This is a genomic window from Maridesulfovibrio zosterae DSM 11974 (assembly GCF_000425265.1).
Lineage (GTDB): Bacteria > Desulfobacterota > Desulfovibrionia > Desulfovibrionales > Desulfovibrionaceae > Maridesulfovibrio > Maridesulfovibrio zosterae.
This window is the reverse complement of record NZ_KE384343.1, coordinates 50,774-108,444: the sequence shown is the minus strand read 5'-3', so window position 1 is coordinate 108,444 and position 57,671 is coordinate 50,774. Positions and strand designations below refer to the sequence as shown.

At 42.3% G+C, this 57,671-nt stretch carries 52 protein-coding genes and 1 pseudogene (1 of these 53 cut by a window edge); 40 read left to right on the top strand and 13 right to left on the bottom strand.

Going from position 1 to position 57,671, the window contains the following annotated elements:
* From H589_RS0116760 to H589_RS0116745, 3 genes are all read right to left on the bottom strand, one after another.
* A protein-coding gene (locus tag H589_RS0116760; RefSeq protein ID WP_051249800.1) for a cupin domain-containing protein crosses the window boundary here: on the bottom strand, positions 1–251 show its 5' portion. Its footprint begins 112 nt before the window's first position; only the first 251 of its 363 coding nucleotides appear in the window; its start codon is at positions 249–251; the stop codon falls past the left edge of the window.
* Positions 252–360: 109 nt separating this feature from the next.
* Complete coding sequence (locus H589_RS0116750; protein WP_035076612.1) at positions 361–3,594, bottom strand: efflux RND transporter permease subunit; 3,234 nt, start codon at positions 3,592–3,594, stop codon at positions 361–363.
* Positions 3,595–3,596: 2 nt separating this feature from the next.
* Positions 3,597–4,757 carry an efflux RND transporter periplasmic adaptor subunit gene (locus tag H589_RS0116745; protein ID WP_027723087.1) on the bottom strand — a complete coding sequence of 387 codons (1,161 nt, stop codon included), beginning with the start codon at positions 4,755–4,757 and terminating at the stop codon, positions 3,597–3,599.
* Positions 4,758–4,966: 209 nt separating this feature from the next.
* On the opposite strand from H589_RS0116745, the gene H589_RS0116740 reads away from it, so the two are divergent.
* The 4 genes from H589_RS0116740 (at position 4,967) to H589_RS20035 (ending at position 10,449) form a co-directional block, all read left to right on the top strand.
* Positions 4,967–6,370 carry a sigma-54-dependent transcriptional regulator gene (locus H589_RS0116740; protein WP_027723086.1) on the top strand — a complete coding sequence of 468 codons (1,404 nt, stop codon included), beginning with the start codon at positions 4,967–4,969 and terminating at the stop codon, positions 6,368–6,370.
* 311 nt (positions 6,371–6,681) lie between these two features.
* On the top strand, positions 6,682–7,236 hold the full coding sequence (locus H589_RS0116735; RefSeq protein WP_027723085.1) for a GNAT family N-acetyltransferase: 555 nt from the start codon (positions 6,682–6,684) through the stop codon (positions 7,234–7,236).
* A gap of 34 nt (positions 7,237–7,270) precedes the next feature.
* The gene (locus tag H589_RS0116730; protein WP_027723084.1) at positions 7,271–7,543 is read left to right on the top strand and encodes a hypothetical protein; all 273 of its coding nucleotides are present in this window, start codon (positions 7,271–7,273) and stop codon (positions 7,541–7,543) included.
* A 215-nt stretch (positions 7,544–7,758) separates the two neighbouring features.
* Positions 7,759–10,449 carry a PAS domain-containing hybrid sensor histidine kinase/response regulator gene (locus tag H589_RS20035; RefSeq protein ID WP_051249799.1) on the top strand — a complete coding sequence of 897 codons (2,691 nt, stop codon included), beginning with the start codon at positions 7,759–7,761 and terminating at the stop codon, positions 10,447–10,449.
* 26 nt (positions 10,450–10,475) lie between these two features.
* Here the strand turns inward: H589_RS20035 and H589_RS0116720 are convergent, their stop codons facing one another.
* The gene (locus H589_RS0116720) at positions 10,476–10,817 is read right to left on the bottom strand and encodes a DsrE family protein (protein WP_027723083.1); all 342 of its coding nucleotides are present in this window, start codon (positions 10,815–10,817) and stop codon (positions 10,476–10,478) included.
* A 301-nt stretch (positions 10,818–11,118) separates the two neighbouring features.
* Between H589_RS0116720 and H589_RS20970 the strand changes: the two genes are divergently transcribed.
* From H589_RS20970 to H589_RS20020, 22 genes are all read left to right on the top strand, one after another.
* Positions 11,119–11,292: a hypothetical protein gene (locus H589_RS20970; RefSeq protein WP_169433131.1), complete on the top strand. Its 174-nt coding sequence runs from the start codon at positions 11,119–11,121 to the stop codon at positions 11,290–11,292.
* 175 nt (positions 11,293–11,467) lie between these two features.
* Positions 11,468–12,190 carry a 3-oxoacyl-ACP reductase FabG gene (gene fabG, locus H589_RS0116710; protein ID WP_027723082.1) on the top strand — a complete coding sequence of 241 codons (723 nt, stop codon included), beginning with the start codon at positions 11,468–11,470 and terminating at the stop codon, positions 12,188–12,190.
* A 228-nt stretch (positions 12,191–12,418) separates the two neighbouring features.
* Positions 12,419–13,633 (top strand): beta-ketoacyl-[acyl-carrier-protein] synthase family protein, encoded by a 1,215-nt coding sequence (locus tag H589_RS0116705; protein ID WP_027723081.1) that lies wholly within the window; start codon positions 12,419–12,421, stop codon positions 13,631–13,633.
* Entirely contained in the window at positions 13,612–15,129 is a 1,518-nt protein-coding gene (locus H589_RS0116700) for a phytoene desaturase family protein (protein ID WP_245577190.1), read from the top strand. Before H589_RS0116705 ends, H589_RS0116700 begins: the two co-directional genes overlap by 22 nt.
* Positions 15,111–16,343, top strand: coding sequence for a beta-ketoacyl-[acyl-carrier-protein] synthase family protein (locus H589_RS0116695; RefSeq protein ID WP_027723079.1), 1,233 nt, complete (start codon positions 15,111–15,113; stop codon positions 16,341–16,343). The genes H589_RS0116700 and H589_RS0116695 overlap by 19 nt, the downstream gene beginning before the upstream one ends.
* Positions 16,336–16,590 (top strand): phosphopantetheine-binding protein, encoded by a 255-nt coding sequence (locus tag H589_RS0116690; protein ID WP_027723078.1) that lies wholly within the window; start codon positions 16,336–16,338, stop codon positions 16,588–16,590. The genes H589_RS0116695 and H589_RS0116690 overlap by 8 nt, the downstream gene beginning before the upstream one ends.
* 216 nt (positions 16,591–16,806) lie before the next feature.
* Positions 16,807–17,385 (top strand): lysophospholipid acyltransferase family protein, encoded by a 579-nt coding sequence (locus H589_RS0116685; protein ID WP_245577188.1) that lies wholly within the window; start codon positions 16,807–16,809, stop codon positions 17,383–17,385.
* Between the two features lie 29 nt (positions 17,386–17,414).
* Complete coding sequence (locus H589_RS0116680) at positions 17,415–17,831, top strand: hypothetical protein (RefSeq protein ID WP_027723076.1); 417 nt, start codon at positions 17,415–17,417, stop codon at positions 17,829–17,831.
* A 267-nt stretch (positions 17,832–18,098) separates the two neighbouring features.
* On the top strand, positions 18,099–18,581 hold the full coding sequence (locus H589_RS20030) for a hotdog family protein (protein WP_051249798.1): 483 nt from the start codon (positions 18,099–18,101) through the stop codon (positions 18,579–18,581).
* Entirely contained in the window at positions 18,578–19,213 is a 636-nt protein-coding gene (locus H589_RS0116670; protein ID WP_027723075.1) for a LolA family protein, read from the top strand. Before H589_RS20030 ends, H589_RS0116670 begins: the two co-directional genes overlap by 4 nt.
* A 1-nt stretch (position 19,214) precedes the next feature.
* Positions 19,215–21,617 (top strand): MMPL family transporter, encoded by a 2,403-nt coding sequence (locus H589_RS20025; protein ID WP_051249797.1) that lies wholly within the window; start codon positions 19,215–19,217, stop codon positions 21,615–21,617.
* Positions 21,610–22,137 carry a hypothetical protein gene (locus tag H589_RS0116660; RefSeq protein WP_027723074.1) on the top strand — a complete coding sequence of 176 codons (528 nt, stop codon included), beginning with the start codon at positions 21,610–21,612 and terminating at the stop codon, positions 22,135–22,137. The genes H589_RS20025 and H589_RS0116660 overlap by 8 nt, the downstream gene beginning before the upstream one ends.
* Before the next feature lies 1 nt (position 22,138).
* On the top strand, positions 22,139–22,528 hold the full coding sequence (locus tag H589_RS0116655; protein WP_027723073.1) for a 3-hydroxyacyl-ACP dehydratase FabZ family protein: 390 nt from the start codon (positions 22,139–22,141) through the stop codon (positions 22,526–22,528).
* Complete coding sequence (locus tag H589_RS0116650; protein ID WP_027723072.1) at positions 22,525–22,983, top strand: acyl-CoA thioesterase; 459 nt, start codon at positions 22,525–22,527, stop codon at positions 22,981–22,983. The genes H589_RS0116655 and H589_RS0116650 overlap by 4 nt, the downstream gene beginning before the upstream one ends.
* A 79-nt stretch (positions 22,984–23,062) precedes the next feature.
* The gene (locus H589_RS0116645) at positions 23,063–24,412 is read left to right on the top strand and encodes a lipid biosynthesis B12-binding/radical SAM protein (RefSeq protein ID WP_027723071.1); all 1,350 of its coding nucleotides are present in this window, start codon (positions 23,063–23,065) and stop codon (positions 24,410–24,412) included.
* Position 24,413: 1 nt separating this feature from the next.
* On the top strand, positions 24,414–25,595 hold the full coding sequence (locus H589_RS0116640; RefSeq protein WP_245577186.1) for a DUF2062 domain-containing protein: 1,182 nt from the start codon (positions 24,414–24,416) through the stop codon (positions 25,593–25,595).
* 18 nt (positions 25,596–25,613) lie between these two features.
* The gene (locus H589_RS0116635; RefSeq protein ID WP_027723069.1) at positions 25,614–26,564 is read left to right on the top strand and encodes an LpxL/LpxP family acyltransferase; all 951 of its coding nucleotides are present in this window, start codon (positions 25,614–25,616) and stop codon (positions 26,562–26,564) included.
* A gap of 42 nt (positions 26,565–26,606) precedes the next feature.
* Entirely contained in the window at positions 26,607–26,852 is a 246-nt protein-coding gene (locus H589_RS0116630) for a phosphopantetheine-binding protein (RefSeq protein WP_027723068.1), read from the top strand.
* A 3-nt stretch (positions 26,853–26,855) separates the two neighbouring features.
* A complete protein-coding gene (locus H589_RS0116625; protein ID WP_027723067.1) occupies positions 26,856–28,046 on the top strand; it encodes a beta-ketoacyl-[acyl-carrier-protein] synthase family protein in 1,191 nt (396 codons plus the stop codon).
* Positions 28,046–28,990, top strand: coding sequence for a beta-ketoacyl synthase chain length factor (locus tag H589_RS0116620; protein ID WP_051249796.1), 945 nt, complete (start codon positions 28,046–28,048; stop codon positions 28,988–28,990). The genes H589_RS0116625 and H589_RS0116620 overlap by 1 nt, the downstream gene beginning before the upstream one ends.
* 1 nt (position 28,991) lies before the next feature.
* A complete protein-coding gene (locus tag H589_RS0116615) occupies positions 28,992–30,158 on the top strand; it encodes an AMP-binding protein (protein ID WP_027723065.1) in 1,167 nt (388 codons plus the stop codon).
* Positions 30,159–30,545: 387 nt separating this feature from the next.
* On the top strand, positions 30,546–32,693 hold the full coding sequence (locus H589_RS20020) for a methyl-accepting chemotaxis protein (RefSeq protein ID WP_051249795.1): 2,148 nt from the start codon (positions 30,546–30,548) through the stop codon (positions 32,691–32,693).
* An 82-nt stretch (positions 32,694–32,775) separates the two neighbouring features.
* Here the strand turns inward: H589_RS20020 and ccsA are convergent, their stop codons facing one another.
* From ccsA to H589_RS0116575, 7 genes are all read right to left on the bottom strand, one after another.
* Positions 32,776–33,213 carry a cytochrome c biogenesis protein CcsA gene (gene ccsA, locus H589_RS0116605; protein WP_027723064.1) on the bottom strand — a complete coding sequence of 146 codons (438 nt, stop codon included), beginning with the start codon at positions 33,211–33,213 and terminating at the stop codon, positions 32,776–32,778.
* Positions 33,214–33,587: 374 nt separating this feature from the next.
* On the bottom strand, positions 33,588–34,808 hold the full coding sequence (locus tag H589_RS0116600) for a patatin-like phospholipase family protein (protein ID WP_051249794.1): 1,221 nt from the start codon (positions 34,806–34,808) through the stop codon (positions 33,588–33,590).
* A gap of 186 nt (positions 34,809–34,994) precedes the next feature.
* Positions 34,995–36,584 (bottom strand): SulP family inorganic anion transporter, encoded by a 1,590-nt coding sequence (locus H589_RS0116595; RefSeq protein ID WP_051249793.1) that lies wholly within the window; start codon positions 36,582–36,584, stop codon positions 34,995–34,997.
* 564 nt (positions 36,585–37,148) lie between these two features.
* Positions 37,149–38,099: a hypothetical protein gene (locus H589_RS0116590; protein ID WP_027723061.1), complete on the bottom strand. Its 951-nt coding sequence runs from the start codon at positions 38,097–38,099 to the stop codon at positions 37,149–37,151.
* The gene (modB, locus tag H589_RS20015) at positions 38,080–38,868 is read right to left on the bottom strand and encodes a molybdate ABC transporter permease subunit (protein WP_084147039.1); all 789 of its coding nucleotides are present in this window, start codon (positions 38,866–38,868) and stop codon (positions 38,080–38,082) included. Before modB ends, H589_RS0116590 begins: the two co-directional genes overlap by 20 nt.
* A 5-nt stretch (positions 38,869–38,873) precedes the next feature.
* Positions 38,874–39,077, bottom strand: a complete 204-nt coding sequence (locus tag H589_RS0116580; RefSeq protein ID WP_027723060.1) for a hypothetical protein — start codon at positions 39,075–39,077, stop codon at positions 38,874–38,876.
* Positions 39,074–40,180, bottom strand: coding sequence for a LeuA family protein (locus H589_RS0116575; protein ID WP_027723059.1), 1,107 nt, complete (start codon positions 40,178–40,180; stop codon positions 39,074–39,076). Before H589_RS0116575 ends, H589_RS0116580 begins: the two co-directional genes overlap by 4 nt.
* Positions 40,181–40,507: 327 nt before the next feature.
* On the opposite strand from H589_RS0116575, the gene nifH reads away from it, so the two are divergent.
* The 11 genes from nifH (at position 40,508) to H589_RS0116520 (ending at position 51,548) form a co-directional block, all read left to right on the top strand.
* Positions 40,508–41,335, top strand: a complete 828-nt coding sequence (nifH, locus tag H589_RS0116570; protein WP_027723058.1) for a nitrogenase iron protein — start codon at positions 40,508–40,510, stop codon at positions 41,333–41,335.
* Between the two features lie 44 nt (positions 41,336–41,379).
* On the top strand, positions 41,380–41,727 hold the full coding sequence (locus H589_RS0116565) for a P-II family nitrogen regulator (protein ID WP_027723057.1): 348 nt from the start codon (positions 41,380–41,382) through the stop codon (positions 41,725–41,727).
* A 1-nt stretch (position 41,728) separates the two neighbouring features.
* Positions 41,729–42,103: a P-II family nitrogen regulator gene (locus H589_RS0116560; protein WP_027723056.1), complete on the top strand. Its 375-nt coding sequence runs from the start codon at positions 41,729–41,731 to the stop codon at positions 42,101–42,103.
* Positions 42,104–42,127: 24 nt separating this feature from the next.
* A complete protein-coding gene (nifD, locus tag H589_RS0116555; protein ID WP_027723055.1) occupies positions 42,128–43,765 on the top strand; it encodes a nitrogenase molybdenum-iron protein alpha chain in 1,638 nt (545 codons plus the stop codon).
* A 12-nt stretch (positions 43,766–43,777) separates the two neighbouring features.
* Positions 43,778–45,151 carry a nitrogenase molybdenum-iron protein subunit beta gene (gene nifK, locus H589_RS0116550; RefSeq protein WP_027723054.1) on the top strand — a complete coding sequence of 458 codons (1,374 nt, stop codon included), beginning with the start codon at positions 43,778–43,780 and terminating at the stop codon, positions 45,149–45,151.
* Positions 45,152–45,271: 120 nt separating this feature from the next.
* Positions 45,272–46,408 carry a NifB/NifX family molybdenum-iron cluster-binding protein gene (locus tag H589_RS0116545; RefSeq protein WP_027723053.1) on the top strand — a complete coding sequence of 379 codons (1,137 nt, stop codon included), beginning with the start codon at positions 45,272–45,274 and terminating at the stop codon, positions 46,406–46,408.
* Between the two features lie 116 nt (positions 46,409–46,524).
* Complete coding sequence (locus tag H589_RS0116540; protein WP_027723052.1) at positions 46,525–46,827, top strand: (2Fe-2S) ferredoxin domain-containing protein; 303 nt, start codon at positions 46,525–46,527, stop codon at positions 46,825–46,827.
* Between the two features lie 11 nt (positions 46,828–46,838).
* Positions 46,839–47,297: a GNAT family N-acetyltransferase gene (locus H589_RS0116535; RefSeq protein WP_027723051.1), complete on the top strand. Its 459-nt coding sequence runs from the start codon at positions 46,839–46,841 to the stop codon at positions 47,295–47,297.
* A gap of 14 nt (positions 47,298–47,311) precedes the next feature.
* The gene (gene nifE / locus H589_RS0116530) at positions 47,312–48,679 is read left to right on the top strand and encodes a nitrogenase iron-molybdenum cofactor biosynthesis protein NifE (protein ID WP_027723050.1); all 1,368 of its coding nucleotides are present in this window, start codon (positions 47,312–47,314) and stop codon (positions 48,677–48,679) included.
* A gap of 146 nt (positions 48,680–48,825) precedes the next feature.
* The gene (locus H589_RS0116525; protein WP_027723049.1) at positions 48,826–50,178 is read left to right on the top strand and encodes a nitrogenase component 1; all 1,353 of its coding nucleotides are present in this window, start codon (positions 48,826–48,828) and stop codon (positions 50,176–50,178) included.
* Between the two features lie 101 nt (positions 50,179–50,279).
* On the top strand, positions 50,280–51,548 hold the full coding sequence (locus tag H589_RS0116520; protein WP_035076522.1) for a radical SAM protein: 1,269 nt from the start codon (positions 50,280–50,282) through the stop codon (positions 51,546–51,548).
* 246 nt (positions 51,549–51,794) lie between these two features.
* Here the strand turns inward: H589_RS0116520 and nifA are convergent, their stop codons facing one another.
* On the bottom strand, positions 51,795–53,387 hold the full coding sequence (gene nifA / locus H589_RS0116515; RefSeq protein WP_027723047.1) for a nif-specific transcriptional activator NifA: 1,593 nt from the start codon (positions 53,385–53,387) through the stop codon (positions 51,795–51,797).
* A 467-nt stretch (positions 53,388–53,854) separates the two neighbouring features.
* Here nifA and larC point away from each other — a divergent pair, with 467 nt between their 5' ends.
* Genes larC through larB form a run of 3 tightly spaced genes read left to right on the top strand, consistent with a single transcriptional unit; the run spans position 53,855 to position 56,647 of the window.
* Entirely contained in the window at positions 53,855–55,054 is a 1,200-nt protein-coding gene (gene larC / locus H589_RS0116510; RefSeq protein WP_027723046.1) for a nickel pincer cofactor biosynthesis protein LarC, read from the top strand.
* Positions 55,055–55,064: 10 nt separating this feature from the next.
* Entirely contained in the window at positions 55,065–55,877 is an 813-nt protein-coding gene (larE, locus tag H589_RS0116505) for an ATP-dependent sacrificial sulfur transferase LarE (protein ID WP_027723045.1), read from the top strand.
* Between the two features lie 23 nt (positions 55,878–55,900).
* Positions 55,901–56,647, top strand: a complete 747-nt coding sequence (larB, locus tag H589_RS0116500; protein WP_027723044.1) for a nickel pincer cofactor biosynthesis protein LarB — start codon at positions 55,901–55,903, stop codon at positions 56,645–56,647.
* A 152-nt stretch (positions 56,648–56,799) separates the two neighbouring features.
* Here the strand turns inward: larB and H589_RS0116495 are convergent.
* A pseudogene (locus tag H589_RS0116495) lies at positions 56,800–57,671 on the bottom strand (hypothetical protein); the annotation flags it as partial.

Genomic DNA, 57,671 nt, shown 5'->3' with positions numbered 1-57,671 from the left:
TCTGCAATGGTTACTTCAGCAATGCCGTCAAGCACCTGCACCATCGCATCACCGGGAGCGCTGTGAGTGCTGATACCTTCCCCCGCATCAAAAGCAAAAAGAGTCAGCGTAATATTTTTAACCTGCGACAAAGTACGGCTTACAACCTGCCCATCCTGATAAGTAACCATATCAATCAAGTTGATAACTTTATTGTGATCGATATTTTTAATTGTCACATCTTTCAAATTTTTGAGATTTAAGTCAGCCATTTTCACCTCCATAAAACATGGGTAGGTATTTAAAGTCCAAACTGATAATTTCAACCGCTACAGCTTTCTTTTCCCACAAAACCAACATGACAAACATGACATAGGTCAACTAATCTTCTCTTTCAAAAATATAGTAACCAACAGGAATAACCACTAAAGTAAACAGAGTTGAAGCAAACAGCCCGAAGATCAATGCCCAAGCCAATCCAGAGAAAATAGGATCAAGTGTAATCGGCCATGCCCCGAGAGCTGTGGTTGCAGCAGTAAGTACTATCGGCCTTAAGCGCACAGAGCCGGATTTAACAATTGCTTCCTTAAGCTCCATTCCACCAGCCATTGACTTCCGGATAAAATCAATAAGCACCAGAGAATTGCGGATAACAATACCGCCAAGTGCAATCATACCGATCATTCCTGTGGCGGTAAAAAAGACAGGATCTGCCAACGCAGCCCCGACCAGTCCCTGCACTTTTCCTGCACTTATAACATTTAACAACCAGAAGCCGGGCATAATCCCCAGAAGTGTTAACGGAATTGCAGACATGATCAAAAGAGGCATGCCAAATGATCCTGTTTCAACTACAAGCAGAATATAAATTCCCAGCAAAGCTGCAGCAAAAGCAATTCCCAGATCACGGAATACATCAAGCGTAATCTGCCACTCCCCTTCTCCGGCCCAGTCTACCCAGAGAAATGGCGGCAGCGGGTCTTTCTTAAGCTTAGACTGCATATCCAGAATTGCCTCTCCCGGTGCACGCCCTGCCATTTCCGCAAATAAGTAAACTACTCTCTTCAGATTTTTATGATAGATTGGCTGCTCTTGATTAACTTCTACAATCCGGCCCAGCTCTGCCAGCGAAACACTTTTACCCGCAGCAGTACGTACTTTAAGATGAGATAGGGAGGAGACATCCGCTCTGCGGACAAGGGGCAGAATAAGCTTTACAGGCAAAGGGCTACGCTCCCCATGAACATGAACTGTAGCCGGAACCATACCGGATAAAGCCATCTGCAAAGTCTCAACAACCTCACGGGCACTGACCCCATGCAGAGCAGCCTTTTCTTTATCCAATACAAAATCAATCATGATACGGTCAGCTTCAGTTGAATCATCAATATCCACAACACCCGGCTCTGAGTTCATAACCTCGCGGATCTGTTTTGCTCCTTCTACTATCGCTGAATAAGGGCGGTCCTCAGCTCCGTATACTTCAGTTGTAATAGTGGAAATGACAGGAGGTCCGGGCGGAGATTCTACAATTTTTATATTAGCATTATTTCTTTCAGCTACAGCTTCAAGCTCGTGACGCAAACGCAGAACAATGGCATGACTCTGCTCTTTGCGCATAGACTTATCAGCAAGATTAACCCTGATATCTGCCATGTTCCCGCCATTTCGCCAGTAGTAATGACGTACCAGTCCGTTAAAATCCATCGGTGAAGGTTCACCTGTGTAAGTTACGAAATTGGTTACTTCCGGTACCCCGCGCAAAATCTGTTCAAATTCCCGAACCGCCCGATCAGTCTGTTCAAGCGGAGTCCCTTCATCCATATCAATAACAATCTGAAATTCATTTTTATTGTCAAAGGGAAGCATTTTGAGCGGAACAAAACGAAACACAGCAAGGGACATTGAAAAGATCAGTGCAGCCACAATTCCACCTACAAGCAGCCACCGCTTTGGACGTGACTCCAAAAACGGAGTTATCAATGCAGTATAAAACCTTTCAATACGGCTTGGACCTGAGGCAGATTTATCTTTAACTTTGGGTTTAATATTTTTGAGCAGCCGCAAAGCCATCCACGGCACAATCGTCAGAGCACAAAACGTAGAAAACGTTACAGTCAGTGGGACATTTGCAGCCATTGGAGCCATGTACGGCCCCATCATTCCGGTAATAAAAAAAAGCGGAACAAAAGAAACAATAATCGCCAGAGTGGACATAATAACTGGTGGCAAAACTTCGGCCACAGCATCAAGAGTTGCCTCTGCGGCCTTTTTCTTTTTCATAAGAATGTGCCGCTGAATATTATCCACATTGGTAATTGGATCATCCACCACCAGTCCGAGTGAAAGAATCAGAGCGAAAAGAGTCACCCTGTTTATGGTATAACCAAACAGATAGTTAACAAAAAGAGCCAGTGAAAAACTTACAGGGACAGCCAGAGCAACAACTGAAGCCTCACGCCAGCCAAGAGTCAATGCCAGCAGTATTACTACTGTCAGAACAGCAAAGCCCAGAGAACTGAGCAGTTCCCCCACTTTGGCATCAGCTGTTTTACCATAGTTTCTGGTTACTTCCACCTCGATTCCTGCGGGCAGAACAGTTTCCTTAAGATCATCCATCCGCTTAAGAACTGCTTCGGCAACTTTTACTGCATTTGTTCCTTTTTTCTTGGATAAGGAAATTGTCACGGCAGGCCGCGATCCCAATTCAGCATCCTGTCCTGTTTTAGAAAGATACAAACGGGAAAACCCAATGCGCGAATATGAGGAGGGCTCTTCAGGACCGTCAATAACCGTTGCCACGTCACGCAGATAGACAGGACGGGAATTAAACACTCCGACTATTAAATCACGAACATCTGCTGCATTCTCAAGAAACGAATTCGCCGAAACAGTAATTTCACGATTTCCAGCCAAAACTGCGCCGGCAACAGCAGACTGGTCAGCTCCCTTTAGAACGCTAGCAATCTCAACTGGAGAAATATTAAACCCGGCCATGCGCTCAGGCATAAGCTCCACACGAACTTCCCGAGACCGCCCGGAAACTAGTGAAACCCGCGAAAGATCCTCAACTTCCGCAAGACGTGAGGAAAGTTCTTCGGCCACACGACGCAATTCAAAATCAGAAATATCATCTCTGCCATCGGCCGGAAAAAGAGTAAGAGCGACAATAGGAACATCATCAATTTCAATAGGCTTAACAGACCACCCAGAGGCAATACCAGGTGCCAGGTCAGTATTTTTGGTAATTGCATTATGCAGTTTTACAAGAGATTCTTCACGATCCTGTCCCACATAAAAACGAACTGTGACCATGGATGAATCACGCCGAGAAATTGAATACACATATTCAACACCATCAATCTGCCAGAGAATACGTTCCAACGGGGTGGTGATAAGCTTTTCAACCTCTTCCACTCCTGCTCCGGGGGCCTGTACAACTATATCTGCCATAGGAACCACGATTTGCGGTTCCTCTTCACGCGGCGTTAGCTCAATAGCTGCTATCCCCAAAACAATCGAAGCCATGATCAGAATAATCGTCAATTTTGAATGCAGAAAAAAACGTACTGCTGACACGATCATACCGTCAGACGGACTACTGTTTTCAGGCATGCTCATTTTTTGCCCCCACCGATATAACTGGCATTGATACCAACGGTTTCATTTCCAGCAAGACCGGACAGAATCTCGATTTTATCTCCATAAGTTTTCCCGGTTCGCACATAAACCGGTTCCCATATCTTTCCGGTTTTCACCAATACTGTTTCAAGTTGCCCGACTCTGGAGACAGACTTTTGCGGAACCAGTACAGTAGATTTCTCACTCAAAGGAATAAGCAGACGTCCGAACATGCCTGGGTAAAGTCCAGGAATAGCTTTAAGACCTACTTTCACCAGGAATGTGCGGGTCATCGGATCTGCAGACGGAACAACTTCTTCCACAACCCCACGGACGAGTTCACCAAGAGCCTGAATATCAATATCAAGTTCCTGCCCTATCTTGACCCGACCGATCACACCCTCACGCACCAACGCTTCAAGCCGCAAGGACCCACCAGTTTGAATCAGCATCAATGTCTTTCCGGGAAAAGCCAAATCACCTTTTTCAACTGTACGACTGGCAACTTCACCATCTGCAGGAGCTGTTATTATAGAATAGCCGAGACTGATCTCAGCCTCTTCCACACTTTTAAGTGCCTGCTTAACTTTGGCAGATGCTGCATCATACCCATCCTGGGCCTGCGCTAGTCCTGCGCCGGACTTCAAATATTCAGCCTCGGCACGTTCCAACTCATCTTTTGTTGCAACTTTATTATTGAACAGCGTCTTCATACGTTTCCATGTGGATGTGGCAGAATCAGATACTGCCTGAGCTGCGTTAATAGCCTCAGCCGCCTGTCGCTTGGCTGCTTCTGCAGACTTCAGGCCCTGGCGGGCACTTTCAAGGCGGGCACGTAATCCACGACTGTCCAAAACAATGAGTTTATCACCTTTGTGTACCTTAAGACCTGAATGAACCAGAACCTGCATAACTTTAGCTGTAACCTGTGACTCAATTGCAGCTTCGGTTTCAGGACGTACAGTTCCTATAGCCTCATACATAACCGGAGTGGAGACAACTTCTGCTGATATCTTTACATCAGGTTCAACAGAAGTACGGGTTGGTACAACACGACCCTGCTCAATAATCTCTGGGCTGAAAAAACCGGATATCCATAGGACCAACAAGGCTACCGCAGCTCCTAAAATTGCTACCAGAATACATTTTTTATTCATAACACAGCTCCAGAATCTAATTAGCACACAAAATTATGAGCAACATTTATTTAAAAAACATTCAACTACACATTATTATTTCCCCTTATATACAATGGTTACCACCGTGTTTCAAACATAATTAATAGACACAATCCAAAAAATCAGCGGTTTATTTTTTGTTGTCCTGAATTAAGTAAAAAAGTATGAATTTCATCAAGGAGAGATTCGTGCGCAAAATACTAGTCATAACTCGCGGTAAGCAGCAGATGGCAGAGGTTTCTAAGGAGTTCGAGTCCAAGCATACAGTGGTTCACAACTCTGATTTAGAACCATCCTCCTCACCTACTTTCCAAGATGGAATTGATACAGTTGTAATTGATATCAATACATTGATATATCCTTCACTTTCGATAGATCAGGCTCTAAAAGAACTCTGGGAAAAACATCCATCTGCCTCGGTTATAGTCGTTGCGCAAAATGAACAGTCACATCAGGCTGTTGAAGCTGTAAAGGCAGGAGCATTTGATTACCTCACACATCCGGTAGGTAAAGAAGAGCTCGAGCTGGTTATAGATAAAGTACACGAAGCCGACATAAGGCACTCAGAACTGGATTATCTTCGCGACCAGTTCTGGGGTGATGACTATAAAGATGTAGTTAAAACTAAAAGTAAATCAATGCGAGAAGTACTGCGCAAGGTCAAGAAAGTCGCAGCAACAGGCACAACCGTCTTAATTTCCGGTGAAACAGGGACAGGTAAAAATCTTATTGCACGATTAATACACGCCCACAGTGACCGTAAAGACACTCCATTTATAAATATCCATTGTGGGGCTATCCCTGAATCCCTAGTTGAAAGTGAACTCTTCGGTCACGAAAAAGGGGCATTTACAGGGGCCATAAAACGGAAGATGGGAAAATTCGAACTGGCCAACTCCGGAACCATTCTTCTTGACGAGATAGGAACAATATCTTCTACCGTACAAGTTAAACTTCTTGATATTCTTCAGGAGCGCTATGTTCAACGAGTCGGCGGAGAAACATCAATCCCGCTAAATGTCAGAGTCATTGCAGCTACAAATGAAGACCTCTATGAATTAAGCTGTAAAGGGGAATTCAGACGCGACCTTTTCTATCGGCTCAATGTTTTTCCGATAATACTGCCACCACTTCGTGAACGCAAAGAAGATATAATCCATCTGTCTGAAATTTTCATAGCGCAATTCAATACTCAGCTTAATAAAAATATAAAATCAATTACCCCGGAAGCCATTGAAGCCTTTCTGACTTATGACTGGCCGGGCAACGTACGTGAACTTGAAAATATTATTGAAAGAGCCTGCATTCTGGAGACAGGTGACACCCTCACAAGTTCAAGCCTGCCAATTGAATTTTTACATGGTAAAATGACTCCTCTTCCGGATATGATCGACACCACAATCCAGTTGGGACAAGCACGCCAATCAGCAATTGATATCTTTGAATATTCATACCTCACCAAACTTCTTACTGTATCCAGAGGAGTTATCAAAGAGGCATCACGCATGGCAGGCATAACCACCCGACAACTTAATAAGTTAATGAATAAGCATAAACTCGAACGCAATCAGTTCGTAGACGGTAAGAAATAGCAGTTCCTGTCATATCCAGAAAAAGAACTCTCAGTTCTCCCGAATCACTATTCATCAAATATCTCTACATCATGGCTACACTTAATAAAATCGGTATTTTTTTCTCAAGGAAAACCTATTCTGCAGTCTTTGCCGGCTACGAGCTTATTAAACATAAGAACTACTAGTTCCTACAACAGTTTATTCATCTATCATTAAGCCTTTAATATAAGCAAGTTAGCAACGGCATACTCCATGCAATATGGAAAAAATAGTTTGCGCAAATCAAAAATAAAGCGTGAATATTTTTCATAATTAAGTGAGGAGCTTATATGAATTCGTACAGTATTCAAGAAGGATTTGGCGGAAGCAAAGCTGAACCTGAAGTAGAAGTACAGTTAAGACTCAGTATAGGAATAGCCCCGGATGAGATTGATGAAATCCTAGAAATGTCTTCAACCTGCCAAAATCTATCACAAGAGAAGCTCTCTATGCTGGAACAGACGGTGTGGGAGGAAGCATACAATTCAGGTCCTCCTTTATGTACATTTATTAAAGCCCATGCCGTAGACGGAGCAAATCAAAAACTAGTCGGTTTTGCCGTATATAATGAAATCGCAGCAGAAGAATCCTGCTATGAACTTTTCCTGATCGCAGTCCATGAAGATTATAGATCCATTGGAATAGGCGCAGCTCTTATAGATGAAGTTGAGAGACATATTTCAGTAGAAGAAGGAAGCACAGTTTTCTGTGAACTTCCGGAAGATCAAGATTATGAATCGGCAGCTATTTTTCTCAACTTTCTTGGCTACACCCGTCAGACCAGACATTATAAGTTCTTTATTCCCGAACCGGGGAACACTGTATATGCCAAGAGAATAATCTAAACTTTAATTTATAATTTCTGCATGGAGAGAAAAAGTGTCTAACGAAGAATACTCTGACACAATATATGGTCAGGTCATTCCCTTTAACTGTGAACTGGACGAAAGCTATCAATTGGCAATACTGGTTGACAGTGAAGAAGAATATATAGTTGAGCCTGACTCAAAAGGACGCGGTTTGGACGAATATATGGATCGCTGGGTTAAAGCAGATGTTCTTATTGCCGAAAATGATGATGGAATTTTTGTAAAGATACAAGATGTTGAGCCTGAAGATATGGGCTGGCAATATAGTGAAGACAGCTGGTAAAAATTGACATATTCAGGTGCATCAGGACTCGCCATCCCTCCTGCTGCACCTGAATAAATTAAAACTTTTACGACCTCAATATCACAGCATATTTCAACAACAACTCCCCCAATACACATTGGATGAATTAGAATCACAATTGTATTATTCTCAATTTTGAGTAAGAGTGAAACAAATTTCTTTCGCCTAAGCATAATCTGAAGTGGAGATAAATAATGCCGGAAAAGGAGAAACGTTTCAGGCTTCTTTTTGAGAATGCCCCCATGCCTTATCAATCTCTAGATGAATACGGTTATTTTCTAGATGTGAATAACAGATGGCTTGAGATTCTTGGTTATGAGGATAAAAATGAAGTCATCGGCAAATGGTGCGGGGATATCCTGACACCAGAATTTCAAAAACTTTTCGAAAAACGTTTCCCCATATTCAAACATATCTGCATGATTGACGGAGCAGAATTTGATATGATCCGAAAAGACGGATCAATCATAAAAGTTTCTGTTACAGGTAGAATTCAGCATGACGATGATGGCAATTTCATCTGCACCCACTGTATTTTTCAAGATATCACTGAAGAACAAAAAACAACTAAGGCGTTGAAAGAAAGTGAGAAACGCTATCGGCGTCTATCCGATGCGACGTTTGAATCCATTTTCATATCAGAAAAGGGAGTGTGTATTGAGCAGAACTCAGCTGCAGAGCAAATGTTCGGCTACACTCAAGAAGAAGCCATCGGCCGCAATTCTACAGATTGGATTGTCCCTGAAGATCGCCCCACCGTTTTAAAACATATTCTTTCCGGCGATGAATTGGCTTACGAGGTAAATGCTCTTCGTAAGAACGGAACTACTTTTCCATGTGAAATTCAAGGTAGACAAATAAAAATTGAAGATAAAACAATTAGATTCACTGCGCTACGTGATATAACCAACCGCAAAAAAGCTGAAGAAGAATTGCGGGACAGTGAAGAGCGTCACCGTCTGATATTTGAACATTCTCCTTTGGGCATAATCCGTTTTGATAATAAGGGAATAATTATTGACTGTAACAACAAATTTACAGAACTAATGGGTGCCAGCAAAGAAGTAATCTTAGGGTTCAACTCACTTGAAGATGGCCCTAAAAAAATACGTAAGACTCTGAAAAAAGCTTTAAATGGGTGTACCAGCCATTATGTAGATGCCTACACATCAGTAACAGGCGGAAAAACAAGCTATATAAAGGCTCTGTTCAATCCTGTTGATCCTGAGAATATTCCAACCGAAGTAATTGCAACAATTGAGGATATTACTGACCGGAAAATTGTTGAAGACAGACTTGCTGCCAGTGAAGAAAGATTTCGCCTAATGGCAGAAAATGCTCAGGACGTGATTTACCGCTTTTCCTTAGCCGCAGAAAAGTATGAATACATCAGCTCAGCATGTCAAAAAGTCATGGGATACGAACCGGAAGATTTTTATGCAGACTACACCCTCATGATAAAGATTGTTAATGAACCATGGCAATCACTGATACAGAAAAACTGGCCCAACTTGATGAAAGGAGTTATTTCACCGGTCGTTGAGTACAAAATTACGCACAAGTCAGGCGAAATCAAATGGATGCAGCAGACAAATATTCTCCTCACTGATTCAGGCGGAAAAGCCATCGCTATAGAAGGAATTGTCCGAGATATTACTGACCTGAAAAGTGCTTTGGAAAAAGTTGAGCTTGAAAAAGCCCGAGCCGAATCTGCAAGCAATACAAAGTCAGAATTTCTTGCCAACATGAGCCACGAAATTCGAACTCCACTAAACGGCATCATGGGTATGCTGCAACTGTTGCAGGCTGATAATCTATCACAGAAACAAATAGAATATATAACCGCAGCCATGCAGGCATCCAAACGGTTGAACAATGTCCTTTCTGACATTTTAGATTTAGCAAGGGTCGAAGCAGGAAAACTCTCTATTCAGAATACTGGATTCAATCCGCTTAAGACCATGCAGCATATATATGATATGTTCAGAGTAACCGCACAGCACTCCGGTTTGAAATTGAACCTTGAGATTGCCCCGGACGTTCCTGAAAAGATCATTGGTGATGACCTGAGGTTACAGCAGATATTAAGTAATATAGTTGGAAATGCTTTAAAATTTACAGAAAAAGGCAGCGTTACTATCAGCGCTCAAAAAATACACATCAACCAGCCGGACAAAACGTCTATTCTGTTCATCGTATCCGATACAGGAGCAGGAATCCCCGATGAGCAGCTAAACAAACTTTTTGAATCATTTACACAGGCAAGTGAAGGATATACGCGTGAGCATCAGGGAGTAGGGCTAGGCCTTGCAATATGCAAGCAGCTCGTAACCCTTATGAACGGGAGTATATCTATTGAAAGCCGTATGGGAGAAGGAAGTTCTTTTTATATTTCAATCCCTTTTACAAATTCACCCACAGCTTCAATAAGCAGTAAGAAGAAAGAAATACCAAAAAAAGCACTCCCTCTATCCGGCTACAAAATACTTGTTGCCGAAGACGAAAGAATAAACAGACTTTATACAAAACGATATCTTGAATCCATGGGCTGCGATGTTGAAACAGCTGAAAACGGTCAGCAGGCATTGGGCTTACTAAGCTACAAGGACTTTGATTTAGTCCTTATGGATGTACAAATGCCTGTTATGAACGGAGTGGAAGCAACTAAGGCGATCCGTAAAGGAGAAGCCGGGGCACACAACAAACGCATACCTATTATTGCTATTACTGCATACGCTATGGAAAATGATAAAAACAATTTTATGCAATCTGGAATGGATGATTACATTGCCAAACCTGTAGAGCAGGAAAAACTGCACGAGGTGATCAGTTCAAATGTTCTCAATAAACGAAAAGAAAACCACTCCACTCTGCCACCGAAATGATAGAGAGAGTGGCGTTCTATAACGAACTAGAAGGTAATTATTTTATATCCTTTCTCAATGTAATCTGACATTGCCGGGTGTCCAGACATTTCACCAATAAGAGGGATTCCGGATTTTTCCACATCTTCTTTCACTTGAAGTTTAACGGAACAGGCTTTACACGCTCCGTCAAAAAGTCCCTGTGACTTGGCCTTCATATACAATTTATGAAAAGGACAGTCCTTCTTCTCCAGTTCAGGGATAAGAGCAACTGAAGCTCCTTCAAATACGATGGATACTTTCATACCTTTTTCAGCCATATCAAGTCCGTTCAGAAGAACGTGAACGAAGCACATAAGTTCACCATTAAAGGCATAGAGGCAATACATGAGTTAAACTCCATTTTTTTAAAACATTAACTGATTCCTGAATATAGAAAGGTTATCAATATAATAGACTGAATACAGTATTAATTACACCAGAGTAAATATCTATGCAAGAAAGTGAAAGCTGGTAAGGTAAAAGAAAACAGTCACGATCAAATCCAATCATTGCTGCAGCCTAATATTTTGAAATAATACAGAGCAGCAGATGCGTCAGGCTTGGTAAACTACATTTTATAATATCTTCCAGTTGACTTTTCAAATTTTCCAATATTATTTATCATCATCAAAACATATTGGAGGAAATATGCTTACCAAAATCGCTTCCGCAATCATAATTGCGACAATCATGGTTTCTTCTCTAGGCTGTGCCAAAATGGGCAAAGCAACAGGTCAGGCTATTAAAGAAGTAAAAGAGATGCCTGGAGAATTTCATAAAGGATATCAAGAAGGAAGAAATACTGACGAAGATGCCATATAACTATATCGGACCAAAGATATCTATTAATGATTTATAGAAAAAAACAACTATAAATATTAATTCCTATCTAAAGATATGGGCAGGATTATTTTGAAGTATTAGATTATTCAGAATCTATCACTTTTTAGTCTTCATGCAGACTAAAAAACTACACAACAGGGACTATCAATTTAAAATGTCAAAAATTGCATTAATTACTGGCGCAAGCAAAGGTATAGGTGCAGCTATTGCCGTGCAACTTGCTGAAGACGGCTATGATATCTGGCTTAACTACCGAAGTGATGATGCAGGAGCACATAAAACAGCAGAACAAATAAAGCAGCACGGACAGCAATGCACTCTGCTTAAATTTGACGTTACAGATGAAAAAGCTGTTGAAGAGAATCTAAGTTCTCTTCTTGAAAAAAAAGTTCCTTATATCGTTGTAAATAATGCCGGATTTACTCGCGACTCCATTATGATGATGATGGATAGTTCTGACTGGAACAAAGTTCTGCAGGTTCATCTGACCGGTTTTTTTAATGTAACTAAACCGGTTGTATCCAGAATGCTGCGCAAAAGAACCGGGCGGATTATAAACATTGCTTCAACCTCTGGCGAAACCGGAGTTGCCGGTCAAACAAACTACTGTGCTGCCAAGGCAGGACTCATAGGAGCTACAAAATCTCTGGCAATGGAAGTTGCAAAACGCAATATTCTAGTCAACGCAGTCACTCCCGGCTTCATAGATACCGACATGTTAAGTGAGCTTCCAGTTGATGAAATCAAAAATACTATCCCGCTCAAAAGGCTTGGCACCCCTAAGGAAGTGGCTGGAGTTGTATCCTTTTTATGCTCAGACAAAGCCAGCTACATAACAGGTCAGACTATAGCTGTTAACGGCGGCATTTATACATAATACTCACAAGCAAATCTATCAACATGCGCCCATACCATCATCCAGCTTTTTTTAATAATCGGCTGCATATCCAAAATCTAATTAACTGATTACAAGGTTATTATTTCATGCAGTAAACAGATTCTTGGTATGCCTTCTTAATATACAAAAAAAGAATATATTTTATATAGTCTTCGACCTCTTAAAAAGGCTGAGTGGTGAGACTTAACTGAGATTTCAGGAGTTCTTTTGTTTAAAGTTGCAATTACTGGCATTGGTGCCATTTCGGTTTTAGGATCATCCCGCGCGGATATCAGCAACTCTCTAAAAAAAGGAAGTTCGGGCATCATTGTCGATGCGCATCGGATTACAATGGGCTTTGAAAGTCCACTGACTGGTGTAATTACAGGCTTTAATCCCAAAGAATGGCTAAGCAGAAAACAGCTTAAAACTATGCCTGATCACGCCGTTCAAGCCTATGCCGCTGCTTTTCAGGCACTTGATCAGTCAGGTCTGAGTATTGAAGATTTGCAAAACGATGAATCAGGTCTGATTTTCGGTTGCGACTCCAGTTGCATCGCAGCTCTTGATCAGGTGGAGTTACTGAAAGAACGAGGACAGACTTCTCTTATTGGCAGCGGCGCTGTTTTTCGCTCTATGACCTCCTGTATTACAATGAACCTGAATACACTTTTCAAAACCCGTGGGGCTGCATGGACCATCAGTTCTGCCTGCTCCAGCGGAGGTCACGCTGTAGGACAGGGATTCAGCCTTATTTCATCTGGTCAGCAGGAAAGAGTTATCTGTGGTGGAGCACAGGAAATCAACTGGCAATCCATGTGCAGCTTTGACGGTCTTGGTGCTTTTTCATGTAAAACGGATCTTCCGCAGCAGGCCAGCCGCCCTTTTGATAAAGATCGTGACGGCCTTGTCCCCAGCGGGGGAGCGGCTGCAATTGTACTCGAGAGATATGATCTCGCCAAAGAACGTGGTGCTGAAATTCTGGGAACGGTTTCAGGTTATGGTTTTTCGTCTGATGGTGAACATATTTCTGTCCCCGGCAAGACAGGGCTGGCCCGTGCAGGAGCCAAAGCAATTAAGCAGGCAGGACTTGCAGCCAGTGATATAGACTACATATGTGCACACGCCACAGCGACGCCAGCTGGAGATGCCGCTGAAGCTGAAAATATCCGAAGATTATTTAGTGATAGTAATCCCAGAATTTCTTCAACCAAATCCATGACAGGACACGAACTATGGATGTCCGGAGCAAGTCAGGTTGTATATACAGTGCTCATGAATCAGGGGGGATTCATTGCTCCCAACATCAACTATAAAGATGGCGGCAGCGATGCGGCTGGACTGAACATCGTGTCAGAAACGATCTTTGAACCACCACGTAATGCACTGCTGAACTCAGCCGGGTTCGGCGGAACCAATTCATGCCTGGTACTAAAATTTTGATGAATAAATATGAGCATATAGTTGTTGGCGGTGGAATTTCAGGCATGACTGCGGCAATCCTTCTAGCTCGCAGCGGAGGAAAAGTTGCACTTGTAGAAGCATTCCCCACACTGGCTCCGACAATCAGAGGTTTTAATCGTCATGGAATGCACTTTGATACGGGAGTACATCTACTTGGCGGACTTGGAGACAACCACCCTCTTGACGTATATTTCAAACATCTCGGCCTTTCTGAAAACCTTACTAAAATTCCATTTAATCAAAATGGCTATGACTGCTTCAGATTTGAGCACAACGAAAAACAAATCAACATTCCATTCGGATATGATAACCTGAAGAAAACTTTACACTCAGCTTTTCCTGCAGAAAAAGAAGCCATAGACTGTTATCTTGCTAAAATTAAAGAAACTTTTAATCTTTCACCTTTTCTAAATTTTAATCGCAATTTCTCTATTAAATCTATCACGCATGCAGAAACAGAAACGTTACAAAGTTTTCTGGATTCAATTATAGACAATGAAGATTTGAAAAGGCTGCTATGTTACCACACGCTGCTCTACGGCACTCCTCCGGATGAAGCCATGCTTTCAACCCATGCTCTGGTTGCCGGATCATATTTTATGTCGGCCCATTCCATTGAAGGTGGAGGTAGAGCAATTGCTAGAGCTTTCCAGAAGGTACTTGCAGACTCAGGAGTAGATATTCTAACGGGAAGTTCCGTCAGTAAAATCAATCATAATTCCAATAGGGAGTTTGAAGGTCTTCAGTTTTCAGATGGAACAACCATAAAGGCTGAGTCCTGCATATGGACCGCTCACCCAAGGACAATGGTCAGCTGTGCTGCAGAAGGAGCCTTCCGCCCGATTTTTAAACGCAGAATTAATGATCTGTCAGAGACAACATCTGCTCTCATTCTTTTTGGAATTGCTCAGCCTCCCACCGAGAGCCTTAACAGGAAAAATATTTTTCTCTGGCCTGATGGAAATTACTCCGAGATACTGAGAGGCAAAGCAACTATAAAACAAAGCGCTATTTTTATTTCAGCAGGACAAACAACGCAACCAAACAGCAAGCAGGCTGTTACAGCAGTTATGCCTATAAGCTTTGATAAATTTGCAAAATGGGCTGACTCATCGTTAAAAAACAGACCGCCGGATTATAAAAAACTAAAAGATCAGCTCATAAAAGAATTTAAAACTGAATGTTTCCGGCGTTGCCCTGAACTATATGGAAAAGTGGAGTTTGTTGATTGCGCAACTCCGCTTACCTTAAAAGATTACTGTTTAAGTCCTACCGGAAGTTTATACGGGGTCGCTCACACAGCTTCTCAATATAACCCGCTCCCGGTTACCAAGATTAAAGGTCTTTTTATGGCAGGGCAGAGCATCATTGCACCGGGAGTACTCGGGGCTATTGTTTCAGCCTACCTGACATGTGGTATTATTAGCGGACACGATAAAATCCATGAGGAACTGAGATGCATATACAACGGGTAGTAGTTACAGGCATGGGAGCGGTCAGCCCTTATGGATGCGGGATTGAAAATCTATGGAACGGACTTCTTGAAGGACGCAGTGCAATCACCCGTTTAACAGAATTGGAAGGAATAGCAGGACTGCGGCCACGTATCGGAGGCAGAGTTCCAGACTGTGATGCAAGCGCTATTCCCCGCAAATTCAGGCGCACCATGTCAGATCTTTCGATCTTTGCAAGTCTGGCTGCTCTTGAGGCAGTCAAACAAGCCGGGATTACACAGGAGCAACTCACTGACAGGGGCACAGGATTGTCAGTTGGTTCCACTACCGGAAGCGCCAAGATGATGGAACATTTTTTTTCTCACTACATTAATGAGCACTCAATCGAAGGAATCCGGTCAACAGAATTCTTTAAAATCATGAATCACAGTTGTGCGGCTAATTTAGCACAATTTCTGGATATCACAGGAAGGGTGGTTTCAGTCTCAGCAGCATGCTCTACAGGATGCCAGAATATAGGCCTTGCAGCCGAAGCAATTGCCTATGGCAAACAGGATATAATGCTCTGCGGAGGAACAGATGAGCTTCATCCTCTAACTATAGGGACCTTTGATATCCTTGAAGCAGCCTCGATTTCTGGGGAAAAGCATCCTGAAACAGCATCACGGCCCTTTGACTCCAAGCGGGACGGTATTGTCTGCTCTGAAGGAGCCGGTATCATCGTTCTTGAAAACTATGACTCAGCCCGAAAACGCGGAGCTGAAATTCTGGCAGAGATAAGCGGCTTTGCTTCCCTTTGTGACAGCAGTAATATGGCCTCCCCAAGCCAGAAGGCAATTGGCAGATGCATGCAGGAAGCAATAAGTGAGAGCTGTATTTCAGTAGATAAAATCGACTATATAAATGCCCATGCGACAGGAACGCTGCAAGGAGATGCCTCAGAAGCACAAGCAATTTCTACAGAATTGGATTCGAAGGCACCTGTAAGCAGTCTCAAAGGCCATCTCGGGCATACCATGGCAGCCAGTGGCGCAATTGAAACAATCGCGACAATACAAATGATGCAGGAAGAAACAATAATTCCAACAGCTAATCTACGTAATCCCGATCCACTTTGCGCATCAATAAACAACACCTTGCAATTAGAAAGAAGAAAAATTACATATGCGCTGAAGAACAACTTTGCCCTTGGGGGCATTAATACATCACTTGTTCTTAGGAGAATAAATGACTGATCAGGAAATAATTGAGCGTATTAATAAATCTCTTGCCGAAGAATTTGAACTGGACATGCCTGAAATGGTACCAGAGGCTATTTTCAAAGACGACCTTGATCTGGACAGCCTCGACGCCGTAGACATGGTTATTGTTCTCGAGCAGGAATTCGAAATCAAAATAAAAAAAGACGAAGCATTTAAATCAATCCGTACACTTGGTGACCTACATACTTTTATTCTTAACAAAAAAAATCAGGGCAGCTAAACATAGAAGCCCAAGTTCTCTAAACATTTGATGTCTTCATACTTAAAACTGTTCTGGATAAATGCCGGAATATATATCAGCCTTGTTTGCGGAACAATTATCAGTTTAGTACTCTCGCCGGTATATTATATTTTTTTCACCAAAATTTTAAACCACGCAAAATCAGAAACTCTTCGTAAAATGATCTGGCATTACGGCTGGAGCTGCTCAAAATTGATGAGTTTCTTTGTTGATATTAAATGGCCTGAGCATGTAACATTACCCAGTCCTTGCATAATTGTAGCCAACCACGAATCTTTCTTTGATCCTTATCTGGTTTCATTACAGCCTGAAAAAAACATCTGTTTTGCTGTACGCAGCTGGCCTTTTAAAATTCCTTTCTATGGATTTTACATGCGCCTTGCCGGATATATTGATGTTGAAAATGAAGAAGTGGGCAGTATTAAAAAACAAGCTTTTAATGCTCTTAACGACGGGGCAAGCCTCATGTTTTTTCCTGAAGGCACGAGAAGCAGTGATGGAAAATTAAATCGCTTTCACTCTGGTCCGTTTCTTATCGCCCTTGAATCAGGAATGCCTATTGTCCCTTTATGTCTTTCCGGTACTTACAAACTTCTTTCAAAGGGCAACATGCTTATTCGACCCTCCAAAGTAAGAGGCAAAATATTTGACCCTATTTATCCGGATAAATATAAAAAGATGAAAAACGGACATATTGAATTGCGCCGAGCAGTTAAAAAAATTATAGTTACTGGGATTGATGAGTTAAAGGAAAAAGAATCGAAATTTAATTAATTGCTGTTTGCCAAGGGAGGAATTCACAAATGAAAAACCTACGTATTCTAGCTTTCGTATTAATTTTATGTGCCGCCCTGCTTGGAGGCTGCAGAACAGCTCCTATTCATAATATTGAGCTGGCTCCTATAATCAATAATTCTCAAAGCACAAGAACTCTGGAAGAAGTCAAAAACTCTATCATCAAAGCAGGATACAGCCTCAACTGGCAGATGACTGATGTTTCTCCGGGCCATTTGATAGCAACTCTTAATATTCGGTCGCATGAAGCAGTTGTCGACATCACTTATACTACTGAAAGCTACAGTATCAACTATAAAGACAGCACAAATCTGAAGCACAAAGGTGATACTATTCATAGCAATTATAACGGATGGATTAACAACCTTGCCCGTGCAATTAACATAGAGTTAGGGCAATATAATAACATACCCCAGTCTAGCTGATCTTTATATTTCAGCACAACAAACAAAGCTACTGCAATAACATTCAAAGTAATTGCAGTAGCTTGTATTTTGATGTCTATAATTGGCCTTAAAATCAATCTGTAAATACAAATAAATTGACTATAAAGCATATCAAGATTTAAAGACTGAAAGAATGCTTTGTTAGGACAAGAGACTAGAACGACTGGGACATACCACATCATAATACATATAGTGCAATAATCTCAAAACCAGTTTTGACGGCACAATTATTCCCCGAGAAATGCTATGAACCTTCCACTTATTGCTGAAAAAGTACTACCTCATAGAGGTAAAATGCTGCTCATTGATCATATTATTTCTGCAAACGGCAGAACGGGGACTGTTACCGCAAAACTTCCACCGGAATCTATTGCAGTAAGTTCTAAAGGACGAATACTTAGCCCTTTTTATATTGAATTGGTGGCACAAGCTTATGCTGCTGTATGCGGCTACAGCTATTTACTGCAAAGAAATCCTATCCCTGAAGGCTACCTTGTCGGAGTCCAGCGGTTTGAAATTTATCAGAAAAATATTCCATGCACAGATCATGATCTTACTATTTCAGTGGAAACCATCGGGGACTTTGATGGCTTTGCGGTCGTAGAAGGAATTATTTCGATTAACAGCAAAATTCTCGCTGAAGGTAAAATTAAACTTTTTGTTCCGCAGGAAGAAACGGTTGAACAGTTAACAGCACAGCAAAATAATATTGAGGATACAATTAAATGATTTATCTGAAACGAATCTTATTCCTCTTCATTATGACAATGCTCATGGCATCAGCTGCTCTTGCCGACGTTAGTAAACAGCAACAATTTCTTTTAAGCCTAGAATCAGGTTCAAAAAATATTCATTCTATCAGCAGCAATTTCACACAGAAAAGCTATATTTCTCTTTTTGCAGATACTATGGAATCAAAAGGAAAATTTACCTTCTCCAAACCAGACAACTTGCGATGGGAATACTCATCGCCTTTTGTTTCCGGCTTTCTACTTAAGGGAAGTACAGGGCTTAAATGGGATGAAGCTGCGGCAGAACCGACTCCTTTCAGCACTCAGACATCTCCTGAAATGGCTGTAATTTCTCAACAGATTTTAGCATGGACAACCATGAATATGACATGGTTAAGCTCAACATATTCCATTAAAATGATTAACTACAGCCCACCTGTTATGGAGCTGAGTCCTAAATCAAAAACTGCAAAAAGTTTTTTGAGCTTGATTAAAATATTTTTTTCGCCAGATTCAAGATATCTTCAAGGAATTGAACTGCATGAACCAGATGGAGATTATACTAAAATAAAATTTTCAGATGTAATAATTAATGGGAATATAGCTACAGAAATATTCGAAAAAAGATAGCATGCTACCCACTAAGCCCCCTAAATCACCTATCCTTTCAGCGAAACAGATTAAGGCAGCTATAATTTTGCTGTTGTTCTTTCTTTTATGCACACTGCCGATACTGAAAGGATCACTGACCGAAGATATTTCAACCATGATCCCGCAGGGAGATAATGACAACATACGCAACGACTTTAAACTTCTGCAAAAGTCTCCGTTATCTGGAAAGGTATTAATATCCATATCAAGCTCTTCAGCCAAGCCGGAACTACTTATTCAAATTGCAGACTCTATAGCTTCTAAAATGACGCCTCCGTATCTGGTAATTCAAGATTACTCTGACATTACTCCACAAAGTATCACCAATTACCTGTTGCGATATGCACCAAGACTTACCGATAATGCGGACCTGAAACGGCTGAAGAAACTTACCTCTAACAACGAAATCGATTCCAGTTTAGTTGCAAGCAAGAAACAGCTTCTGTCTCCTGCAGGCCTAGGAATGAAAGATATTATTGCTGCTGATCCTCTGAATTTAAGGTCAATTTATCTACGCAAAATTTCTCTACTGCAAAATCTACCCAGATTTAATATGCAAGGTAAACATCTATTTAACAAAGACAAAACCGCCCTGCTGCTGATTGCCAAGTCTGAAATACCAATGACTGACTCGAAAGCAGGAGCAAAACTTCTTTCTCATTTCAAACAAATTAAAAATGAATCATTAAAGAAATACCAGACTGCAAACACCAAAATTGAAATCAACCTGATCAGCGGTCATATCTATACTGATGCGAACGCTTCAATCATTAAGAAAGACATTCTAACTGTCTCCGCAGTTTCACTCGGAGCTCTTTTGCTTCTCTTTCTGGTATGTTTTCGGCACGGCGGAGCACTAACCGTTTTTCTTGCTCCCGCAGTTGCCATAATTGCCGGATTTGGAGTGACCTCATTAGTATTCAAGCCGATGTCATCTATTGTCATAGGTTTTGGTGCGGTATTGATGGGTATATCAATAGACTTTGCGGTACATACATATTTTGCCTTGGCTGACAATAAAGGAAATAAAGACTCAGCCCTGCAGACAGTCATATCTCCAATTCTTTTCGGGGCCGCAACTTCCTGCGCAGCATTTGCAGCACTTTATGTCTCTGGAATTCCAGGCATCAGGCAACTGGCTGTTTTTTCTGTGACCGGTATTGTCGCTGCCTGCGGCTATTCCCTCCTATTTATCCCTAATTTCTGTAACTATTTCCCTGTAATCAGAACTGAAAAGAAATGCTTAAAAATTAACAATAAGCACAAACCGGCAATAATTATTTCAGCCATTCTGATTCTAACAATTGGATTATCTGCAGCATTCTCCAGCTCTTTTGATACGGAGCTTAAAAAACTTGGTTATATTTCAAGTGAAATTAAAAATTCTGAGCAGTTATTTCATAAAAAATGGGGAAATCTGCACGGGCAGTCAATGCTCTTTTCAAAGGGAGCAACCCTGGATGAAGCACTGCAAAACAGTGGAAAGGCCCTGGTTGATATTTGGAAAAATATGCCCGAAACCAAAGTTGTAAATCTTACTCCTATGTTTCCTGCTGCTTCAATTCAGAATCAAAACCTGCTGAACTGGAATACATTCTGGACTGCCGAAAAGATAATTAAGACGGCTAAAAGAGTAGATACCAAAGCCCAGAAACTAGGATTTGCGTCAAAAATATTTGACAAAACCATCCATAAACTAACCACTGATCCACCAGAAATCACGCTAGAGAGGATGAACTCTGGCCCGTTAGAGTTCCTTAGTGAACTGCTAATACCGAAAAAAGGCTATGCTAATCAAAAACTGGTCATGACCCTGTTGCCGGAAACCAGACAAATATTAGACTACTACACTCCGGTAAAGGAACATGAGCTTAACGCAAGACTAGTCTCGCAATCCAAATTCAAAGCTGAGCTTGAAAATGAAATGAAGAAAGATATCATTAAATTTATCTGTTTTTCAGGCCTGCTTGTAGCATTATTAATCTTCTTACTTTTCAGAGATATGCGCAGATCTGCGCTGGCTATTGCTCCGGTAGTATTCGGAGTAATCACTACTTTCGGAGCACTTGGACTACTGGATATACCACTCAACATTTTCCATATTGTGGCATTACCGCTTGTCATCGGCCTTGGGGCAGACTACGGAATATTTATGGTCTTTCAGGAAATAAAAACACCTTCAGCTTCCACCGTGAAAGCGGTTAAAATATCAGGGCTGACTACACTTGCAGGGTTCGGTGTACTTATTTTTGCAAAACACCCTTCACTTCATTCTCTTGGAGCAACTGTATCAATAGGGGTCAGTGCAGCTCTTATCTGTGCGGTTTTTATCCTGCCCTGTCTACTTCGTTTTAAAACCGGAACAGAGTATATCAATGACTAAAAACATACGATTGACCATACTCGCTTTGACTGTTTTGACTGTATTTTTTTGCAGTTCCTGTTCTTCACGCATACAAAAATATCCTCTACTAAAACCTAGTCCGACCTACACGCTGAAGCACTCCGCAGTACTCTCAATTGAAAAAAAAAGAATTCCTCTTCGCGGAATGCTCCATTATGAACCGCAGTATAAGCAGGCCAAAGTAGTCATACTAAGTGACATGGGAATGAAACTGCTAATTGCTGAAATTAAGGCTGATGGAACAGGATATCATTCCAAGCCGCTTTTTATTTCACCTTTTTTACGTGCAATTCCAAATTTTTATGCTGAATGTATGCGCTGCATATATAAAATTTATCTTGCTCCTGAAAAAGATAAATCTGACCAACTGACATTAACTGAAAGCGGAATCGTACATATAGGCAACTTAAATTTTGCTAAACACATTATAATAAAAAATAACCAAAAGAATTATACGCTGGAGCTTTTTTTAAACTCCGGTGAACAAATGGAACCATAAAATGGATCTTTGTACATATATCGAAAGAAGAGGTTCAGAAATAGTAGAGGAAACAGATGGATTTTCACGTACATTTTGTTTCACACCTGACTTTCCAGGGTTTGACGGACATTTTCCAGGTAACCCCATTCTACCGGGAGTTATTCAAACACTGCTTGGTGAAACAAGCTCGTTAAGTATATTGAACATGCAGTTTCCGCATGAAAGTTTTGTGCTGACAAGCGTAACCCGTTGTAAATTTTTACGACCAATCAAACCTGACGAAAATATCTCCTTAGGCTTCAATATAAAAAACAAACAAGAAAAGCACATAAGCATTTGCAAAATAACTGTGAAAAATGAAATTGCAGCATCCTATCAGCTCATTTTCAGTCCAGAGGTAAAATCGTGAGTCGCAAAAGTTATTTCCAGATTCCTGAAAACTCTCCGGCTCCCCTTCGTCTCACTGTTGAACGTAAAGTTAGATTCGAAGAAGTAGATCCCATGAATATTGTCTGGCATGGGCGTTATCCCGGATATTTTGAAGATGGCAGGGTCGCACTTGGTGATAAGTACGGCATAGGATATATGGACCTATATAAATACAAGATTGCTGCACCCATAAAAAAAATGCAGGTAGATTACATTAAACCACTTCACTTCGGTGAAGTCTTTACCATCGAGACAAGACTGCACTGGACCGAAGCTGCACGTATGAACTATGAATTTATCATACGCAACGCAGAGGGAGAAAAATCCACTACAGGATGCACTGTTCAACTTTTTATCAAAGACAATGAGCTTATGATGTATCAACCTGATTTATTTTCAGAATTATGTACCAAATGGGCAAAAGGCCTTTTATAAAAACTCGTATAGTTTTTTTTGGAATAGACGCACAAAGTAATAAATATTCAGCTATAACCAGCAGTGGAAAAGATACTGTATGCCCTCGATTTTTTTGATCTCATCTAACACGAATGTTGAACCATATCCTATTTACCCCATTGGTATGTCGGTTATTGCTAAAGCATTACAGGATGCTGGTCATAAGGTCATTCAATACGACATGCTTGCCAGTGGCAACAACCTTGATCATCTAAAAAAATCAATCATAGCAGCGAACCCTGATTATGCAGGTATTTCTATTCGCAATATTGATAATGTTGACTCTTTCACCTCTCACACAAACCAATATATCCATAAAGTCCGTCAAATAGTAAAAGTAGTAAAAGGACTGCGTATCAAGGTCATTGCAGGAGGAGCAGGATTTTCTTTGCTTCCAGAAGAAATACTTGAATATATAGGTGCGGATTACGGCATTGTAGGTGAAGGCGAATTAAAAATGGTCCGGCTCATTAGCCAATTAGAAAATGGTGATGAAGTTCCTGCCATTTTCAAACCTGAGGAAGGGATTCAGGGAGAAAATATCCCCCTCCCCCTTTGGTCTGAGGAACTTTTGAAATTTTACATTGCTGAAAGCGGCGTTGTTAATGTTCAGACCAAAAGAGGCTGTGAAAACCATTGCTCATATTGCACATATCCTTTTCTGGAAGGACACCAAATGCGAGTGAGGCCCCCTGAAAATATAGCTGATGAAATCGAAATTCTTTATGCACAGGGAGCTGATAATTTATTCTTTACGGATTCAGTTTTCAATGACCGTAATGGCCATTACCTGCTGGTTGCCGAAGAAATTATTCGCCGTAAACTAAACATTAAATGGTGTGCTTTTTTTCAGCCTCATAAAATTGAAAACAGCGAATTAAAACTCTTGAAGCAATCCGGGCTTAAAGCCATGGAAGTCGGAACAGATGCAACCACAGATACCACAATGAAAGCACTGCATAAAGGATTTACCTTTGACGATGTTGTGGATTTCAATGAAAAATGCATTGCTCAAAAAATACCATGTGCTCATTTCGTAATTTTCGGTGGACCTGATGAAACAATCAAAACTGTAAACGAAGGCATTTCCAATATGAACAGCCTACGCAATTGCGTGGTATTTCCATTTTCCGGAATCAGGCTGCATAAGGGAACCCCGCTCTTTACACGGGCAGTAAAAGAGGGTCTAATTTCTCCAGATCATCCATTAATTGATCCAGTTTACTATTTTTCACCATTACTTGATAAAGATGAAATGAATACAGCATTACTCACCGGATTTAAAAAACGCAGAGATCGCCTTTTCCCCCCCGATGAAGGTCAACAACGCATTAATATTATTAAAAGGTTCGGCTTCAGAGGAATTCTCTGGGATCAGTTAATCAAATTCGACCAGCCTGAAAAATAAAATGAATATGGAGCATAATCTGAGTAATCAAGTCATAAAACCACTGATAGTCATTCCCCTGTTTAATCATGCTAAAACTCTGCGAGATGTAACTGAAAGATGTCTTAAATATGGAGATGTGCTGATTGTTGATGACGGGAGTACTGACAATGGACTTGCAAAAATATCAGATCTTGCAGTTGCCACCATCAGCCATACAAAAAATGCGGGCAAGGGACAGGCTATCCTGACTGCGGCAGATTACGCAATCAGGATGGGCAAGACTCATATTATCACCATTGATGCAGACGGCCAGCATTTTCCAGAAGATATCCCGCTTTTTCTTAATGCCATTGAAAAAAATACCGAAGCTATTTTGGTAGGCAGTCGTGATTTTGATGGACCGAATGTTCCCGGTGCATCCAAATTCGGGCGCAGTTTTTCTAATTTCTGGCTGCGTGTTCAAACTGGAAGCAAGCTTAGTGATGTGCAAAGTGGATTTAGAGCATACCCACTTGAGATATTTACTGTAGTCAAAACATATGAACGCCGATACGCCTTTGAAATCGAAATTCTGGTTAAATCTGCATGGGCCGGATATAAGCTTTGTGACATACCTATTAAAGTATATTACCCCTCCCCCGAAGAAAGAATCTCGCATTTTGATAAATTTAAAGACAACATAAGAATCTCCTTTTTAAATACAAGGCTTACAGCACGATCTTTTATCCCTATTCCACACAGACAATTTGACAAGGATGAAGAAGGTAAAGTTACACCTATTCATCCGTTGCGTTCACTGCGTATTCTTCTCTCAAAAGATGAAACACCTTTTAAACTGGCTATCGCCGGAGCAGTAGGGATGCTCCTTGGAACACTGCCTCTTATTGCTATGCACTCTATTGCAATAATTGTTGTCTGCGGGTTCTTCAGACTGAGTAAGATTACAGGCCTGGCTGTAAGCCAGCTATGTATTCCTCCACTCGTTCCAGCTCTATGTATCGAAACCGGATATTTCATCCGTAACAATGAATTTCTAACTGAAATTTCTTTGCATACGATTGGATATGAAGCATTAGAACGCTTCTATGAGTGGATACTTGGTTCCCTTGTGTTAGGTCCTCTTTTTGCCTTGCTTATAGGAATGATTATTTATGTCATGGCCTTTATTGTTAGACGGTTTTTAGATATGAAACCGCTATAATTAATTGAGAGCGCAACAGTGAGCAGACAAAAAGATCCGCAAAAGGCTGAAAGATGGACCAGTAAAAGTCTGGCTTCTGCTTTTTTTCATAATATATTTTACTTAATTATTCGTACATTAGGTCATCAAGCTGCATATTTGTTGCTCTTCTTTGTTGTCATATTCTACTGTCTTTTACCCAAGATTCGTAAAAGATCCTCATACTATCTGCAACGACGATTCGGTCAAGCCGGCAAAGTAAGATCATTTGTCCGGACATTTCGGCTTTACTGGAATTTTGGAAAAATGTTGGTAGACCGCTCAGTTTTCAGAATTCTAGGCCGCTTCCAGACCACCAATGACAGCGAACATGAGAAAGAACTGAAGCAATTGTATGACATAAACAACAGGCTTATTTTAATTACAGGACATGTCGGTTGCTGGCAGATGGGCATTTCATTTCTGGATTTTATCAATGCTCCCAAGGCAATTGTAATGCTTATGGAAACTGGAAATGTTGATCAGCATAGTTTTAAGTGGAAGAAATCAGGGGCACGAAACGCTGAAAAGAGTGTTGAAGAAATAGCTATAATTAATCCGGCAGCTCCACTTGGCGGTTCCCTTGAGATGCTGAGCGCACTGAAAAATAAAAGTGTACTGTGTATCAATGCAGACCGCACTTTCGGCAGCATGAAAAATACGGTTGAGGTTGTCTTTTTAGGAGACAGAATTAGTCTTCCTGTAAGTCCGTATAAAATAGCCGCAGCAACTGGCACCCCAATAGCCATTGTTTTTTCAGAAAGGACAGGAGCGGGGAAAGGTAATTTCCGGTTAATCAAAACAATTACCGTGCCCCATGACGCTGATAAAGGCGAAATTCGCGGAGCTGAAGCCTTTAAACCATATGCGCAGGAATATGCTCGTGAACTTGAAAAATATTGTCAGGATTATCCGTACCAGTTCTATAATTTTTTCAATATGTGGCAGTAACAGACTACTTTTTTTATTAAGCAATCAGAATAAGAGGTAAAATTGCATACCAGACTAAAAGAGCTTCTCATAGAAGAGCTGAACCTAATTGATGTAACAGTTGACGAGATTGAAAACGATGCCCCTCTCTTTGGAGATGGCCTCGATCTTGATTCTCTTGATGCGGTTGAAATTGTTGTGCTGGTCCAGAAAAATTTCGGAGTTGAGATTAAAAACATGGACGAAGGAAAAGTCGCATTTCAGTCCATCAACAGCCTTGTAGAATTTATTAAAGAAAGACAGGGATAATTCATGGATTCCCCTGTCTCCATCTGTGCCACAGGATGCGTTTGCGCTGCTGGCAGCGATACTGAGTCCTGTTTTGAAACAATGCTGAATGGACATATTTTACCAAGTTTCCACGGGACTGTTTTATACAATCAAAAAATGCACTCGCCTGTATTCTCTGTGAACGAAAACTGGATAAGCTCAGTAGAATGTTCTCCTAGTTACACAAAAACAGCACGACTGCTTTTCAAAGCAACACAGGAAGCCCTTACGCAGCTAGGACTTTCATCTGATATTTTAAACACCCTCAATATCGGCACATGCATTGGTTCTTCAACCGGAGCATCGCTTAATTTCAAGTCTTTCTATCAAGAATGGCGTGAAGGAAAAGATACGGACCTCAAAGAAATTGACAGCTATCTCTGTAGCAATCCGGCTGCAGCGCTGGCTGACTATTTTTCACTGAGCGGTCCCGTCCAAACTGTTACCAATGCCTGTTCTTCCGGGACAGATGCGCTTGGGATAGGCGCATCATGGATACGGCAGGGATTATGTGATCTGGTTATTGCAGGAGGAGCAGACGAGTTAAGTGAAATTTCATACACTGGTTTTTCCAGACTCATGATAACCAGCCATGAGCCATGCCAACCTTTTGATAAAAACAGAAAAGGCCTGAATCTGGGAGAAGGTGCAGCCGTTCTAATCCTTATCGGAGAAAAAGCACTGCAAAAGCTGAATGTTACACCATTTGGTAAAATTCTAGGCTACGGCACTTACAGTGATGCTCATCATCTCACTGCCCCGCACCCGGATGGCCAGGGACTGAAAAAAGCCATTCATCATGCTCTGCTTCGCAGCGATATTACAGCCGATAACATTGGTTTCATAAATGCACATGGAACTGGTACCGAAAATAACGATCGGATTGAAGGAGCAGTCATAAATGACATCTTCACAGACACTCCCTTCACTGGAATAAAAGGTTTCACAGGGCACACACTAGGTGCTGCAGGAGCTATTGAAGCTGTCATGACAGTTATGTCGCTATGTAAAAGCCAACTCATGCCCACTGAAGGTTTTACAGAGGCAGACCCTGATATAATAATTTGCCCAGTGCAGAATAAAACAAAAATTGATGCACGATATGCTCTTTCTGAATCTCTTGCTTTCGGAGGAAATAATTCTGCAATAGTTTTCGAACGGGGAGTAGCATAATGCGACTGGCTATAACAGGAGTAGGCCTTGCCGCCGCGGGAATTGATCTAGAACAGCTCAAAAAAAACGTTGTAAACAGAACAATAATCCAGTCTTTACCTGAAAAAACAGAGACAGCGGAACTTAATAATTATTTCTCCCCCCGCAAATTACGCCGCGTGGATCATTTTACCCGTATGACCATGCTGGCAGCTTGTAGGGCCATGCAGGACCATGCTGACATAAGTCAAGATGATTTTAAAACACAACTTCCCATCCCTGATGACATGGGCATAATAATCGGCTCAGGATACGGCCCGTCTGAAACAGTTTTTGATTTTCTAGACTCCATCATTGAGCACGGGGCTGAATGTGCTTCGCCACTATCTTTTTCACATTCAGTACACAATATCCCTGCAGCTACAATCAGTCTTTTTCTAAATTATCAATGTCCGTGCACGACCATTTGTCAAACCTATGCCCCGCTCACAACTGCACTGAACAACGCTGCATGCTGGATAACCGAAGGACGATCCAAAAACATTCTGCTTGGTCTTGTTGATGAAAAAACTCCTCTTCTTGAACATAACACTAAACGTATGCTTGATAAAAAAGCATCAAACACTGATATCCCGCTTGGGGAGGGAGCCTGCTTTTTTATGCTTTCTGATGCATCTGAATCAGAATCGGCCAAATACGGCTCACTGGAGTTTAAAACTATTCGGCAAAATGATCTTGCTGATATGTGTAAAGACTCTGCGATATTTGCCCCAAAACGGACCATAGCTAGATTAAAAAAAATAAATGTATCAGCTGAAGCATCACTAAGTGCGGACATGCCCACGGCAGCTGCTATTGAACTAGCTGCAGCTGTTCTTTACAATCATGAGAACAGACCGTCTGTCTGCATAGAACAGGCTGGAAAGAAATTCACTCATATATGTTTTCATAACAACAGGCGTTAACATGTCCCCGAAGCAAAGTTTAACTGTTCTTGATATTCAGGAAATGATTTCATCCACTCTGCTAACGGAGATGGCTTACCAAAAACGACTGGACAATATACATAATAACACCCTAAGCAACTCTTTTATTCCTGATAATGATTCCCTTCCAGAATTAGATGACGTGCTCGATCACATTGCCCGGCAATTCAGTATTAAAAATTCTGTCCAGCTGAGAGGTCTGACGCTAAAGGAAATGTCAGAGCTTATTTTCAGTGAAACTTCCGGAACTCCGGAAAAAATGATCTTTTTTACATCCGGCAGTACCGGTAAACCGACTCCGGCTGATTCATATTTTTCAAATGCGTGGCAGGAAATAAATGCTTTGGCCACACTCTTTCCTGAGCGGAAACGAATCGTCAGCTTTGTTCCACGACATCACATATATGGATTCCTCTTTTCTATTCTGCTGCCTAAAGCTCTTAGTATTCCCGCTGTTTTTAAGCCACCGTTGCCAACTCCAGAACTTATCCTCAGCCTGAGCCCCGGCGATCTGGTTATAGCTTTCCCCTTGCTTTGGTCTAAGCTGCAAAAAACTACGGCAAATTTTAATAATAATATTTTCGGTGTGACCTCTACAGGGCCATGCCCGAAGGAAACTATTGATGGCCTTTTAAATAAAAGCCTTTCCCGCATGACAGAGGTGTTCGGTTCATCAGAAACAGGCGGTATAGGCTATCGGCATAATCCGTCAGATTTCTATACGTTGCTGCCCCATTGGACAAAAATTGACGAAAATTTATTAGAGCGGATTTCACCAGTAAACAACCAAAACACAAGTTTCTCTTTGCCAGATGCTTTTGAGTGGAAAGATAAAAATAAATTCATCCCTATATGCCGCAAAGACAAAGCTGTGCAAGTCGCTGGGATTAACGTCTACCCGACTAATGTTGAATCTTTCTTCAACTCACTCCCCCAAGTGAAAGAATGCTCAGTAAGGCTGATGCGTCCGGAAGAAGGTGAAAGGCTAAAAATTTTCATTGTTCCTACTGCCAGTATCAATTCATCTGGACTGGAAAAAATTCTTCGCAAAGCAGCCTCAACATTAAGCCCGCATGAAAAACCAGGATCATATGCTTTTGGCTCAAAGCTTCCTACCTCAGATATTGGAAAACGCTCAGATTGGTAACCAGCTTTTATCTAGATAAAAGCTGGTTTTTGTTTAGACAAAGTCAAACTGATGTATTGAGTAATTTCACCATATATTTTCTAGTGTACGCAATGTACACATCACCAATCCACATCATAATACATAAAATAATTACGAAACAAGTAAGTTAATTTTAACAATACACCATATTTATGGAACATTTTGTATTTACTCTTGTTTTCAATATTTTTTTACAATCTTCACCCTGTAAACTACAACATAATCTTTACAATACTCACAAAATAGTGAAAACATCGACGAGTTGTATTTGAATATTATACAAACGTTCAGTTTAAACGTGTAGTTGGTGCCTACGCTCAAAGCTGTGATATTTTACTTAAGCAATAAAAACAAAAGGCGGAAAATATGAGTTTTAAAGATTGGAGCCTGAAAAATAAAATCATTATCCCCACTTTTTTAGTGGTGCTTATAATCCTTGCAATCAGTACCTCGATTATGACGGTTCAATCAAGAAAGCTTGCTGTTGATCAGGCACAAAAAATAGCAAATCAACAAGCTAGAAGTTATAGCAATCAAATTGCCGAGACTCTTGGCAAAGCATTGACTGTAACACGGACGTTAGCAGCAATGTTTGAGGAAGGAGCCAATTATAAAACAGTTCCTGACAGAGAATTTCTCGACTCAGTGCTAATTAAGACACTTAAACTTCACTCAGGACTATCAGGCACATGGTGCACTTTCCCGCCCAATGCATACGACAACAAAGAAGATGAATACCATGACAAGTATAAAGGAACTTATCGGAACTGGTATTATCGTGACGGAGGAAAAATAGCCGAGTCATTTGTTGGCGAGGAAGACCTAACCGGACAGGCGTGGTTTGAAGTCCCCATGAATGGTGATGTTGAAATACTTGGAGAACCTTATCCATTTGATGTGGATGGAAAAACATTCTGGCTTGCATCCACAGGTTATCCAATCAAAAAGAATGGACAAAATATCGGAGTGGTCGGGGTTGATTTCTATCTAAACGACCTGCAGGAAGAAGTACTCAAGATCAAGCCTTTTGAAACAGGGTTTGCATATCTTGTTACAGACAAAGGGACTATTGTAGCCCATCCCGATACAGATCTTCAGGCTAAAAACCTCTCCGGAAGTTTGAAAAATGCTTATACGGACAAGATTCTTAAAGCGATAAGAAATGGTGAGCCATATTCATATGTAGCCCCATCTGCGACAACCGGGAATATGGAATACGTTACTTTTGCCCCTATCAAAGTAGGCAAAACAAAATTTCCATGGAGTATTGCCATTGTTATTCCGATGGAAAAAGTGGAAGCTCAGGCCAACGGCATTGCCAAGATCAGTATAGGTGTAAGCGTTGTAGCGATACTTATCCTACTGATGATCCTACTTTTATTAGCTAATATAATAAGTAAACCTATTCTCAAAGCTGCAGATTATACTGGAACTGTTGCCAAGGGTCATCTTGATGCTACTCTTGATATCGAGCAGAGAGATGAAATAGGAAAAATGGCTGATTCTCTGCGGGCAATGGTAAAAGAGCTGAAAGAAACTATCCATAAAGCCGAAGGGGAAACTCAAAAGGCAGAACAGGAATCTGAAAAAGCAAGACATGCAACAGCAGAAGCAGAAAAAGCTAAAGAAAAAGCGGACCGGGCCAGAACCGAAGGACTGCTGCACGCTGCGAGCCGCGTAGAACAAGTTCTTGAGCAGGTTGTTTCTGCATCAGAGGAAATGTCTCTACAATCAAATGAGCTGCTACGCGGGGCAGAAATTCAAAGTGATCGCATTGCAAGCACTGCAACGGCGATGGAAGAAATGAATGCCACTGTTTTGGAAATTGCACGAAATGCTAGTGACGCAGCTACTTCTGGCACAGAAGCTCAGGGAAAAGCCAAGGATGGGGCTGAAGTTGTGAACAAGTCCAGATCATCACTTGATCAGACTGTCACTGAGGTAAATAATCTAAAAGGCAACATGGTAGAACTGGATCAGCAGGCAAAAGGGACTGAAACAATTATCGGTGTAATTACTGATATCGCCGACCAGACGAACCTGCTGGCCCTTAATGCCGCTATTGAAGCAGCACGAGCAGGTGAAGCCGGCCGTGGTTTCGCAGTTGTTGCTGACGAAGTAAGAAAACTTGCAGAAAAAACAGTTGCTGCCACAAGTGAAGTTTCAAACTCAATTGTAGCAATTCAAAGAGTTGCAGGAGAAAACATCACCTCAATGGAAAATGTTTTTAAGCGCATTCAAGAAGCTACGGATTTCTCAAGCAGCTCTGGAGAAATGCTGCATGACATCGTCGTGAGAGCAGAAGAGAGTGCAACTCAAATTCATAGCATTGCCACAGCAGCCGAGCAGCAGTCTGCAACATCGGAAGAAATCAACAACGCTATCGATGAGATCAACCAGATAACGATTGAAACGGCAAGTGGTACACGTGAATTTGCAACAACCCTGGACTCACTTGCTGAGCAGATATCCGAAATGCAACGAATCGTTCAAGATCTAAAAGACAACAGCTAAACCGATTTCAGGACGGGACAGACAAAATAAAAAAGGCATTCAAATTTGAATGCCTTTTTTATTAAATTCATAAAAACAATATCTACAAATTAACTCTGTACAATTCATAAAACAGAGAAAGCATGGTGCAGCATCCTCCAAAAATAACCAGATAAGAGGTAATCCGGCCCCGATAACCGGATCTATAACGGGCATAAATAATAATCAGGTAAAACAACCATAACACTGATGGAATTGCTAACCGTGGTGAGAACATATTTATGCTCCCGAACATCTTTCTCTGAAGCAGAGCTCCTGTCGGGATTCCTATCGACAGCAGAATAAAACCAACTGTAAGAGCAGTAAACATGTACTTATCCAGTATATCGAGACTGAAAGAAAATCTCTCTTTAAGATTCACATTTTTGCTTTTGATTGTTTTTTCCCGATAAATAAAAAGACAGGCAATCACGAATGCAATAGCAAAGACAAGGTAGCCTGCTGTGGACGTAGCAATATGAACTATTAGAAAATTCGACATATAATATGCTCCAGCCCTCCACCTAAAAATAATGCTTAAATGGAGAACCTGCTTCACGATGAAGACTGATTTTTTTATTTAGGCTTAAATTAATTATTAGGTTACTTTTTTGACCTTTTCTATACGAATATAGGTCCTCCTTCTCCCCGAAAGAACAGCTTCAAGACAAACGGTCATAGTATATTTTACAGGGATAAACTTCCTTCTATCTCCATAAATATACAAATATCACAGTTAACAGCTACATGTCTTTATTATTCATCATGTGCGTAGTTTACTAAAAAAAACACATTTAATGAAGTCTGTAATATGCTGATCTAAAAAAGCTAAAACCAGTTTTTATAAAAAACCGCACAAAGAAGAAGCAACTTGGACTAATAGTTTTCACGCCCGACACAGGACGGAGGTGATGCATGCCAAGGATGATCACTCTTTGCCATTTTATAACCTAATTCAAATAAATTACGCATATAAACAGGGCTGAACAATTCGTCTGATTCCTCATTATATTCAGGGGGAATAAAAGCAAGTTTAAAATCGACTCTATCCCGCTGAGCTGTATAAAAAATTCTGTATAAATCTCCTATCCCCTGATTGCGAATGAGCCCGGCCATGGAGCGTGCTGCAATTCCGGCCAGATATGGATCAATCTGCTGCCCTTCTGATATAAGAGCATCATTTCTGATTACATAGAGTGTAATTTTTCGTGTCTCACCTATTTTTTTCAATTCATCAGCAAGGTGGATACTCGGAGGATATGAAAAAACCTGATTTGATACACCTCCATCAACATGCATTTCATCATAAAGATGGCCTCTTGCCTGAACCTTAAAATATACTGGAGGAAAAGCGACCGGAACGGAAGCAGAAGCAAGAATCACATCCCGAATAAGCTGGTATGCTTCCTTGGTTTTATACTGAGCAATCTCTCCGATATCCCAGTATACTGGACGCATAGCATCAAGATTGGTTGTACCGATAAACAGCCTTCTTCCATTGCGATGCTCAGCGGCAATCTTGACAATCAATTCATCTGAAACATATTTCTTTAAAGCTTCCCTCAATGGCCTAGTACTGTATATAGAGTCTCCTGAAATGGCTGAGGCATATGGCCGGGGAGTAACCAGATCTTTTGTGGAAAAAGTCGTGTAAAACAACTTTATAAAAGGATCGTATTCCTCGCCCATGAATGCAAACGGAGCTATCAAAGCTCCGGTACTTACTCCAGTAACAATATTAAATTTAGGACGGTCACCTCTAGCTGTCCACCCGGACAAAAAACCTGCGCCAAAAGCTCCATCAGCACCTCCACCGGATAAACTTAGAAAATTAATATTTGGAGTGCGCTCAGCCTGCTTACTCAGGTCTGCCCACGTACTCATCATTTTATCCATGTTTTCCGGAGTAGTATCTCCATAAAAACGTATATATTTGTAACCGACTACTGTGGCCTCGCTTTGAAGCTCAACAGGGATTGCGTTACGTTTCAAGCCGCAACCAGCCATTACAAGAAACAAGATTATAAACAGTAAAATATTCGCCAGTTTTAACGCGGACTGATTTTTGTCAATCATATTTTTTTTAAATCCGACCATCTCATCATCTCCACAAAATATAACCCGTCAGTGTTCTTAACTAAATTACAACCAATTATAGTTTTACCCTGCATATATCATCATAAAGAAACAGACAACCTGTCTATTAATGGTAAAAATGGTTTTATATAAAAAAAGGATGCATAATTAAATGCATCCCCCATATTAAATACTGATTCTTAAAAATTACACATTAGCTTTAAACTTATGATAATCATCGATACTGACAAAGTAATCAGGATCGGCCAGAACATTTACTACGCATATTTTTTCTGCTTTTTTGATCAAACGCACGCAGTCTTTACTAAGATGCCATAAATGAATGGTTTTACCGGAGCGTTGATACATTTCAGCAACTTTATTAATAATCTCAATTGCCGATTGATCCATAATACGTGACTCCTCAAAATCAATTATGACTTCCTGCGGATCATTTTTCACGTCGAACTTGCTCATAAACAGCGTTGTAGAGCCAAAGAACAGTGGACCGTAAATCTGATAATGTTTGATGCCGTGCTCATCCACCATTTTACGGGCACGAATACGAAGAGCGTTCTCCCAGGCAAAAATAACAGCTGAAATAATCACTCCGCAAATTACAGCCACAGCAAGATCATATTGAACAGTCAAGAATGTTACCAATAGAATGACGATCACATCCCATTTGGGAATTTTGTTCATAATATTAAAGGTACTCCACGCAAAAGTCTTGATCACAACAATGAACATAACCCCTACGAGAGCAGCTATTGGCACCACTTCAATGTAGCTGGAAGTAAAAAGAATAAAAAACAGCAAAGCAGATGCTGCCACAATACCGGAGAGTCTACCCCGCCCGCCGGAAGTAATATTGATCATACTTTGACCGATCATTGCACAGCCGCCCATTCCTCCAAACAGTCCGTTAACAAAGTTCGCCAGCCCCTGCGCCATGCATTCTCTGTTGCCATTCCCGTGAGTATCAGTAAGTTCATCAATCAGGCTCAAAGTCATAAGAGATTCGATAAGCCCAATTGCTGCGAGGATTAATGCGTATGGAAAAATAAAAACCATGGTTTCCCATGTAAATGGAACCTGAGGAATTGCGAAAGACGGTAATCCGGCTTTGATTCCACTTCCACCGTTTGACTGAATAAATGATAAAACTGTTGCAGTATCGATCCTTGCAAAAATAACCAAAGCTGAAACACTGAGAATTGCGACTAATGCTCCGGGTGCTTTTTTATATATTTTAGGAACAGCAAGCAGAATTGCCATGGTCAGAGCGACAAGTCCGAGCATTATGAATAAAGAATCACCCTGTATCCAATGACCGTCTGCCTTGAACATCTTCAACTGTGAAAGAAAAATTACAATGGCAAGCCCGTTTACAAAGCCCATCATGACAGAGCGGGGAACCATTCTGATAAACTTGCCCAACCTAAAAATTCCGGCAAGAGCTTGAAGTATACCAACTAAAAGCAAAGTAAAAAACAAATACTGCACGCCGAGTTGTGATCCTGGACCACCAAGAGCATTACCTTCCATAACCAGATTGACCATAACCACAGCCATGGCTCCTGTAGCGCCTGAAATCATGCCCGGACGCCCTCCGAGAACAGCTGTAATCAGGCACATCATAAATGCACCGTAAAGTCCTACAATAGGCGAAACTCCAGCCACAAATGAAAAGGCTACAGCCTCCGGCACTAATGCCAGAGCAACGGTAAGACCTGAAAAGATATCACTTTGAACAGAACCTTTTGAACTGGGCACGATAGCGCAGCTTGCATCCATTATTTCTTTCCTTTTTTAATAAATATAATCAGTTACAGAACAACTCAATTACTAGAGAACTACAAAAATTGATTGCACGATCAATACAAAGTGCATAACCGGACCATACCAAAAGGTCAGCTCGGAAGAGAGCTCCCTTTTGATTGGCTAAAATTTATAAATGTTACTTATGATAAACAGAACGAGGCATAAAAGCAGAGGCACCGAAATGATATGCATAGAGGCAAAAACCATGGTCAGGGATGGTGTAGCTATAGGCTTTTAAATGCTGCGTCAACAGCTATTACATTAATATTTTTATTTTTGAGATGGTTATATTTTTCACAAATTTAAATGAATACACTTTTATATACAAAATGACTGTAACAGGACGGATGTTACGTATAAATAGTGTTTATGAACTTAGAGATACATTTTTTAAGAATGGACATAAATAAAAAGACTACATTTTAAAAAAGTAGTCTTTTTATTTAAGCACCATAATGCAAGATATTTATCACAAAAGACATTAAGGTTGAATAAATAAAAGCTGAATACAAAATACTACCAGTGACGTTCTTTAAATTATACGGAACACCTTAATGCACCGAACAAATTATCCAGCTGAGGCAAAAATGGCTGAGTTCTAAATTCATGCTCACTAAAATCTAGATATACCGGATCTGAATCAACTCCAGAGCAGATAGAGACACCACTGTTATCAAAACTTATATACATCGGGATAACCTCCCTTTCACCATCACCGCATAGAGACTCTCTATACTCAGGAATAAAAGTCAACTCACGCCCGGAATGATGAGTAGCGATGATGGATGTTAAAGTTGTTACGACTTTGGTTACTTCGCCATTTTCGCCAAATGTTAGCGAGTTTGCATCACCATTAATACCTACAGCGTCCGGATCATAAGCAGTTATATCTCCAATGAAAGTTTTAACTGATACAGGTTCGGCAGGTTCCAAGGATTTTATTTTGCCATTAGAACTAAAACTGAGACCGACACGAGTTTTTATAACACCGGATGGAGTTGATACGTTTATCTTATCACCGGGCCACAGGGTAAGAGACCGCAAGCGTCCACTTTCATAAAAACACATGCTGATAACCTTGGCAGAAATCGGTCCGCATGGAGTATCCAGAGTCAAAATTTCAGCCAGCCCTTCCTCATCTTCCTGCGCCCAGTATCCGGAAAGCTTTCCGTTAAGAGGAAATACCCGTTTTACTTTTCCACTCTCATAAAATGTTACCATTTCTGCTGAGACAATACCGGCTGGAGTAAATACCGGAGTCTTCATCTCAAGTGGCAGAGATTTTAGTTTACCGTTTTCATAAAAATGTACAGCCTGCACAGTTTTACGCCTGAGATCATCAGTGGAATACTGGGGGATGAGTTCCCCAGCCTCAGTTGTTAAGAAGCACTCCGTGGATGGAGAACAGGACCGAATACTACCATCTGGATAGTTTTCAACCGCACCTGACACAGGGATATCACCAAAATCAGTTCTGCATAATTTCATTTACAGCTCTCCTAACACCAAGAGAAATAGAGTCTTCCTCTTTTAAATATTTAAGTTCTCTATAGTCAGAAGGCTTGTGTTCACAGCATCGACTGCTGAAAAAGGCAGGCCCTCCTCCAGAATTCTTTCCTATAATCAACAGAGCACCGTAGCTGACAACCAGTAAAATCAGACAGAGTAATCCGGCAGCTCCGTAATCAAGCATTTCAGCCTGTTCATAAATCGCAATAGAAACAACCTTGGTTTCACCCGGAATAGATCCTCCAATCATCAGGGCTACTCCGAATTCTCCAACAGTATGAGCAAAGATCAGTGCAGCAGAAGCAGTTAATCCACCAATCGCATTAGGAAGGGTCACAAAAATAAAAGCCTGAAATGCATTCATACCCAGCGCTCTAGCGCCTTCGATAATCCCATCGTCAACCTTTTCAAGAGCGGCTCTCAGAGGTAATATCCCAAAGGGAAGGCTGTATATAAGAGAACCGAAAACAAGCCCTGCAAAAGAGAATGTTAAACTTCCCCCGGTCAATGCCTTCCAACCTGTACCCAGCAGGGAATATGGTCCCATGATCATAAGCAGACCGAAGCCCAGCACTGTTGGTGGCAGAACCATGGGCAGATTACACGCGGCCTCAATAAAATGTTTGCCGCGAATGTTACCTTTAGCAAGCATATATGCAACAGGCAGGCATATAATTAAAAGTACAGGGGTTACAATAAGAGCCAGCTTTAATGTTACCGCAAGTGCTGTTAAATCTATATTACTCATCTTTATTATCCGCCTGTGTTTAAAATATTCAGAGATAATTTCATCTTTGCGGCAGGGCAACCATCCTGAAATATGGATGAAATATTTTTCAATACCGCGCCGGAATTACTTCCACAGCTGAATTGATAGAAAAACACAGCGTCAGAGGAATAGACGGGTCTGACCATAATAGCTATCCAGAAAGATATAAGCAGAACACGTCTAATCATGAGAGCACCTCTTCATCATTAAGCTTCAAAAATTCACTACGGGTCAGAGGACGTTCCAAACGGCAGGAAAGCTGCCGTACAGCTTCGGTAAGAGTTGTAAGATCTGTTGCAGCGCAATCTACTCCGCAATCATCAAGAGCAGAGCGCACAGCAGCTTTACCGCTTTTTCCTCCCACAGCCAATTTACGGAAAATTCCGACGGACTCTGGATTGTACGGTTCAAAAAGTTCCGGAAGCTTACTGAGTGCGTGAGTATGCAAACCTGATTCACAGGCAAAAATATCAGTTCCGACTACAGCCTTGGTACGAGGCACATGAACTTTTGAAGCGGCCGATACCATCAAACAAACATCTTTTAAAACTTTTGTTGAATAACGGTCATTACTGTCACGTAGAGCCAGCCATGCCACCAGCTCTTCTGTGACAGCAATACCTGCACGTTCACCTATCCCCAGCACGGAACAGTCAGCATACATAGCTCCTGATTCAAGAGCTGTAACTGCATTGGCTGTGGCCATACCGAAATCATCATGACAGTGAACTGCAATATCTATATTTATCTGAGACCGAAATTTAGTGACCAGCTTTTCCATGGCTCGAGGAGTCAGTTGTCCAAGCGAATCAGAAAGCCTGATTCTGGAAGCTCCACAAGCTTTGGCAAGAAGCGCCGTTGTCAGAGCGAAATCAATATCCGCTCTCGAAACATCTTCCATGCCCACGGAGACGTACTTAAAGCCTACAGCCTTTGCAGTGCGGACAGCAGCCGAAATTTTATGAAGCAGAGCTTTACGATCAGTTGATAGCCTTTTTTCGATATGTAGATCTGAAACAGGAACTCCAATATTGATACGATCAACTGATAATTCGGCAGCAGCAAGAATATCTTTTTCCCTGCATGGAGACCAAACACTCAAGACCGTATCTTCTGCAATGGAGCTGACATACTGTACGAGTTCAGAAAGTTTCTCTTGTCCTACCCATCCCAGCTCAATTTCATCCACACCTATTTTAATAAGTGATGATGCAATGCGCTTACGAGTTTCTAAATTAAAGTAAGCTCCGAATAACTGCGCGCCTTCACGAAGAGTAGTATCTATCAGCATTTTTCAAACTCCGTTGGGATTAAAAACCTATACTCCCAATAAAGCACAATTGATGCCAATTCTCATCGCCCTTTTATATACCTTAATTTAATATAAAAACTCTATATCAATCCCTATTACCAACAACATACAAAAATGTAGCTTCCTACACTTTTCGTACCTACACACAGTATTTACCTACACTTTTCGTAGGCTGATCAACAAATCAATTTAAGCAACTTTCTTCTTTTATACCAACACTTTATAACAGATATAGAGTTTTGGCACATACCTTGCCTTATGAGAGTCAGCATCAACAAAAACAATCCAAACCCCATGGAGGAAATTATGAGAAAGGTAGCAATCTACGGAAAAGGCGGAATAGGTAAATCCACAACAACTCAGAACACCGTAGCAGGTCTCGCAACAATGGGCCGTAAAGTCATGGTTGTCGGTTGTGACCCTAAGGCTGACTCAACCCGCCTGCTGCTGGGCGGACTGGCTCAGAAATCAGTTCTCGATACTCTGCGTGAAGAAGGTGAAGATGTTGAGCTTGAGGATATCCGTAAGCCTGGTTTCGGAGACACATGGTGTGTTGAATCCGGTGGACCTGAGCCGGGAGTAGGATGTGCAGGACGCGGAATCATAACTTCCATCAACATGCTTGAGAACCTCGGTGCATACGAAGAATCAGAAGGTCTTGACTACGCATTCTACGATGTTCTTGGTGACGTTGTTTGTGGTGGATTTGCAATGCCTATCCGTGACGGTAAAGCTGAAGAAATTTACATTGTCTGCTCAGGTGAAATGATGGCTATGTATGCAGCTAACAATATCTGCAAAGGTATTATGAAATATGCTGAATCCGGCGGAGTTCGCCTCGGCGGCCTGATCTGTAATTCCCGTAATGTTGATAACGAAAAGGAAATGATTGAAGAGCTCGCTAAAAAGCTCGGAACACAGATGATTTACTTTGTTCCCCGCGACAATGACGTTCAGCGCGCTGAAATCAACCGTAAAACAGTTATTGAATGGGACGACACCGTTCCACAGGCTGCCAAATATCGTGGACTGGCAACAGCCATTGATGAAAATAAAATGTTCGTTGTCCCCTCCCCTCTTGAAATCGAAGAACTTGAACAGCTTCTGCTCGATTACGGTCTGATGGAAGTTTAATTTCTCAATAAAAAAGCACACACAGCACACAAGGAGAGAAGCAAATGATGATCATGGTGAGAGCAATTGTAAGACCGGAAAAAGCAGATGACGTCCTCGCAGCACTTATGGACAACGGCTTTCCAGCCGTAACCAAATACTCTGTAGCAGGCCGCGGTAAACAGCGCGGCATCAAGATCGGCGAAGTAACCTATGATGAAATCCCTAAAACCATGCTCATGAGCGTAGTTAAAGCTGCTGATAAAGATTTTGTAATCAGCACCATCATGGACGCAGCCCGTTCAGGTGCAAAAGGCGCATTCGGCGACGGTAAAATATTTGTTACCGATGTGGATGATGTCTACACCATCAGCTCCGGCGTAAATGAAGCAGCCCCTGCAGAGGAGGCGTAGCATGAAGGAAATCATCGCAGTTGTGCGGATGAATATGATGAACCGCACCAAAAAAGCCCTCACAGAAGCAGGCATAGATGCTTTCTTCGCACATGAGGCTCAGGGCCGCGGAAAAGGATTTGTTAATCCATCCGTCCTTGAAGGTGTTGAATCGGGCTACGAAGAAGCTGCTGCCGTGCTCGGGGAAAAAGGCAAACTCTATCCCAAACGCATTGTAACTGCAGTAGTTCCAGATGATGCTGTAGACAGTGTGGTCGAGGCCATTATCAAGGCCAATCAGAGCGGAAAACCCGGTGACGGTAAAATTTTCGTCAGCTCCATTGGAGACTCCGTAAGAGTCAGAACAGGCGAAACAGGCGAAAAGTCCATCATCTAGCACCAAGTAGAGGAGAAATAGACAATGAGTACTACGAAGAAAGTGGTGCAGTGGGACCCAGCGGATATCAAGGAAGAACTCCTTAAAAAGTATCCGCCGAAAGTAGCCCGCAAACGCGCCAAACAGATAATGATCAACGAGGCAACAGAAAGTGAAGCTCCGCCGGAAATAGTTGCCAACGTCCGTACAATCCCCGGCATCATAACCATGCGCGGCTGTACCTACGCAGGTTGTAAGGGCGTTATCATGGGCCCTACCCGCGATATCGTAAATATTACCCACGGTCCTATCGGCTGTGGATTCTACTCCTGGCTGACACGCCGCAACCAGACCTCCGCAGGTCCTGATGGCGAAAATTATATGCCTTACTGTTTTTCAACAGACATGCAGGATCAGGACATCATTTTCGGCGGTGAGAAAAAACTCGAAGCCGCCATTCAGGAAGCATATGACCTATTTCATCCAAAAGGCATCTGTATCTTCTCCACCTGTCCTGTCGGACTTATCGGAGATGATATTCACGCTGTTGCAAGGAAGATGAAAGCCAAGTTCGGTGACTGCAACGTATTCGGATTCTCTTGTGAAGGATACAAAGGAGTTTCCCAGTCTGCCGGTCACCATATTGCTAACAATCAGGTTTTCACCCATCTGGTTGGTGAAAACACTGAACCTAAAGAAGGCGAATATAAAATCAACCTTCTTGGTGAATACAACATTGGTGGTGACGGTTTTGAGATTGATCGCATCTTTAAAAAATGCGGTATCACCAACCTTGCCACATTTTCCGGTAACTCCACATACGACCAGTTTGCTTCTGCACAGCATGCGGACCTCAGCTGCGTAATGTGTCACCGCTCCATCAACTATGTGGCTGACATGCTGGAAACCAAATACGGTATTCCATGGATTAAAGTTAACTTCATCGGCGCAACCTCAACAGCTAAGTCCCTGCGTAAAATAGGCGAATACTTTGGTGATAAAAAACTTATCGACAGAATTAACGAAGTAATTGCTGAAGAACTGCCAGAAGTTGAAGCTGTTGCAGCAGACGTGCGCAGCCGCACTGAGGGCAAGACTGCAATGATGTTTGTCGGCGGCTCACGTGCCCATCACTATCAGGATCTCTTCAATGAAATGGGCATGAAAACCATTTCCGCAGGTTACGAATTCGGTCATCGCGATGACTACGAAGGCCGTGATGTTATCCCTGATATCAAGGTTGATGCGGACTCCAGGAACATTGAAGAAATCGAAGTCGAAGCAGATGAAGCTCTTTATCGTGCCCGTAAAACCCCTGAAGAAATCAAAGCCCTTGAAGAGTCTGGTTTTCAGTTCAAGCACTACGAAGGACTTAATCCGGACATGGATAAAGGAACTATCATTGTTGACGACTTGAACCAGTACGAAGCTGAAAAACTGGTTGAACTCATGAAACCGGATCTCTTCTGCGCCGGTATTAAAGAAAAATACTCTATCCAGAAACTTGGCGTACCTATGAAACAGCTTCACAGTTACGACTCAGGCGGCCCCTATGCAGGCTTTCAGGGCGCAATCAACTTCTACAAAGAAATTGACCGTCTTGTTGGTAGTAAAGTCTGGAGCTACATGAAAGCCCCCTGGCAGGAAAACCCTGAACTCACAGCCACTTTTGTGTGGGAGTAAGGAGAAATAGATATGTTACTCAGACACACCCCCACAGAAATCAAAGACCGTAAGTCACTTGTAATCAACCCGGCAAAAACCTGCCAGCCCATCGGTGCCATGTATGCAGCACTGGGCATCCATGGCTGTCTGCCACATTCACATGGTTCACAGGGTTGCTGTGCTTATCACAGATCAATGTTGACCAGACATTACAAAGAGCCTGTTTCTGCAGCTACAAGTTCATTCACCGAAGGCGCATCCGTCTTTGGCGGGCAGGCTAACCTGCTGCAGGCTATCAACAATATCTTCACAGTTTATGATCCTGAAGTTATTGCGGTCCACACTACCTGCCTTTCCGAAACAATCGGTGATGACCTCAACCAGATCAGAACCAAAGCAATAAAAGAAGGCAAGATTCCAGAAGGGAAAACCATGATCGGCGCACCTACTCCAAGTTACGTAGGTTCTCATGTCACTGGTTTTTCAAATATGGTTAAAGCCATGGCTCAGCTTGCCGAGCCTACTTCTGAAAAGAACGGCAAAGTAAACATCATTCCAGGCTGGGTTGAACCTTGCGATATGGAAGAGATTAAGCGCCTATCTTCTCTTATCGGCGTAGATATAACTCTCTTTCCTGACACTTCAGGAGTTTTAAACGGTCCTTTGAGCGGCGAATATAAAATGTTCCCTGACGGCGGCGTAACCGTAAAAGAACTCAAAGAAACAAGTAAAGCAATCGGAACTCTTGCCCTTGGCGAATGGTGCTCTGCTGACGCTGCCCGCTGGCTGGATTCCAAGCACAAAGTGCCTTGCACAGTACTTGATATGCCTTTCGGATTAAGTGCAACAGACCGTTTTATTGATGTACTGCGCACCGTTGCAGGAGTGTCCATTCCTGATTCCATCTCTTTTGAACGTGGACAGCTGGTGGACCTGATCTCTGACATGCACCAGTACTTCTACGGTAAACGCGTAGCCATCTACGGCGACCCTGATCAGCTTATATCTATGGTGGAATTTCTTTGCTCTATCGACATGTGCCCTGTGTACGTGGTTACCGGAACTCCCGGTAAAAAATTCGAAAAACGCATTAAAGAAATCACCAAAGATATGCCATTCGAAGTCAAAGTTAAAGCCAAAGGTGACATGTTCCTTCTGCACCAGTGGATCAAAAATGAGCCTGTTGATCTGCTCATCGGTAACACATACGGCAAGTACATCGCCAGAGACGAAGACGTACCTTTCCTACGCTGGGGATTTCCCATCGTAGACCGTCAGGGCCATCAGTACTTTCCTACCGTGGGTTATAAAGGCGGATTACGCCTTCTTGAAAAAATCCTCGGACTGCTTCTCGATCGCAAAGACAGAGATGATTCCGAAGAAAAATTCGAACTGGTTCTTTAATAATATTGCTCTGCAGGACCTTCGGCAACGACTCGAAGGTCCTGCAGACCTAAGATGACCTAATATACTTCGCACCTCTGGCAATAAAATTTTCCAAAGGCAAAAGATTACGGAGCTGATATGACTTCTTCAAATTTTTCTTCCCATCCCTGTTTTGGCTCTTCCGCTCGGGCCTCCATCGGTCGTGTTCACCTTCCGGTTGCTCCCAAATCTTATGCCCGCATACGCTTCACACCAGAAATAAAGTCGCCCGTTGCGATGCAGCCTGAAGCTGCAGTATGCATGCTGGACAGCCTCATCGAAGAAGGCAAGAAAATCAAAGTAGTCGGTATTACCGGTCCCGGAGATCCACTAGCCAGTTTTAACACCACCAGCTCAACCCTCATGCTGGTCAGGACCAAATATCCTGCTATGAATTTATGTCTGACTACCCTTGGAATCGGTGGAACAGAATGTGTTAAAAATCTGGTAACTTTAAATCTATCCCACATCACTGTTTTGGTGGATGCGGTGGATCCGAGCGTAGCCGCAAAACTATATGCATGGATTCGTCCATCCACCAAAAACGTACCTTTACCTGAAGCAGCAAAATTACTGATAAAAGAACAGGCTAGGTCTATCGCGGCTTTCAAAAAGGCAGGACTGACTGTAAAAATCAACACAACCCTCTATCCTGAAAATATTGATCACATTGAAGACATTGCTAAAGCGGTTAAAGAGCTGGGAGCTGACATTATGTCTATTACTCCTTTCATTCCCGCCGAAGACAGCAATTTCTCAAGCGTTACAAATGAACAGATTGAAGAAGCCCGCAAACTGGCAGGAAAACATATTGAACTGATGGCCCCCTGGGTGAAATGCGGAGCTGAAATAGATGTTGAAGCCCCCTGTGAGTGTACAATGCCTAAACCGACAAAAAGCCGTCCTAATGTTGCGGTCGTTAGTTCTTCCGGCATGGATGTAGACCTGCATCTTGGACATACCCGTCAGGTAATTATTTACGGTCCGCGCCAAGACGGCCTTGCCTGTCTGCTTGAAACAAGGCCCACTCCTGAACCGGGAGGAGGATCTGCCAGATGGGAAAAACTGGCTGAAACCTTGAATGATTGTTTCGCGCTGATATGCGCCGGGGCAGGCGACAATCCCAAACAAATTTTAGGTTCCAAAGGCATCAATGTCATCGTTTCAGAGGATAACGTCGAAGGCTTGGTAGATGTCCTCTATGGCGGTGGTAAAAAAGGTAAAAAGTGTAAATAAACCCAGCCCATGAACAATATATTTTTGCCCGCCAAGGCGAATTAACCACCATACGCCCAGCAGGGTTTTCAACCCTCACGGCACGCAATTGATAACCAGCACAAAGGAGAGATAATATGGCTACCCCCGAAAGAATGATCATCTGTTGTCAGAGCTTCCGCGCAGCCGGTGCCCCTAAAGGTATCTGTCATAAACAGACCGAAGGATTTTTGCAGTACATTGAGGAAGAAACCCTGGACCGTGGTCTGGATACACTGGTTGTTGCCACTAGCTGTCTTAAACAGTGTGAATCTGGACCGATTCTCGTGGTTCAGCCTGAAAACTGGTGGTTCAAGGGAGTTGATTCTGAAGAAGCAATTGATGAAATTCTCGATGGACTTGAAGACGGCGAACCATGTTCTAAATATTTGATTGATTAGGGAAGGAATACATGCCGACCACAATAGCTATCCGCAACGCACGTTCTGCTGACCTTGAACCTTTAGCAGACCTGCTGAAAATGCTCTTCTCCATTGAAGCGGACTTTTCAGTTGAGAGATCTAAACAGCTTGATGGTCTTAGAATGATGCTGGGAAACCCACGAGCCAGCATACTTGTAGCGGATCACGATGGTGAAGTGGTCGGCATGTGCACCGGTCAGATCGTAATATCCACAGCAGAGGGAGGTCCCTCAATTTTAGTGGAAGACGTTGTTGTCCGTAAAGACTTTCAAGGACAGGGCATAGGCTTAATGCTCATGAAGGGAATATACGATTTCGCAAAAAAAAATCGAGCAACAAGACTGCAATTACTTGCAGACTGCGACAATAGTACAGCCCTAGAATTTTATGACAAAATAGGCTGGGAAAGAACCAGCCTCATCTGCCTTCGAAAAAAACACAGTGTATAAATTAGGAGTAAGCCATGACTGATACAATTTTAGATGAACGCAAAGATCAGATCCACAGGACAGGTGAAGGTGCATTAGACATGGCCTGTAACCGTGAATCGCTTGCTGGAGCTGTCAGTCAGAGAGCATGCGTATTCTGTGGATCCAGGGTTGTCCTCTACCCGATAGCTGACGCTCTGCACCTTGTACACGGTCCCATAGGCTGTGCGGTTTACACATGGGATATCCGCGGTGCACTTTCCAGTGGCCCGGAGCTGCATCGCTCATCCTTCTCAACGGATCTTCAGGAAATGGATGTAATTTTCGGCGGTGAAAAAAAACTTGAAGCAGCACTTGATGAACTTATAGACCGACATTCTCCTAAAGCAGCTTTTGTTTACTCCACTTGCATAGTCGGAATTATAGGCGATGACCTTGAGGCAGTATGCCGTAAAATGACTGAAAAGAAAGGTATTCCTGTTCTTCCTGTACAGTCTGAAGGATTCAAAGGCAGCAAGAGGGAAGGATATCTGGCCGCTTGTAAAGCGATGTTCAAACTGGTCGGAACAGAAGATACTTCAGATATTTCCCCTCTGTCCGTTAATATTCTCGGTGACTTTAATCTTGCCGGAGAAATATGGATCATCCGTGAATATTTCAGAAAGATGGGGGTGGAAGTTGTTGCCAATATTACTGGCGACGGACGTGTAAAGGATATCGGGCGCAGCCACGGAGCGGCCCTGAACCTTGTACAGTGTTCGGGTGCGACATTGGATTTGGCAAAAATGATTGAAGAAGAGTACGGCAAACCATACATGCGCGTCTCCTACCTCGGCATTGAAGATATGGCGGACTCCCTCTATCAGGTTGCTGATTTCTTCAAGGATGTCGACCCGGACATTGTCAAACGCACAGAAGAACTCGTTCGTGACGAACTTTCAAAACTTATGCCTGAGCTTGCCGTTATGCGCAAAGACCTCGAAGGTAAAAAAGTTGCCATGTATGTCGGAGGTTCATTCAAAGCCTTCTCACTTCTCAAAGCATTCCGACATCTTGGAATGAAAGTTGTCATGGTAGGCTCACAGACCGGAACCCCAGAAGATTACGCGGAACTGGAAAGGATTTCTGATCCGGGAACCATTCTGGTCGATGATGCCAATCCACTGGAACTGTCAGCATTCATCAAAGAAAAAGACGTAGATATCTTTGTAGGCGGCGTAAAAGAAAGACCCATTGCATTCAAGCTGGGCGTAGGTTTCTGTGATCACAATCACGAACGCAAAGAAGCTCTGGAAGGCTTTGTCGGTATGCTCAACTTCGCCAGAGAGATACATTCATCAGCTATGAGTCCAGTCTGGCAATTTGCTCCAAGAAGAGCAAAAAGACGTAAAGAGAAAAGCTAATCACTGCTTAGCGTCCCATAAAGAGCAACGTTAATATTTAAGTTCATAAAAAGATTACAAATAGATGATCCAGAGCAGTCAAAGCTTTCACAGAAGCTTTCTCTCCTTCACAGGAGAACTGCCGCAGGAATATACGGAGTCCAGATATGTCCAGCAAGAATTATACATCTACCACTAATGCCTGTAAGCTTTGTACCCCCCTTGGTGCATCCCTTGCTTTCCGCGGAGTTGAAGGAGCTATTCCTTTTCTACATGGTTCACAGGGCTGCGCCACTTATATGCGCCGTTACATTATCAGTCATTACCGCGAACCTGTTGATATAGCTTCCTCCGCACTAGGCGAGAAGCACGCAATCTACGGAGGCGCTGCTAATCTGAAAAAAGGCATTCTTAATGTCATGAAAAAGTATGAGCCAGAGCTCGTCGGAGTGGCAACCACCTGCCTGACTGAAACAATCGGCGATAACGTGCCCATGTATCTTAAAGAGTTTCATGATGAATTCGGCGACCTTGAATTACCGGAAATAGTAGAAGTATCCACCCCCAGTTACAACGGAACACATACTGACGGCTGGCATGGTGCGGTTCGTTCTCTTGTAGAACAGCTTTGCACTGAAAAGGCTGAATACGATGGCAGTGTAAATATACTTCCAAACATGGTTTCATGCGAAGATGTCCGCCACTTGCGAGATATATGTGACCGTTTCGGACTTAAATCGACTATTCTTCCTGATATTTCAGATACTCTCGATGGCCCGGCCCTTGAAGATTACGTAAAAATACCTTCCGGCGGGACTCCAATCGAATCCATCAAAAAAATGTCCGGTGCAGCAGCCACCATAGAATTCGGTCGTTGTCTACCCGGAGCTACCGGTGGAACCAGCCTTCAGAAGGCTTTTAATGTTCCAAACCACCGTATAGGCCTTCCAATTGGCCTGCGCGAGACCGATAATTTTTTTGATAAACTTGAGGCTATTTCTGGCATTGATACCCCTGTCAGTTATGAACGGGAAAGGGGTAGGCTTATTGATGCATACGTGGACGGGCACAAATACGTATTCGGTAAACGTGCTGTTGTTTACGGTGAAGAAGACCTAGTAACCGGACTTTGTTCCTTTCTGGCGGAAATAGGTGTTGATGTGATCCTTGCCGGAACAGGAGCAAAGAACAGAGGGCTGGGAAAAGCCATTAAGGACGTTACTAAAGGGGTTGCCCGTAACGAACCTGAAATCCACGAAGGGGTTGACTTCCATGACATTGCAGAAAGAGCCGGAGAATTGCAGCCCGACCTGCTTATCGGACACTCTAAAGGATACAAGTACGCAAAAGCATGGAATATCCCACTTATCCGTATAGGTTTCCCGGTACACGACAGATTCGGAGGTCAGCGCATTCTGCATTTAGGCTACAAAGGAGCTTTGTCTCTGTTCGATCAGATCGTCAATGCGGTTCTTGAGAAAAAACAGGCAGATAGCCAGATCGGATATGGCTACATGTAACTTAAGTTCATAATAAAGGGACAACGCCCTTTCTGAACCTCGAATAGATTTTCTTTAAAATAACTTGAATTAATATATTCACATATACAGGGAGAAAGATCATGAAAGACACCACTAAACATCCTTGCTTCAATAAAGAAACCGCAGGCTCATGCGGACGTGTTCACCTTCCGGTAGCACCTAAATGCAACATCCAGTGTAACTACTGTAATCGGAAGTATGACTGTGTAAATGAATCCCGCCCCGGCGTAACCAGTGGTGTCTTAAAACCTTTTCAGGCAGCTGAATACATGGATAAAGTACTGGCAAAAGAACCACGCATCACTGTTGCCGGCATAGCAGGTCCGGGTGATCCTTTTGCAAATGCAGAAGAAACGCTGGAAACCATGCGTCTGCTTAACGAAAAACATCCACAATTACTTTTTTGTCTTTCATCAAACGGTATGGGCATTCTGCCACATTTAGATGAAATTGCTGAGCTTGGTGTATCTCATGTAACCATAACCATCAGTGCGGTTGATCCTGCCATCGGTGCAAAGATTTATTCATGGGTTAAAGACGGTAAAATTGTATACCGTGGCGAACAGGGTGCAAAAGTTTTGCTTAAACGTCAGCTTGCTGCAATCAAAGGGCTTAAGGAAAGAGGCATTGTAGTTAAGGTTAACTCTATAGTCATTCCCGGAGTAAACGAAGACCACATTCCTGAAGTAGCAAAAGTTGTCTCTGAACTTGGCGCGGATATACAGAACATGATCCCTATCAAGCCTACTGCAGATACTCCTTTTGCTGATGTTAAAGAACCCGGTCACGAAATTATAGGACCTCTACGCAAAGAAGCCGGAAAAATAATAGAACAGATGACTCATTGCAAACGCTGCCGTGCAGATGCAGTCGGGCTGCTTGGGGATGATAAATCAGCATCACTTTGCGGCACACTAAAAGCGTGTTCCGAATTAAAACCTATAGATATTAAAGCTCCACGCCCATACGTTGCAGTCTCTACACGTGAAGGCATGCTCATCAACCAGCATCTAGGTGAAGCTAAAGAATTCCATATCTGGGGGGAAGATGAATCCGGGAACTTCAAACTTATTGAAAAACGCAAAGCCCCAAGATCTGGGTGCGGACCTCAGCGCTGGGCCGACCTCGCCGCAACGCTCAAAGACTGTCGTGCCGTTCTCGCTGCAGCCATAGGGGAAACACCACAGATGTTGCTTGAAGAAAATGGCATAACTCCGCACATTGTCAGCGGCTTCATTGAAGATGCACTGAACGTAATTTATAAAGGTGGAAATATTGAAGCCCTCAAAGGTAGACGTGGCAGCATAGCCGACGCCTGCTGTACCGGAACCGGTACTAAATGCGGTTAACATACATTGAAAAAAACAGGTGAGAATAATAGTGTGTATCTTTGTTGATCTCACTTTCACTGAAAACTGATATTCGATAGAAAAACTCCGTTTCTATACACTGCGAAGGCCCTGACAAGTTGCTCTGTCAGGGCCTTCACCTATAATAAGATCATTGAATGTTTTTTACAAAAAAAGTCCTCACCCGATGTGAGGACTTTGTTCTGCCATGGCAACCTAGCCATAGCGTCAGCCAGTCAGGAAATTTTAGTCTTTCTTCATACGCCTAAGTCTGGCTCGACCTTCAGCGATCATTGATTCAAGCCCGTAGCGCTTAACACGATAGCCCATCTGACGTGCCGACAGTCCCAGAGTTTCAGCAGCCTTATACTGAATCCATCCGCTTCTTTCGAGCGCAGCCACTACTTCGTTACGCTCAACTTCTTTTAAAGAAGTGCAATGAGGTGGTTCATCGCGGGAAACACTCACATTTTCACTTGATCCCGGTATTGCAGAACCATTTTGTCCAGGTGAAAGGTATGCCTTTAAAAATTCAAGAGTTATATACTCAGAATCAGACATAATAACGAGCCGTTCAATTAAATTCTGCATCTCACGCACATTGCCTGGCCAGTCATAAATCATGAGTGCGTCCAATGCAGCAGGAGTAAAAAACATCAGCCGACCATAATCTTCAGACATTTTCTGCAAAAAGTGGTTGAGCAGTCCTGTAATATCTTCTTTACGTTCACGCAGAGGAGGAACTGTTACAGGAAAAATATTGAGGCGATAGTAAAGGTCAAGCCGGAACTCGTTGTGCTCGACAAGCTCTCCAAGATCACGGTTAGTAGCAGCCAGAATTCGTACATCAATATTACGTGTCCGGTTTGAGCCTAGACGTTCAAACTCTTTTTCCTGCAGAACACGCAAAAGCTTGGACTGGAGATTCATAGGAAATTCGCCGATTTCATCCAGAAAAATAGTACCGCAATCAGCTTCTTCAAAGCGTCCCTGCCGTGTTCCGCTGGCTCCTGTAAATGCACCTTTTTCATACCCGAATAATTCAGACTCAAGAAGGTTCTCAGGAATGGAGGCACAGTTGACTTTAATGAAAGGATGCCCTTTACGGTCTGATAGCTCGTGTATAATACGGGCGATGAGAGTTTTACCAACTCCGGATTCACCAAGTAGAAGAACAGTTGCTTTGGTGGGAGAAACTTTTTCAATCTGTCTCTGAACTTCCACCATGGCTGAACTCTGTCCAACTATGTAGAGTCCTTTAGTCTTCTTTGAAATCTGATAGCGAAGAGAAGTGTTTTCTCGTTTCAGAGCGGCTTCACGCTCCATAACTTTCTCGTTAAGACTGATAAACTGGCCGATCAGAGTTGCTACAATTTTCAAAAAATCAATATCTTCTTCCGCAGCAATATCGTCCTCAAAGATGCGGTCAACATTGAGGACTCCGATAGGCTCCGAGTGCAGAGTAATAGGTACACCGATAAAAGATGTCAGACCACGCTGAATCTTGCGGGCTCCGGTTTTATCCAGAAAAAGAGGTTCTTTAGTAATGTCAGGAACATAATAAGGCTCACCGGTCTGAAAAATACGTCCAGTCACACCTTCATCAAGACGGTAGACACCACGCTGTTTTTCCTCGAGGGTAAGTCCGTACGAGGCGTTAATTGATAGCTGCTTTGTCTCAGGATCATACAAAGTAACAGTGGCCCGCTGCATGCTCAGTTTATTTGATAATATACTGAGCACACCATCAAGGGCCGACTCCAGATTAAGGGCCTTTTCGATTGCCTGACAGATAGCAACCAGCGCTGAAAGTTTTAATCCGTGCAGTGAGGAGTACATGCCATGGACTAGCAAAGAGAGTGCCACTCAATCAAAATAGTTAAAATCATTATATATAAGACAGTTACAATAAAATTCAAAAATGTATTTTCTACAAATATGTAAAAAACAAACTTACAGTCTACATATTTGCAAATAAAAGAAGCACTTTTTTGTAAAATAAATCACCAGTTTTCCATTTCTACATACTCCCAATCATCCCCCCAGAAAGATCTGGACATCGAGGGTAAGGTAACTGCAAAGTACATAAAAAATCATACATGCTGTACAGATGATCACGCAGTATACCATTACGAACATGACTTCTGTATTTCTGAGGAGCGCATCCGAAATGCTGAATTCATTAAAAAGAGTGACAGATAACACATTGCTAATACATTTATATTACTGAATGCTTAGACTTGTCAGGTATCTATAATTTCAAGACGTCAAACTCATATTTACAAATAAAATCAGAGCAGAATACAATGAATATACTTTACTACGATTGTTTTTCCGGCATCAGTGGTGATATGAATCTTGCAGCTATGATTGAATTGGGTGTGACTCCTGAATATCTTAGGAGTGAATTATCCAAACTGAACCTTGATCATGAATTTTCAGTAAAGGTATCAGCAGACTCCCGTAAAGGGATTCACGGCACAAGGGTTGATGTAGAACTTAAGCATCACCATCATAATAGTGGTCATCATCACCATCACGTACACAGAAATCTAAAAGATATCGAAAATATCATCAAAGCCAGTAGTCTTAATGAAAATGTAAAGAAAACCAGTCTTGCCATTTTTAAGCATGTCGCTGAGGCTGAAGCTAAAATTCACGGAGCAGGACTTTATGATGTCCATTTCCACGAGGTTGGTGCAACTGACTCCATCGTAGATATAGTCGGGGCAGCAATATGTTTTCATCAACTTCAAATCGACGAAGTCTGGTGCTCATCCATTGAACTTGGAGGCGGTTTTGTTAAATGTGCGCATGGAATAATGCCCGTTCCTGCCCCTGCGACATCAGATATATTAAAAGGCTGCCCGACAACCAGAGGTGCAGTGCAAAAGGAGACCACAACACCTACCGGAGCGGCGATACTTGCGTCTCTGGTAGATAAATTTTCTGATTCTCCTAAAATGATTGTTGAAAGGACAGGTTATGCAATAGGTCATCGAGATACGGAAATCCCTAACGTTCTACGTGTACATCTGGCAAAGGTCGCCGAAGAGTCCGGCACGCTTAAAACAATTCCAGCCCGCCTGCTCCAGTGCAATATTGATGATATGACCGCAGAAATGCTTGGAGCGGTCATGGATCAACTCATGGAAAGCGGAGCTATGGATGTACACTTTACCCCTGCAATGATGAAAAAAAACCGTCCTGCAACCACTCTTTCAATTCTTTGCAGCGAAATTGATGAAGATAAATTTAAAAAACTCATTTTCATGCATACAACTACCCTGGGAATAAAAAGTATTCCCATCGAAAAAACAGTGCTTGATATTTCTTTTGAAAAGCTGAAAACCCCTCTTGGTGAAGTCACCATGAAAAATGCAATCCTTGATGGAAAGATAATCCGTTCCAAGCCGGAACTTGAGGATTGCCGTAAACTGGCCAGCCTTCACAATATGCCTCTCGGGGAAGTATACCTGCAGATAGGCAGGGTCCGTAAAATTTAGGAAAAATGAAATGACTTCCGCAGCACTCAATTACAAATACGAAAAATTCCTGCAAAATCTTTCTACAGCAAAAAGCGCAATTATTGCTTTCTCAGGAGGAGTGGACAGTACATTTCTGCTTTATGCTGCAAAACAGGCTTTAGGTGACAGGATTCTTGCGGTAACTGTTTCAACTCCCTACATTCCAAAATGGGAAAACAAAGAGGCTGTTTTTTTTGCAAAACAGATGGAAATTGACCATGTTGCAGTAGATATGCCTTTTCCGGAAGAACTGCGTTACAATCCTCCTGACCACTGCTATACCTGCAAAAAAATCATATTTAGTAAATTAATTGAAATTGCGCTCGATAAGAACCTGTCCAGCGTGCTTGACGGAACCAACGTTGACGATCTCAATGACTATCGTCCGGGACTTAAAGCTCTTGCTGAACTTGGAATATGCAGCCCTCTTGTGGAGGCAGATCTTAATAAGGCAGAGATAAGACATCTTTCACGAAAATTTGGACTCCCTACTTGGAATAAGCCATCCTTTGCCTGTCTCATGTCCCGGATGCCTGTCGGGCAACATGTTAAAGATGAAGCTCTGCAACAGGTTGAACAGGCTGAAATTTTCCTCATGGATATAGGTTTTAAAGCCGTGCGGGTACGCCACCACGGCGATGTTGCACGCATTGAAGTGTCCGAAGATAAAATAATCGAACTTATTACAGCCAGCAAAATTTACGGTATCGAATCAAAACTTAAAGAGCTCGGCTACCGCTATGTTGCCGTTGATATTTCAGGATACAGCATGGGAAGTTTAAACGATGTGCAACAGCCGTAAGCAAGCACAGGAAGTGAATATATATGAGTAATTCTATGGAAGATATTTTAAATCAAATTCGCGACGGCAAACTTGATGTTGAACAGGGAATGGATAAGTTACGGGATCTTCCTTTTCAGGACATCGGTCACACTAAAATTGATCACCATCGCAGACTTAGAAACGGTTTTCCTGAAGTAGTATACGGCGCAGGCAAATCACCTGAACAGGTTGCAGATATTTTTATGCATATGCATACGCGCAACAATGTTCTGGTAACCCGTGCTTCCAAAGAAATGGCTGAACATATTCGATCGCTATTTCCCGACGTAAAATACAATTCAATGGCAAATACTCTTACATACGTAGAGAATAAAATAACTTATAGCAAAGGAACTGTCGCGATAATTACGGCAGGCACATCTGACCTTTCTGTTGCTGAAGAAGCAAAAGTAACTTGTGAAATACTAGGTAGTCATGCCACTATAATCTCAGACATCGGCGTTGCCGGAATCCATCGCCTATTCGACCGGATCGATGAGATAAGAAAAGCGACTGTTCTGATAGTAATTGCAGGTATGGAAGGAGCTCTTTCCAGTGTTATTGGAGGACTGGTTCACCAGCCACTTATTGCAGTTCCTACTTCTGTCGGCTACGGAGCTAATTTTTCAGGACTTTCCGCCTTGCTGGGTATGCTCACATCCTGCGCCAGCGGTGTTACGGTTGTTAATATTGATAATGGATTCGGAGCGGCTTGCGCTGCATGCAAAATAACCAGACTTATTGAATAACCTCAGCCTAGTTATTTTTGCAACAATTCTAAACCATGCCACCAATCCAACTTTTGATAGGATATCTTTAAGTTTATCATAGCAGATACTCTCACCTGACACGTCAATTCAAAAAACAACACACACCTTACCTTCATTCCTCACGACTTTCTCTAATCACTTACAAATCGCATTCTAAACATCAACACTACTGCAACTAGTCCCATAAATAACCATTCAATGCCGAACCCGGCATTGGGGTTAAGAACACAGCCGGAATCTCCAGTTGTTGATCCTAAACCAACGGGGTCAGTAATTGCACCCAGCGCTCTGTTTTCATCATAGTCGCCGTTATCTTGAACAACAAAATATACATAATATTCAGTTCCGAGAGTTGTAACATCACTTGCAGCCAGATGGGTTCCGCTGGAATTGGTCAGCCACCAGCTGCCGTCAATAGCGTATTCCGGACCGGATGAAGCATAGGTCCTATAGCCCTTTGAGGTTCCGTTGGTGTCGTAAAATTTTATTAAGCGAAGGTCTGCAACTCTGCTTGTGGGAACAGCTGTTGAATTAAATTTAAATGTTCCACAACCGCCATTTACGCTAATAGTAGCGTTAAACGACCTGATCATAGATTTGATGTTAAAGCCGTTTGTTGAATATTTTGTGTTTAATTCCGCATTTGTCATCTCTTTAGCACAACAATTTGTAACCCCGACGGTAACACCGGAAGCCTGAATCGAACTGGCTTGTACAGCATCAAAGATTCTATAACCTGTATTTTTAGCGTTGTTATGAAATTTAGGCCATGGGGTATCGGCTAACCCACCGGAGTTTCCTTCTACTGCGAATAACTCACCACCAGCTGTCGTCACATAAATTGTGCCGTCACTGCCTATCGCAGGGGGAGATTGTATCTCTTTATCTGTATAACAATACCATTTTATACTGTGGTCAGCAGGGTTTATTGCGTATAAATTATTACTACTATTAGATGACCCCACATAAATTGTGCCGTCGCTGCCTATCGCGGGGGAAGAGT

What these genes read in the sequence shown, in the direction of transcription:
- modB (WP_084147039.1), bottom strand. Translation starts at nt 38,868, where the DNA reads ATGAGTAATATAGATTTAACAGCACTTGCGGTAACATTAAAGCTGGCT.
- H589_RS0116670 (WP_027723075.1), top strand. Translation starts at nt 18,578, where the DNA reads ATGATTTATCTGAAACGAATCTTATTCCTCTTCATTATGACAATGCTC.
- H589_RS0116545 (WP_027723053.1), top strand. Translation starts at nt 45,272, where the DNA reads ATGACTTCTTCAAATTTTTCTTCCCATCCCTGTTTTGGCTCTTCCGCT.
- H589_RS0116520 (WP_035076522.1), top strand. Translation starts at nt 50,280, where the DNA reads ATGAAAGACACCACTAAACATCCTTGCTTCAATAAAGAAACCGCAGGC.
- nifE (WP_027723050.1), top strand. Translation starts at nt 47,312, where the DNA reads ATGACTGATACAATTTTAGATGAACGCAAAGATCAGATCCACAGGACA.
- H589_RS0116745 (WP_027723087.1), bottom strand. Translation starts at nt 4,757, where the DNA reads ATGAATAAAAAATGTATTCTGGTAGCAATTTTAGGAGCTGCGGTAGCC.
- H589_RS0116655 (WP_027723073.1), top strand. Translation starts at nt 22,139, where the DNA reads ATGGATCTTTGTACATATATCGAAAGAAGAGGTTCAGAAATAGTAGAG.
- H589_RS20035 (WP_051249799.1), top strand. Translation starts at nt 7,759, where the DNA reads ATGCCGGAAAAGGAGAAACGTTTCAGGCTTCTTTTTGAGAATGCCCCC.
- nifH (WP_027723058.1), top strand. Translation starts at nt 40,508, where the DNA reads ATGAGAAAGGTAGCAATCTACGGAAAAGGCGGAATAGGTAAATCCACA.
- H589_RS20020 (WP_051249795.1), top strand. Translation starts at nt 30,546, where the DNA reads ATGAGTTTTAAAGATTGGAGCCTGAAAAATAAAATCATTATCCCCACT.
- H589_RS0116575 (WP_027723059.1), bottom strand. Translation starts at nt 40,180, where the DNA reads ATGCTGATAGATACTACTCTTCGTGAAGGCGCGCAGTTATTCGGAGCT.
- larB (WP_027723044.1), top strand. Translation starts at nt 55,901, where the DNA reads ATGAGTAATTCTATGGAAGATATTTTAAATCAAATTCGCGACGGCAAA.
- H589_RS0116640 (WP_245577186.1), top strand. Translation starts at nt 24,414, where the DNA reads ATGAATATGGAGCATAATCTGAGTAATCAAGTCATAAAACCACTGATA.
- H589_RS0116560 (WP_027723056.1), top strand. Translation starts at nt 41,729, where the DNA reads ATGAAGGAAATCATCGCAGTTGTGCGGATGAATATGATGAACCGCACC.
- H589_RS0116750 (WP_035076612.1), bottom strand. Translation starts at nt 3,594, where the DNA reads ATGCCTGAAAACAGTAGTCCGTCTGACGGTATGATCGTGTCAGCAGTA.
- nifA (WP_027723047.1), bottom strand. Translation starts at nt 53,387, where the DNA reads ATGTACTCCTCACTGCACGGATTAAAACTTTCAGCGCTGGTTGCTATC.
- H589_RS0116590 (WP_027723061.1), bottom strand. Translation starts at nt 38,099, where the DNA reads ATGAAATTATGCAGAACTGATTTTGGTGATATCCCTGTGTCAGGTGCG.
- H589_RS0116615 (WP_027723065.1), top strand. Translation starts at nt 28,992, where the DNA reads ATGTCCCCGAAGCAAAGTTTAACTGTTCTTGATATTCAGGAAATGATT.
- H589_RS0116690 (WP_027723078.1), top strand. Translation starts at nt 16,336, where the DNA reads ATGACTGATCAGGAAATAATTGAGCGTATTAATAAATCTCTTGCCGAA.
- H589_RS20970 (WP_169433131.1), top strand. Translation starts at nt 11,119, where the DNA reads ATGCTTACCAAAATCGCTTCCGCAATCATAATTGCGACAATCATGGTT.
- larE (WP_027723045.1), top strand. Translation starts at nt 55,065, where the DNA reads ATGACTTCCGCAGCACTCAATTACAAATACGAAAAATTCCTGCAAAAT.
- H589_RS0116580 (WP_027723060.1), bottom strand. Translation starts at nt 39,077, where the DNA reads ATGATTAGACGTGTTCTGCTTATATCTTTCTGGATAGCTATTATGGTC.
- H589_RS20030 (WP_051249798.1), top strand. Translation starts at nt 18,099, where the DNA reads ATGAACCTTCCACTTATTGCTGAAAAAGTACTACCTCATAGAGGTAAA.
- H589_RS0116660 (WP_027723074.1), top strand. Translation starts at nt 21,610, where the DNA reads ATGACTAAAAACATACGATTGACCATACTCGCTTTGACTGTTTTGACT.
- H589_RS0116700 (WP_245577190.1), top strand. Translation starts at nt 13,612, where the DNA reads ATGCCTGGTACTAAAATTTTGATGAATAAATATGAGCATATAGTTGTT.
- larC (WP_027723046.1), top strand. Translation starts at nt 53,855, where the DNA reads ATGAATATACTTTACTACGATTGTTTTTCCGGCATCAGTGGTGATATG.
- H589_RS0116625 (WP_027723067.1), top strand. Translation starts at nt 26,856, where the DNA reads ATGGATTCCCCTGTCTCCATCTGTGCCACAGGATGCGTTTGCGCTGCT.
- H589_RS0116595 (WP_051249793.1), bottom strand. Translation starts at nt 36,584, where the DNA reads ATGGATGCAAGCTGCGCTATCGTGCCCAGTTCAAAAGGTTCTGTTCAA.
- H589_RS20025 (WP_051249797.1), top strand. Translation starts at nt 19,215, where the DNA reads ATGCTACCCACTAAGCCCCCTAAATCACCTATCCTTTCAGCGAAACAG.
- H589_RS0116735 (WP_027723085.1), top strand. Translation starts at nt 6,682, where the DNA reads ATGAATTCGTACAGTATTCAAGAAGGATTTGGCGGAAGCAAAGCTGAA.
- H589_RS0116695 (WP_027723079.1), top strand. Translation starts at nt 15,111, where the DNA reads ATGCATATACAACGGGTAGTAGTTACAGGCATGGGAGCGGTCAGCCCT.
- H589_RS0116565 (WP_027723057.1), top strand. Translation starts at nt 41,380, where the DNA reads ATGATGATCATGGTGAGAGCAATTGTAAGACCGGAAAAAGCAGATGAC.
- H589_RS0116645 (WP_027723071.1), top strand. Translation starts at nt 23,063, where the DNA reads ATGCCCTCGATTTTTTTGATCTCATCTAACACGAATGTTGAACCATAT.
- H589_RS0116680 (WP_027723076.1), top strand. Translation starts at nt 17,415, where the DNA reads ATGAAAAACCTACGTATTCTAGCTTTCGTATTAATTTTATGTGCCGCC.
- H589_RS0116540 (WP_027723052.1), top strand. Translation starts at nt 46,525, where the DNA reads ATGGCTACCCCCGAAAGAATGATCATCTGTTGTCAGAGCTTCCGCGCA.
- H589_RS0116535 (WP_027723051.1), top strand. Translation starts at nt 46,839, where the DNA reads ATGCCGACCACAATAGCTATCCGCAACGCACGTTCTGCTGACCTTGAA.
- H589_RS0116600 (WP_051249794.1), bottom strand. Translation starts at nt 34,808, where the DNA reads ATGGTCGGATTTAAAAAAAATATGATTGACAAAAATCAGTCCGCGTTA.
- H589_RS0116720 (WP_027723083.1), bottom strand. Translation starts at nt 10,817, where the DNA reads ATGTATTGCCTCTATGCCTTTAATGGTGAACTTATGTGCTTCGTTCAC.
- fabG (WP_027723082.1), top strand. Translation starts at nt 11,468, where the DNA reads ATGTCAAAAATTGCATTAATTACTGGCGCAAGCAAAGGTATAGGTGCA.
- nifD (WP_027723055.1), top strand. Translation starts at nt 42,128, where the DNA reads ATGAGTACTACGAAGAAAGTGGTGCAGTGGGACCCAGCGGATATCAAG.
- H589_RS0116620 (WP_051249796.1), top strand. Translation starts at nt 28,046, where the DNA reads ATGCGACTGGCTATAACAGGAGTAGGCCTTGCCGCCGCGGGAATTGAT.
- H589_RS0116525 (WP_027723049.1), top strand. Translation starts at nt 48,826, where the DNA reads ATGTCCAGCAAGAATTATACATCTACCACTAATGCCTGTAAGCTTTGT.
- H589_RS0116685 (WP_245577188.1), top strand. Translation starts at nt 16,807, where the DNA reads ATGAGTTTCTTTGTTGATATTAAATGGCCTGAGCATGTAACATTACCC.
- ccsA (WP_027723064.1), bottom strand. Translation starts at nt 33,213, where the DNA reads ATGTCGAATTTTCTAATAGTTCATATTGCTACGTCCACAGCAGGCTAC.
- nifK (WP_027723054.1), top strand. Translation starts at nt 43,778, where the DNA reads ATGTTACTCAGACACACCCCCACAGAAATCAAAGACCGTAAGTCACTT.